The 56,968-nt window shown below is 64.6% G+C and carries 54 protein-coding genes, 1 tRNA gene and 1 pseudogene (1 of these 56 cut by a window edge); 39 read left to right on the top strand and 17 right to left on the bottom strand.

Translation table 11 applies throughout. The features are described 5' to 3' along the window. From P5G59_RS11050 to P5G59_RS11040, 3 genes are all read left to right on the top strand, one after another. On the top strand, positions 1-758 hold the 3' end of the coding sequence (locus P5G59_RS11050; protein WP_301218905.1) for a complex I subunit 4 family protein. The gene continues 781 nt to the left of window position 1, outside the view; only the last 758 of its 1,539 coding nucleotides appear in the window; its start codon lies beyond the left edge, outside the window; the stop codon is at positions 756-758. Beyond that, positions 755-2,194, top strand: a complete 1,440-nt coding sequence (locus P5G59_RS11045) for an NADH-quinone oxidoreductase subunit N (protein WP_217499213.1) — start codon at positions 755-757, stop codon at positions 2,192-2,194. The genes P5G59_RS11050 and P5G59_RS11045 overlap by 4 nt, the downstream gene beginning before the upstream one ends. Positions 2,195-2,299: 105 nt before the next feature. Next, positions 2,300-3,199 carry a fructose bisphosphate aldolase gene (locus tag P5G59_RS11040; RefSeq protein ID WP_175338900.1) on the top strand — a complete coding sequence of 300 codons (900 nt, stop codon included), beginning with the start codon at positions 2,300-2,302 and terminating at the stop codon, positions 3,197-3,199. A 181-nt stretch (positions 3,200-3,380) separates the two neighbouring features. On the opposite strand, the gene P5G59_RS11035 is transcribed toward P5G59_RS11040, so the two are convergent. Beyond that, entirely contained in the window at positions 3,381-3,893 is a 513-nt protein-coding gene (locus P5G59_RS11035) for a hypothetical protein (RefSeq protein ID WP_301218900.1), read from the bottom strand. Positions 3,894-5,083: 1,190 nt separating this feature from the next. Between P5G59_RS11035 and P5G59_RS11030 the strand changes: the two genes are divergently transcribed. From P5G59_RS11030 to P5G59_RS10935, 20 genes are all read left to right on the top strand, one after another. Further along, complete coding sequence (locus tag P5G59_RS11030) at positions 5,084-5,446, top strand: hypothetical protein (RefSeq protein ID WP_175338902.1); 363 nt, start codon at positions 5,084-5,086, stop codon at positions 5,444-5,446. A gap of 1,154 nt (positions 5,447-6,600) precedes the next feature. After that, positions 6,601-7,122 carry a M23 family metallopeptidase gene (locus P5G59_RS11025; RefSeq protein ID WP_301218898.1) on the top strand — a complete coding sequence of 174 codons (522 nt, stop codon included), beginning with the start codon at positions 6,601-6,603 and terminating at the stop codon, positions 7,120-7,122. 107 nt (positions 7,123-7,229) lie between these two features. Continuing rightward, positions 7,230-8,042 (top strand): F510_1955 family glycosylhydrolase, encoded by an 813-nt coding sequence (locus P5G59_RS11020; protein WP_175338904.1) that lies wholly within the window; start codon positions 7,230-7,232, stop codon positions 8,040-8,042. 68 nt (positions 8,043-8,110) lie between these two features. Then, entirely contained in the window at positions 8,111-9,355 is a 1,245-nt protein-coding gene (locus P5G59_RS11015) for a M23 family metallopeptidase (protein WP_175338905.1), read from the top strand. Beyond that, positions 9,348-9,980, top strand: a complete 633-nt coding sequence (locus P5G59_RS11010) for a TlpA family protein disulfide reductase (RefSeq protein ID WP_349627286.1) — start codon at positions 9,348-9,350, stop codon at positions 9,978-9,980. The genes P5G59_RS11015 and P5G59_RS11010 overlap by 8 nt, the downstream gene beginning before the upstream one ends. Before the next feature lie 53 nt (positions 9,981-10,033). Further along, positions 10,034-11,002, top strand: a complete 969-nt coding sequence (gene lgt / locus P5G59_RS11005) for a prolipoprotein diacylglyceryl transferase (RefSeq protein WP_175338906.1) — start codon at positions 10,034-10,036, stop codon at positions 11,000-11,002. Further along, the gene (gene resB / locus P5G59_RS11000) at positions 10,995-12,683 is read left to right on the top strand and encodes a cytochrome c biogenesis protein ResB (protein ID WP_175338907.1); all 1,689 of its coding nucleotides are present in this window, start codon (positions 10,995-10,997) and stop codon (positions 12,681-12,683) included. Before lgt ends, resB begins: the two co-directional genes overlap by 8 nt. Then, the gene (ccsB, locus tag P5G59_RS10995) at positions 12,680-13,678 is read left to right on the top strand and encodes a c-type cytochrome biogenesis protein CcsB (RefSeq protein ID WP_301218894.1); all 999 of its coding nucleotides are present in this window, start codon (positions 12,680-12,682) and stop codon (positions 13,676-13,678) included. Before resB ends, ccsB begins: the two co-directional genes overlap by 4 nt. Positions 13,679-13,723: 45 nt before the next feature. Next, the gene (locus tag P5G59_RS10990) at positions 13,724-14,002 is read left to right on the top strand and encodes a hypothetical protein (protein WP_249776839.1); all 279 of its coding nucleotides are present in this window, start codon (positions 13,724-13,726) and stop codon (positions 14,000-14,002) included. 46 nt (positions 14,003-14,048) lie between these two features. Further along, positions 14,049-14,792, top strand: coding sequence for a cytochrome c biogenesis CcdA family protein (locus tag P5G59_RS10985; RefSeq protein WP_115697598.1), 744 nt, complete (start codon positions 14,049-14,051; stop codon positions 14,790-14,792). A 35-nt stretch (positions 14,793-14,827) separates the two neighbouring features. Then, positions 14,828-15,232, top strand: coding sequence for a DUF3566 domain-containing protein (locus P5G59_RS10980; RefSeq protein WP_175338908.1), 405 nt, complete (start codon positions 14,828-14,830; stop codon positions 15,230-15,232). A 738-nt stretch (positions 15,233-15,970) separates the two neighbouring features. After that, entirely contained in the window at positions 15,971-17,230 is a 1,260-nt protein-coding gene (locus tag P5G59_RS10975; protein WP_175338909.1) for a coiled-coil domain-containing protein, read from the top strand. A 135-nt stretch (positions 17,231-17,365) separates the two neighbouring features. Next, a complete protein-coding gene (locus tag P5G59_RS10970) occupies positions 17,366-17,803 on the top strand; it encodes a hypothetical protein (RefSeq protein WP_301218890.1) in 438 nt (145 codons plus the stop codon). A gap of 74 nt (positions 17,804-17,877) precedes the next feature. Next, on the top strand, positions 17,878-18,534 hold the full coding sequence (locus P5G59_RS10965) for a DUF305 domain-containing protein (protein ID WP_175338911.1): 657 nt from the start codon (positions 17,878-17,880) through the stop codon (positions 18,532-18,534). Between the two features lie 125 nt (positions 18,535-18,659). Further along, complete coding sequence (locus P5G59_RS10960; protein ID WP_249776840.1) at positions 18,660-20,174, top strand: multicopper oxidase family protein; 1,515 nt, start codon at positions 18,660-18,662, stop codon at positions 20,172-20,174. 133 nt (positions 20,175-20,307) lie between these two features. After that, positions 20,308-20,517 (top strand): heavy-metal-associated domain-containing protein, encoded by a 210-nt coding sequence (locus P5G59_RS10955; RefSeq protein WP_175338913.1) that lies wholly within the window; start codon positions 20,308-20,310, stop codon positions 20,515-20,517. Positions 20,518-20,720: 203 nt separating this feature from the next. Further along, positions 20,721-23,033 carry a heavy metal translocating P-type ATPase gene (locus P5G59_RS10950; RefSeq protein WP_175338914.1) on the top strand — a complete coding sequence of 771 codons (2,313 nt, stop codon included), beginning with the start codon at positions 20,721-20,723 and terminating at the stop codon, positions 23,031-23,033. Between the two features lie 39 nt (positions 23,034-23,072). Further along, positions 23,073-23,327, top strand: a complete 255-nt coding sequence (locus tag P5G59_RS10945; RefSeq protein WP_115697589.1) for a YHS domain-containing protein — start codon at positions 23,073-23,075, stop codon at positions 23,325-23,327. An 83-nt stretch (positions 23,328-23,410) separates the two neighbouring features. Beyond that, entirely contained in the window at positions 23,411-25,639 is a 2,229-nt protein-coding gene (locus P5G59_RS10940; protein ID WP_175338915.1) for a heavy metal translocating P-type ATPase, read from the top strand. Between the two features lie 24 nt (positions 25,640-25,663). Continuing rightward, positions 25,664-25,966 carry a metal-sensitive transcriptional regulator gene (locus P5G59_RS10935; RefSeq protein ID WP_115697587.1) on the top strand — a complete coding sequence of 101 codons (303 nt, stop codon included), beginning with the start codon at positions 25,664-25,666 and terminating at the stop codon, positions 25,964-25,966. 50 nt (positions 25,967-26,016) lie between these two features. Here P5G59_RS10935 and P5G59_RS10930 read toward each other — a convergent pair whose 3' ends face one another. The 4 genes from P5G59_RS10930 to P5G59_RS10915 all read right to left on the bottom strand — a co-directional run bounded on the left by P5G59_RS10930 (position 26,017) and on the right by P5G59_RS10915 (position 30,576). Beyond that, the gene (locus P5G59_RS10930; protein WP_301218884.1) at positions 26,017-27,507 is read right to left on the bottom strand and encodes a hypothetical protein; all 1,491 of its coding nucleotides are present in this window, start codon (positions 27,505-27,507) and stop codon (positions 26,017-26,019) included. A gap of 119 nt (positions 27,508-27,626) precedes the next feature. Beyond that, complete coding sequence (locus P5G59_RS10925; protein WP_175338928.1) at positions 27,627-28,511, bottom strand: M15 family metallopeptidase; 885 nt, start codon at positions 28,509-28,511, stop codon at positions 27,627-27,629. Between the two features lie 83 nt (positions 28,512-28,594). Then, a complete protein-coding gene (locus tag P5G59_RS10920; protein WP_175338917.1) occupies positions 28,595-29,311 on the bottom strand; it encodes a type 1 glutamine amidotransferase in 717 nt (238 codons plus the stop codon). Further along, entirely contained in the window at positions 29,308-30,576 is a 1,269-nt protein-coding gene (locus P5G59_RS10915) for a Mur ligase family protein (protein WP_175338918.1), read from the bottom strand. The genes P5G59_RS10920 and P5G59_RS10915 overlap by 4 nt, the downstream gene beginning before the upstream one ends. 983 nt (positions 30,577-31,559) lie before the next feature. Between P5G59_RS10915 and P5G59_RS10910 the strand changes: the two genes are divergently transcribed. Continuing rightward, a complete protein-coding gene (locus P5G59_RS10910; protein ID WP_115697582.1) occupies positions 31,560-31,964 on the top strand; it encodes a four-helix bundle copper-binding protein in 405 nt (134 codons plus the stop codon). Here the strand turns inward: P5G59_RS10910 and P5G59_RS10905 are convergent. After that, positions 31,961-32,173: a hypothetical protein gene (locus P5G59_RS10905; RefSeq protein ID WP_301218880.1), complete on the bottom strand. Its 213-nt coding sequence runs from the start codon at positions 32,171-32,173 to the stop codon at positions 31,961-31,963. The genes P5G59_RS10910 and P5G59_RS10905 overlap by 4 nt on opposite strands. An 83-nt stretch (positions 32,174-32,256) precedes the next feature. Here P5G59_RS10905 and P5G59_RS10900 point away from each other — a divergent pair, with 83 nt between their 5' ends. After that, positions 32,257-32,631, top strand: a complete 375-nt coding sequence (locus P5G59_RS10900) for an ArsR/SmtB family transcription factor (protein WP_175338919.1) — start codon at positions 32,257-32,259, stop codon at positions 32,629-32,631. Then, positions 32,628-33,788, top strand: coding sequence for a cation diffusion facilitator family transporter (locus P5G59_RS10895; RefSeq protein WP_301218877.1), 1,161 nt, complete (start codon positions 32,628-32,630; stop codon positions 33,786-33,788). Before P5G59_RS10900 ends, P5G59_RS10895 begins: the two co-directional genes overlap by 4 nt. A gap of 702 nt (positions 33,789-34,490) precedes the next feature. Here the strand turns inward: P5G59_RS10895 and P5G59_RS10890 are convergent. Beyond that, positions 34,491-35,345 carry a helix-turn-helix domain-containing protein gene (locus P5G59_RS10890; RefSeq protein WP_301218875.1) on the bottom strand — a complete coding sequence of 285 codons (855 nt, stop codon included), beginning with the start codon at positions 35,343-35,345 and terminating at the stop codon, positions 34,491-34,493. Positions 35,346-35,446: 101 nt separating this feature from the next. On the opposite strand from P5G59_RS10890, the gene P5G59_RS10885 reads away from it, so the two are divergent. Further along, positions 35,447-36,130, top strand: coding sequence for an SDR family NAD(P)-dependent oxidoreductase (locus tag P5G59_RS10885; RefSeq protein WP_301218873.1), 684 nt, complete (start codon positions 35,447-35,449; stop codon positions 36,128-36,130). 280 nt (positions 36,131-36,410) lie between these two features. On the opposite strand, the gene P5G59_RS10880 is transcribed toward P5G59_RS10885, so the two are convergent. After that, the gene (locus P5G59_RS10880; RefSeq protein WP_301218871.1) at positions 36,411-37,019 is read right to left on the bottom strand and encodes an acyl-CoA-like ligand-binding transcription factor; all 609 of its coding nucleotides are present in this window, start codon (positions 37,017-37,019) and stop codon (positions 36,411-36,413) included. Between the two features lie 85 nt (positions 37,020-37,104). Between P5G59_RS10880 and P5G59_RS10875 the strand changes: the two genes are divergently transcribed. Beyond that, the gene (locus P5G59_RS10875; RefSeq protein WP_301219610.1) at positions 37,105-37,863 is read left to right on the top strand and encodes an SDR family NAD(P)-dependent oxidoreductase; all 759 of its coding nucleotides are present in this window, start codon (positions 37,105-37,107) and stop codon (positions 37,861-37,863) included. 24 nt (positions 37,864-37,887) lie between these two features. Here P5G59_RS10875 and P5G59_RS10870 read toward each other — a convergent pair whose 3' ends face one another. Next, entirely contained in the window at positions 37,888-38,640 is a 753-nt protein-coding gene (locus P5G59_RS10870; RefSeq protein ID WP_301218869.1) for a DeoR/GlpR family DNA-binding transcription regulator, read from the bottom strand. A 202-nt stretch (positions 38,641-38,842) separates the two neighbouring features. Between P5G59_RS10870 and P5G59_RS10865 the strand changes: the two genes are divergently transcribed. The 8 genes from P5G59_RS10865 to P5G59_RS10830 all read left to right on the top strand — a co-directional run bounded on the left by P5G59_RS10865 (position 38,843) and on the right by P5G59_RS10830 (position 45,170). Continuing rightward, positions 38,843-39,994, top strand: coding sequence for an extracellular solute-binding protein (locus P5G59_RS10865; RefSeq protein WP_301218867.1), 1,152 nt, complete (start codon positions 38,843-38,845; stop codon positions 39,992-39,994). Then, positions 39,994-40,941 (top strand): ABC transporter permease, encoded by a 948-nt coding sequence (locus P5G59_RS10860; protein WP_301218865.1) that lies wholly within the window; start codon positions 39,994-39,996, stop codon positions 40,939-40,941. Before P5G59_RS10865 ends, P5G59_RS10860 begins: the two co-directional genes overlap by 1 nt. Beyond that, positions 40,941-41,762, top strand: coding sequence for an ABC transporter permease (locus P5G59_RS10855; RefSeq protein WP_301218863.1), 822 nt, complete (start codon positions 40,941-40,943; stop codon positions 41,760-41,762). Before P5G59_RS10860 ends, P5G59_RS10855 begins: the two co-directional genes overlap by 1 nt. An 11-nt stretch (positions 41,763-41,773) precedes the next feature. Next, entirely contained in the window at positions 41,774-42,832 is a 1,059-nt protein-coding gene (locus tag P5G59_RS10850; RefSeq protein ID WP_301218861.1) for an ABC transporter ATP-binding protein, read from the top strand. Beyond that, positions 42,829-43,533 carry a glycerophosphodiester phosphodiesterase gene (locus P5G59_RS10845; RefSeq protein ID WP_301218859.1) on the top strand — a complete coding sequence of 235 codons (705 nt, stop codon included), beginning with the start codon at positions 42,829-42,831 and terminating at the stop codon, positions 43,531-43,533. Before P5G59_RS10850 ends, P5G59_RS10845 begins: the two co-directional genes overlap by 4 nt. Next, positions 43,530-44,321: an inositol monophosphatase family protein gene (locus tag P5G59_RS10840; RefSeq protein WP_301218857.1), complete on the top strand. Its 792-nt coding sequence runs from the start codon at positions 43,530-43,532 to the stop codon at positions 44,319-44,321. The genes P5G59_RS10845 and P5G59_RS10840 overlap by 4 nt, the downstream gene beginning before the upstream one ends. 60 nt (positions 44,322-44,381) lie before the next feature. Next, the gene (locus tag P5G59_RS10835; RefSeq protein WP_301218855.1) at positions 44,382-45,008 is read left to right on the top strand and encodes a DUF2510 domain-containing protein; all 627 of its coding nucleotides are present in this window, start codon (positions 44,382-44,384) and stop codon (positions 45,006-45,008) included. A gap of 70 nt (positions 45,009-45,078) precedes the next feature. Further along, a tRNA-Ser gene (locus P5G59_RS10830) sits at positions 45,079-45,170 on the top strand. Between the two features lie 44 nt (positions 45,171-45,214). On the opposite strand, the gene P5G59_RS10825 is transcribed toward P5G59_RS10830, so the two are convergent. From P5G59_RS10825 to P5G59_RS10820, 4 genes and pseudogenes are all read right to left on the bottom strand, one after another. Continuing rightward, the gene (locus P5G59_RS10825) at positions 45,215-45,823 is read right to left on the bottom strand and encodes a tyrosine-type recombinase/integrase (RefSeq protein WP_301218853.1); all 609 of its coding nucleotides are present in this window, start codon (positions 45,821-45,823) and stop codon (positions 45,215-45,217) included. A gap of 105 nt (positions 45,824-45,928) precedes the next feature. Then, positions 45,929-46,339, bottom strand: a pseudogene (locus P5G59_RS20775) (site-specific integrase); the annotation flags it as partial. Then, positions 46,339-46,566 (bottom strand): helix-turn-helix transcriptional regulator, encoded by a 228-nt coding sequence (locus P5G59_RS20770; protein ID WP_363324683.1) that lies wholly within the window; start codon positions 46,564-46,566, stop codon positions 46,339-46,341. The pseudogene P5G59_RS20775 and the gene P5G59_RS20770, both read right to left, overlap by 1 nt. Before the next feature lie 54 nt (positions 46,567-46,620). Then, a complete protein-coding gene (locus P5G59_RS10820) occupies positions 46,621-46,977 on the bottom strand; it encodes a hypothetical protein (protein WP_301218851.1) in 357 nt (118 codons plus the stop codon). 253 nt (positions 46,978-47,230) lie between these two features. On the opposite strand from P5G59_RS10820, the gene P5G59_RS10815 reads away from it, so the two are divergent. After that, a complete protein-coding gene (locus P5G59_RS10815; protein WP_301218849.1) occupies positions 47,231-47,965 on the top strand; it encodes a helix-turn-helix domain-containing protein in 735 nt (244 codons plus the stop codon). Between the two features lie 4 nt (positions 47,966-47,969). Further along, a complete protein-coding gene (locus P5G59_RS10810; RefSeq protein ID WP_301218847.1) occupies positions 47,970-48,440 on the top strand; it encodes an NUDIX hydrolase in 471 nt (156 codons plus the stop codon). On the opposite strand, the gene P5G59_RS10805 is transcribed toward P5G59_RS10810, so the two are convergent. Next, positions 48,428-49,003 (bottom strand): HD domain-containing protein, encoded by a 576-nt coding sequence (locus tag P5G59_RS10805; protein WP_301218846.1) that lies wholly within the window; start codon positions 49,001-49,003, stop codon positions 48,428-48,430. The genes P5G59_RS10810 and P5G59_RS10805 overlap by 13 nt on opposite strands. Before the next feature lie 434 nt (positions 49,004-49,437). Here P5G59_RS10805 and P5G59_RS10800 point away from each other — a divergent pair, with 434 nt between their 5' ends. After that, positions 49,438-50,910 (top strand): hypothetical protein, encoded by a 1,473-nt coding sequence (locus P5G59_RS10800; RefSeq protein WP_301218844.1) that lies wholly within the window; start codon positions 49,438-49,440, stop codon positions 50,908-50,910. Positions 50,911-51,530: 620 nt separating this feature from the next. On the opposite strand, the gene P5G59_RS10795 is transcribed toward P5G59_RS10800, so the two are convergent. The 3 genes from P5G59_RS10795 to P5G59_RS10785 form a co-directional block, all read right to left on the bottom strand. Beyond that, the gene (locus P5G59_RS10795; protein WP_301218842.1) at positions 51,531-54,107 is read right to left on the bottom strand and encodes an AAA family ATPase; all 2,577 of its coding nucleotides are present in this window, start codon (positions 54,105-54,107) and stop codon (positions 51,531-51,533) included. 1,015 nt (positions 54,108-55,122) lie between these two features. Continuing rightward, a complete protein-coding gene (locus P5G59_RS10790) occupies positions 55,123-55,569 on the bottom strand; it encodes a hypothetical protein (RefSeq protein WP_301218840.1) in 447 nt (148 codons plus the stop codon). Between the two features lie 23 nt (positions 55,570-55,592). Continuing rightward, positions 55,593-56,798, bottom strand: a complete 1,206-nt coding sequence (locus tag P5G59_RS10785) for an exonuclease domain-containing protein (protein WP_301218838.1) — start codon at positions 56,796-56,798, stop codon at positions 55,593-55,595. Positions 56,799-56,968: the final 170 nt, after the last annotated feature.

Genomic DNA, 56,968 nt, shown 5'->3' with positions numbered 1-56,968 from the left:
TGCGGATCGCGATGCCGATCCTCCCCAACGCGTGGCGCGCCTACGCGATGGCTTTTGTCATCGTCGGGGTGATCTCCGTGCTGTACGGTGCGCTGGTGGCGATGGCGCAGACGAACCTGAAACGCATGATCGCCTACACCTCGATCAACCATATGGGCTACATCATCCTCGGGTTGGGCGCTGCGGGACTCGCAACCAGATCAAACGTGCAAGCTTCAGTTCTGGCGGTCAGCGGTGCGGTGACACAGATGGTCAGCCACGGCCTACTGACCGGGGCACTGTTCCTGCTCGCCGGGGTGCTCTACGCCCGCGGGGGAACCTTCGACATCGACGCCTACGGCGGACTGGCGACACGGGCGCCGGTTTTCGCCGGGCTGATGGCGGTAGCCGTGTTCGGATCCCTGGGACTGCCCGGGCTCTCCGGCTTCATCGCCGAGTTCCAGATCTTCACCGGCAGCCTCGGGGCGGCACCGATACCAACAGCTTTATCCGTGGTCGGGATCGTGATCACCGCCAGCTTGCTGCTACGCATGTTCCAGCGCATCTTCCTCGGCCGCCAGCGGCAACCACTCGAAACCGATCGGGCGCTCACGACGTCGGATGGCGCCGACATACCCATCAAGGACGTCTTCTCACGCGAGTTCGTCTCCATCGCGCCACTGCTACTGCTGTCGCTGATCATCGGCGTGATGCCCAGATTCCTGCTGGGCGTGATCGAGCCTGCCGCCCACGCCCTGATAGCCCTGGTCGGCCGATGAACGGTATGCAGGCCGGGCAGGAGATCGATCTGACCGTCCTCGTCCCGGAACTTGCGGTCACCGTGACAGCAGTGCTCGGTCTCCTAATGGGCAGTTGGCTGCCCCGGCGAAGGCAATGGCTGGTGCGCGTCCTTGCGTTAGTCGGCATCCTCGTCGCCGTGGTCGCCACCGTTGTCGCGATGACACAGCCGCCCGTGGTCACGGCCGCGGGGACTTACACGATCGACATCGCGCTGAACGCGGTACGTCTTGCGGTGCTTGCGGGCACAGCGATCGTGATCGGGCTGGCCACCGACCAGATCGTCGGCATGAAGCGGGAATCGGAGTTCTACGTGCTGCTGCTGCTCGGAGCCCTCGGCACCATCGTGGTCGCTGGTGCCAGCGACCTGCTCGTGCTCGCGTCCGGATACCTGCTGGCCAGCATCCCCCTCTACGCACTGGTCGGGTTCGCAAAAGACCGCCTTGGCACCGAAGCCATGCTGAAGTACTACCTGATGGGCGCCCTGTTCGGAATGCTCATACTGGTCGGTGTCGTACTGCTCCTAGCCACCGGCGGTAGCACCTCCTATGCGGAACTCGGCCGCAGCCTGCTACGCGGACCGATGGGAGCAACGGCGATCGGAATTCTCGTGCTGGCCGCCGGGCTGCTGTTCAAAGCCGGCGCCGTTCCCGCCCACTTCTGGGTGCCCGACGCCATCGAGGGCGCCACACCGGCGGTCGCCGCGTTCATCGCCACCATCCCCAAGATCGGCGCGCTCGTAGCACTCTTCCGGATCAGCACCGACGTCTTCGCACACGTCCCCCTGAACTGGACCCTCATCCTCGCCCTGCTCGCCGCGGTCACCATGACACTGGGCAACCTCGCCGCCTTCTTCCAAACCAGCGTCCGCCGGCTGCTGGCCTACTCAACCATTAGCCAAGTGGGCTACCTGCTGATGATCGTGGCCGCATATCAGCAACCCACGCGCGCCCTGCCGAGCCTGCTCTACTACCTCTTCGGCTACACAATCACCAACCTCGGCGCATTCGCCGTCGTTTCTGCATTCGCCAGCCGACGCACCTTAATCGACTACACCGGACTCTTCCGCCGCCACCGCTGGGCCGCACTCAGTCTGACCATCTGCCTTCTCGGGCTGGTCGGCACCCCGCCGACCGCGGTATTCGTAGGAAAACTGACGGCCTTCACCACCGCATTCGAGGCCAACCTGGGCTGGCTTGTGATCCTCGCGGCAGCCAACTCAGTGGCCAGCCTCTTCTACTACCTTCGCTGGATCTTCCCGCTGTTCCAGCGAGGCGTAACCGACATCGGGCAACCGAACACCGCGGCCGTGCCGGAATCCGTCGGCGCTCACAGCCTCCGCCTTACGATTGTGCTCGGCGCTGTGTCCCTCGCCATCGGTATCGCAGCAAATCCACTCCTACAACTCTTGAACTGAACCGCACCGCGGTTGGCAGTGAGCGCAGACTCTGCTCTTTATCTAGCCGCTCGGCAGCGTATAGGTGGTCTTGCACGGACTCCGGGGCCGGATCAGGATGAAGGGATGAACGTGACGCAGTTGGAGCAGATCCGTTCCGGTCGCGGTTTATTCGCTGCACTGGACCAGAGCGGCGGTAGCACTCCAAAGGCGCTGGCCGATTACGGCATCCCCGAGAGCCGATACGACTCCCAGGCGGAGATGTTCGACCTGGTCCACGAAATGCGCTCCCGCGTCATCACCAGCCCAGCGTTTGATGGAACGCGCGTACTCGGTACGATCCTGTTCGAGCAGACCATGGAACGCGATATCGGCGGCGTCCCGACAGGGCGCTATCTGTGGGCCGAAAAGCGAGTCGTACCGTTTCTCAAAGTGGATAAGGGGCTTGCCGACGAGCGGCACGGGGTGTCGTTGATGAAGCCGATCGACACGCTCGATGACCTTCTTGAGCTGGCTAACCGGAACCACATGTTCGGCACGAAAATGCGCTCCGTGATCAACGACGCGGACAAGGGCGGCGTGAGCGCCATTGTCGACCAACAATTCGAGTACGCCGCAAGGATCGCGAGGGCAGGGCTCGTGCCGATTCTCGAACCCGAGGTCAGCATCCACAGCCCACATAAGGACGAGGCAGAGGCACTGCTTTACAACGCTTTGCTGGCTGGGCTGGAGGCGCTGCCAGACGACGCCGCGATCATACTGAAACTGACGATCCCGACGCTAACGGGCCGTTACACCGATCTGGCCGCCGACCCGCGGGTGCTGCGAGTGCTCGCGCTCTCCGGTGGGTACAGCCGTGACGAGGCATGCGACCTGCTGGCCAAGGAACCGGGCATGATCGCAAGCTTCGCCCGCGCATTGCTCGAAGGGCTCGCCGCCGAACAAACTAATGAGCAATTCAACGCGCGCCTGAACGCATCGCTCGCGCAGGTCTACGCGGCGTCCGTGCACAAGTCGCCCGCCTAATGTCGATCTCCATGCACTCGTGCAGGGCGATTACATTCACAGGCCTGATCTTCAGGCCGTTCCCGCACACCGGAACAGCCCATCAGCGCCGCGTTCGCCCCTCACCCTGGCCTGAGGCGAGAGTCACTTCAGGGCTGGCACTCAGCTTCAAAGAAGCGCTGACCCAGGCTCGTTGTCCGGTCTAATACAGGGCTGTCTTGAGGAGGATCACGAGGACGCCGAAGAGCGCACTGGTGAGCGCTGCCGCGATGCGCGCCCACCAAGGTCGAGCGCGCACCGACAGGACAAGGTAGCCCAGCAATCCAAGCATCACCACCGCCAACCAGAGCGCGACTGATATTGCGGTGTCGAGCGTCACTAACCCGAGCGCGGCCAGCAGAAGCGGAGCGGATGGAACGACGGCTGCCTCTGGCATTCCACTCGATTCCCGCAGGGCCCGCCTGAGTGAATCCCTCACTCTGTCCCGAAGGCGGTCGGCATCTCCTTGGAAACCGAGAGCGGTCGAGAAGACGTGCGCGACCCAGAACACGATGACGCTGACCACGGCGAAGACGAGAGCCTGCCATGCCGAGCTTGACTCTTTGAGACCGATCGACGTCGCAGCGACCACGCTCGCGTAGACGATCGTGCCGTAGATCGCCGCAGGGGTACCAATGTGCCGCCACAGCGCGCGGTGCACATCATCGGTCGGCACCCCCCGGGGTTGACTCAGCGAGCCAGATCTAGTCATGTGCCACATCATCCGCACCTCGAGCCGTATCCGCAAGGAAACCACCGGGCCTGAGATCCCGAACACGTGATGCACACGGGGTCTTGACGATGCGCAACCGTTAGAGGTCGGCGGCACGAAGATGCCGATCTCTTTACTGCCCGTCCGGGCGACGAGTGCGACGACGATGGCAACGCTCCGGCTGCGGCTGTATCCGCTAGGGCGACGACCGTGAACGGTGCGACGACACCGTCGGCCGTTCCGGCCTGGACCGCATGAGCGCTGGCTCAGGCGCAGAATGTGACAAGTTGGTAACGAGCGCATACCATTACCGGGTATTCCCATTGCGAACTCAGCATCACCTGGTCCGTTCGCGTCCCCCCGGCGAAAGGCATTGTGTGGCACGCTCGAGCACGTCTGCTGGGGACTTCTCCCTGTCACAGGACGTCGTCGAGCCTCGCGGCCTGCCGCGATCCGAGCCGACGGAAAGGCGCTCGAACTATGCGGCTGCAGTGGACGCTTTCTCGTCTCGACGCGAAAGACACGCGTTCGAGCGCCGCGAAATCGAGTTGACTCCTCCCCAGACGCTGGATCGACGAGCATCAAGCCCGGTATCCGCATCGGTCCGGCGGGCCAAACGTCGGGTCGCGGCATCCCACGGGGTTCGAGAGGACTCATTTCGCGGCGTAGGCAACAGCCCAGCGGCGCCCACTTCGCGCCGAATCAGCAACGCGCGGCCTGCTCGTGCCCCATTTGCGTATCGGCCCTCAAGTGAAGACCGTTCACAAAACCGGCGACTGCGCTCGATCTGGGCGAAGGTTGTTGTGGTTGCAGCGGCGAGTGGACTCGTCGGCACAGCGGCGTTGCCCGCATATGCGACTTCCATCGATGGCGCCGCTACTACGTCTCGAGCGGGCGTAGCGGTACAGACGTTGCTGAGTGGCGGAGCTGCCGTTCCAGCGGCGGCGCGAGAAGCCTTTTCGATCACTGAGAACAGCGCGAAACTGGACTCCACGGTGGAGTCGACCGTATCGCCGACGGTACAGCGGTTGGCGCAGACTCTTATGGTCGCTGTTGGGCAAGGACGGTTGACGGGGTACACCCCCGACCACATCCCGGAGATCAGGAACCTGGCGGAGGGCCGCGCCGTTCCTGGATGTGGTGTGGACTATCGGGTGCTGCAGACCATCGAAGTCGCATTAGCGAACTTCAACACCGTCGGCGTCAGTGACATCAACCGACGGTGCACCGGCCAGATCGAAGGTGCCGGTAGTGCGTCCTCGCATTACGCCAACGGCGGAGGTCATGCCGTGGACTTTTACTTGCTAAATGGTCGCCCGCTCACGGGCGGAGATCCGGAGTCGCTGAACCTGATTCGCGCGCTTGACCCGGTGATGCCCCCGAATACAGATCTGGGCCAGGTGGGCTGCCGGGGGAGCGTGGCCGTCACCAACTTTCTGCCGTTCGACGACACGTGCGATCACCTCCACATTGACTTTCGGCAAGCGCAAGGAACCGCCCTCAAGCTCTCCACCTAACCTGTAAAAGGCAGACACATCATCCGGTCTGCTGCTCCCGCCCACCACCCCTCGCTAAGATGCGGGTGCCCCAAACCATCAACCCAGGACTGAAACATGACGCTCACGCGACTCGACCCGAACCGGGTCGTTGCTATGCGCCGGCATCGGATCCTGCTCGCAATTGTGTCCCTGATGGCGTTGGTGGTCGGGATGTTTGTGATGACATCCATGAACTCGGCACACCCGCATGAGTCCGTCGCAACTGCGGTTGGCAGCCAACCTAACGCCCACTCTGTCGCGACCCAACCACACATTGATCCGCCCATCGTTCCGGTTTCGCCAGCCGCAAGCGCACCCGGAAGCCTTCAGAGCTCCCCGGGACCGCAGTGCGACACAGTCTGCGAGCTCAGTTGTGCGATCGCAGGCGCCGCGTGCGTTCTGGTCGCAATCGCCGTCGCCGTCTCGCTCTTCGCGGTAAGTAGAGCGCTCGCGCTTGTTGACCTTGTGCAGCGAATCGCGCCTGTCGCCATACCGTCAATTACGTCTGTTCGAGCGCATGGACCGTCGCTAGTCGCGCTCTCCATAAGCCGCACCTAGACCGGCACCTCTGGACCCCACGGCGCAACGCCGACCTGACTAGCAAAGCACTAGCGGTTGGCTGGCCTGGGCTTTTGCGCTCCACTGTTGTGACGTGATCGACGCTTCCCTTCGGATGGTCTCCGTCACACACCCTCCCCAGTTATTCGGCGACGAATGTGGCCTCCGGTCGGCATTTCTCGTCGTTACCCTTCCGAGCCGACCTACGGGTCTTCTCACGCCAAACGTCGGAGCCTTTCGCCACGATGCCCGCACACTCTCGCCACCGCCGAAGCGCGAACGCGCTTCCCTCGACCGCCTACCAGCACGAATCACGCCGAGCCCGCCGCGCCGCCGGGCGGCGTCGACCGGTCACCCGTCCCGCGGCAAACACTCGGCAACGACGTACCCGCAAACGATGGGCGCCGATTGCTGCGCTGGCGCTGGCCGGAACCTTGTTCGGAACCTACGCCCTCCCGGCCTATGCGATCGTGCCCGGCGAACGGCAACAGATCGCAACGGCACGGCCGGGAGAGCTGCAAACGGTAACAGTCGCCGCTACCGACCCGGCACCCGTTACACGCGAAGAAGTCGCTGTGACCGCGCCGCCGCCGCCGCCGAAACAGAAACCAAAAGCCACAGTCACTACCCCGAACACCTTCCTGCGGACAGCGAACACGTTCACAAACGACCCCGCCTCCCCGATCCAGTGGCCATTCGATGTTGGCGTACCCATCAGCGACGGATTCGGCTACCGAGTCGCGCCCTGCTCTGGTTGTTCCTCCTATCACGAGGGCATCGATATGAATCCGGGCGTCGGAACCCCGATCCAGGCGATAGCGGACGGCGTCGTCCGCGAGGTGGGCAATCCGTCCGGAAGCCTGGGCGTGTACGCCATCATCGACCACCAAATCGACGGACAAACCGTCAGCAGCCTCTACGCCCACATGGCCTACGGTTCGCTCGCGCTCAGTGTGGGACAAACCGTCAAGGTCCGACAACTGGTCGGCCTGGTCGGCAGCACCGGGGCCAGCACCGGCGCCCACCTGCACCTCGGCATTTCCGTCAACGGAACCCCGGTCGACCCCTATGCGTGGCTTACGCAGAAAGTGAAATAACCATGCCATTTCGCATCCGTCGGCACACCTCAGCCCTCATTGTCAGCACCCTCGCGGTCACTCTCCTGCTCAGCGGTTGCAGCGCCGCAACACCGGCGGCTCCGACGATGAACGAGCTCGGACACGTGCACGGCCTGGATGCCACGCACGGCCGCATCTTTGCCGCGACCCACCAGGGGGTGTGGGCGATCGACGCGGCGAAACTAGGAGATGGTTTCGCCACCGAAACCACCGCCCGGGTCGGCATTAGTAGCCAGGACACAATGGGGTTTACCGTCGCCCGTTCCGGCGTCATGTTCGCATCCGGGCACCCCGACCCCGGCAACAACCCGCAGCAGCTACCCGCGAACCTCGGTCTGATCCAAAGCCTCGATGCCGCACAATCCTGGAAGCCTGTTTCGCTTGCCGGTCACACCGACTTCCACGACCTTGTTACCGCCCCGACAAGCGACGCCCGCGTGCGGATCTACGGCTTCGACGCGGCCCAACAGCGCGTCCGGATCAGCGATGATGGCGGTCACACCTGGCACGATGGCGGGACACTGTCGTTGCGGAAGCTCGCGGTCAACCCAAACGGGCCGGATACGCTCCTTGCCACAACCCAGGCCGGTGTGCAGATCAGCCGGGATGCTGGCATGACCTTCTCCGCCCTGCCCGGCGGACCGATGCTGTATTTGCTCGCCCCGGTGGATGCCGCACCGGGACAATTCGTCGGCGTCGACGTCAGCAAGAAGATCTGGGCAACCACAGACGACGGTTCCACCTGGGCGCGGAAGGGAACGTTCGACACTCTGCCCGAGTCGCTGGCAACAGTGCAGGGCGCGTCAAGACTCTGGATCCTCGGTGCCCATGCCAACGGAATCGTCGCGACCGCCGATCACGGCGCCAGCTGGGTCACCTTGATCGAGGGCACCCCATGAGCGCCACACCGGGCTCGACGAAGAGCACCCGTCGAGTCCGACCAATTCGAGTGCGGTGGCCAGCGGCTGTGCTGATCCTGACCGTTCTACTCAGCCAGCTAGTGGCAGCAGGCCCGGCACGAGGCGCCGACTATCCGTCCTGGTCGGAGGTTGAAGCCGCACGCTCAAGCGAGAGTGCGAAAGCAAGCGAAATCAATCGGATCACCAATCTTCTGCGCACACTGGAAGACAACGTCCGCACCGCCCAGGCGGCAGCAGCCGACCGTGGCAGCGACTACGAGAAGGCGCAAGCACGACTCGATTTAGCAAGTTACCGCGCACAAACGCTGCGTACTTCGGCCGATGCGGCGCAGGCGCTCGCGAACGCATCCCAAGCACGCGCCGGCCAACTTGTCGCCCAACTTGCACGCTTCGGCAACGGCGACCCGACCACGCTGCTCCTGCTGAACGGGCAACGAGCAGAGACGCTGCTGTTCCGACTCGGCACCATGAGCCAACTCACGCAACGCTCCAATCGGGCCTTCGCCGCCGCCACCACCAGCGCAAACACCGTCCGATCACTTACCCGCCAGGCCGATGCCGCCCAAGCCGCTCTGGCGAACCTTAGCCGCGCAGCCGAAAAGGCGCTGCAGGACGCGGTCGCTGCCAGCCGCACTGCAGCGAACCAGCTGGCTGAACAGCAACAGACACAGGGAACCCTGCAAGCCCAACTGGCAGTGCTGGTCGAGAATCGCAAAGCGACCGAAGCCGACTACCGCAAAGGGGAAGAGGCCCGACGTCAGCAAGAAGCGGCCGCCGCAGCCGCCGCAGCCGCCGCTGCTGCCGCCGCTGCCGCTGCTGCCGCGGCTGCGGCAGATGGTGCACCGGTGCCGTCGGGGGACGGCGGGCAACTCGGTGGACAGGGTTGGGCGAAGCCGGTGTCCGGATGGATCAGCGACCGGTTCGGGCCCCGCCCGGACAAACCGGTAGCCAGTTCGGGCGCATTCCACTACGGCACAGATCTTGCCGCCGGGTGCGGCACCGCGATATTCGCTGCCGCCCCCGGACGCGTCGTATACGCAGGCTGGCTTGGAACCTACGGCAACTGGGTGCTCCTTGACCACGGCACCGGGGTGATGACCGGGTACGCGCACATCCGCGAGGGCGGAGTCCTGGTCAACGTGGGCCAAACCGTTCAAGCCGGCCAGAACATCGCCCAGGTCGGTACGACGGGCGGCTCCTCCGGCTGCCACCTGCACTTCGAAGTCCGCGTCAACGGTAACCGGATCGACCCGCAACCATTCATGAGCGCGAGAGGAATCACCCTTGGCTAACCGCATCATGCGAACCATCAGGCTGCGGACCGCCCTCACCTCGGTGGCCGCAGCTGTCATGCTCGTCGTCACGCTGGCGGGGTGCAGCAGCAACAATGATGCCCTCGCTCAGCAGTACAAAGACGGATCCGGGAAGAACTACGTCGCCGGCGACGGCACCATCACCGAAATCAAACCCCAGAATCGTGCGGCACCCGTCGCATTCGCGGGAAAGCTCGAAGACGGCAAATCGACCACTTCAGCGATGTACGCCGGGAAAGTTCTGGTCCTCAATTTTTGGTACGCCGGATGCGCCCCCTGCCGGGCGGAGGCACCCGCACTCGAAAAGACATACACAAAATTCGCCGGACAAGGGGTCGCATTCCTCGGCGTCAACGTCAGGGACCAAGCCGACACCGCCCGCGCGTTCGCCCGCACCTATGGAGTGACCTACCCCAGCGTGCTCGACGCCTCCGACGGTGCCATGCAACTGGCGTTCAGCGGGATTGTTGCCCCCAACGCGGTCCCCACCACACTCGTCGTGGACAAGGACGGGCGCGTCGCCGCTCGCATCCTGGGCCAACTGCCGGACGCGTCCGTGCTCAGCGCACTAATCAGCACCGTTCTGACAGAACAGGGACCGTAACACCCTTCCGCGCGTTAGGAGCCCCCCGCACACCCCTCACCGAAAGCCCTTTCATGAACCGCCACCTCAGCATTCCCAGCCCCGACCCCGTCTTCGCGCAGTTCACGGTGGGTCCGCTTACCATCCACACCTATGCGCTGTGCATTCTCGCCGGAATCGTCGCAGCCACGTTGATCACCTCCAAACGACTCGCCCAGCGCGGCGCCCGCGGCCCCGTCGTTCTCGACATCATTCTCTGGGCGGTGCCGTTAGGCATCGTCGGCGCTCGGTTCTACCACGTCTTCACCCACACCGGCGACTACTTCTACCCCGGCGCGAACCTGTGGAACGTGTTCGCCATCTGGGACGGCGGGAACGCCCTCTATGGATCCCTCATCGGCGGAGCCGTCGGCGCCTACATCGGGTGCCGGCAAACCAAGATCCGGTTCTGGTCCTTCGCAGACGCGCTGGCACCGGCCCTGCTCGTCGCGCAATCGCTTGGACGGTTCGGCAACTACTTCAACCACGAACTCTTCGGCCTGCCCACCACGTTGCCGTGGGGCCTGCAGATCGAAGCGAGCAATCCCAAATTCCCTGCCGGCCTGCCTGCTGGAACGCTCTTCCACCCGTTGTTCCTCTACGAGATCATCTGGAACCTGATCGGGGTCGGCATGATCCTGGTGTTGGAACGCCGCCTCAACTTGCGATGGGGGCGAGCCTTCGCCGTGTACCTGATCTGGTACGGCCTGGGCCGGAGCTGGCTGGAAGCAATCCGGATCGATCCCACCAGTAACACGTTCCTCGGTATCCCCGCCAACGTGTGGGCCTCCTTCGTCCTGGTCGCGCTCGGGGCGGCGCTGTTCATCGTGCAAACTAAACGTCACCCCGAACCCGAGTACTCGCCGTACCGTGACGGGCACCATCCCGCACCTCTCGACGACCCGAATCCCGCCGTCACCACCGCCCCAGCCGTCGACGATGCTGCAGGAGCCCCCGAAGACGAACCCCGGTCGAACTCGATGCGAAAGCCGTCCGATGTCTAGGCCCCTGGACCACATCGACGTCAGACCACCCGGTGCGAGCAGAATCACCGAACCGGCGCTCGGGTTCACCGGATGGATGCGCTGGATGTGGCGACAGCTGACCAGCATGCGCGTCGCCCTGTTCCTGCTGCTGCTGCTCGCTCTTGCCGCCGTCCCCGGATCCCTGGTCCCGCAACGCAGCTCCGACCCCAACGGTGTCGTTCAATACTTCAAAGACAACCCGGGCCTCGCCCCAGTGCTGGACAAACTCCAAGCCTTCGATGCCTACACCTCGTTCTGGTTCTCCAGCATCTATCTGCTGCTGTTCATCTCCCTGATCGGCTGTGTCGTGCCGCGCACTGTCCACCACTTGCGCTCCCTGCGCGCGACACCACCAAAAACGCCCGCCCGACTATCACGGATGAGCGGCTACACCTCCATCGAGTTGTCAGCTGGTCGGGGAGCCGCCTCGGCGGCAACGGCCGCCACGGCAATCAGCACGGCGGCAACAATTCTCCGCAAACGCGGCTACCGGATTGCCGCCTTCCCCGGCACGCAGGCCGCTGGTCGGCGGGAGCTGTCGGTCAGCGCCGAACGGGGCTATCTGCGCGAAGCGGGCAACCTGACCTTCCACATCGCCTTGGTAGGGATCCTGATCACGGTGGGAATCGGCGGCGGGTTCGGGTTCGACGGCAACCGGGTGGTTGTCGAGGGGCAAAGCATGATCAACACCCTCGCCGCCTACGACTCGTTCAACCCCGGCCGCTTCTTCAGCCCCACAGAGCTGGCACCCTATTCGCTCACCCTGAACAACCTCGCGGTCACCTACGAAACCCAGAACAAGCGGGCACGCGGACTCCCGACCGACTACACCGCGACCGTCACCGCCCAAACCCAAGGCTCGCCAGACAAGACGAGCCGGACAATCAAAGTCAACGAACCCCTGTCGATCGGCGGCACCGACGTCTATCTGCTGGGAAATGGGTATGCCCCCCGGATCACGGTCCGCGACCCGCAAGGCCGCGCCGTGTTCAGCGACGACATCCCCTTCCTCCCACAAGACGCGAACCTCACCTCCCTCGGCGTCGTGAAAGTCCCCGACGGACTTGCCAAACAAGTCGGTTTGATCGGGTTCTTCTACCCCACGAAGTCCACCGCAAGCACCGGCGCGTTCTATTCCGCGTACCCCGACCTCACCAACCCCGTTCTGACGTTGAACGCCTACTCCGGCGACCTCGGCATCAACACCGGGGCACCTAAGTCCGTGTACGCACTTGACACCACGAAGCTCACCCAACTCACCGGCGGCACGACCGGGGTCCGGTCAATTGAGCTCAAACTCGGTCAGACGCAGCAACTTCCCGACGGTCTCGGCTCGATCACGCTGGAGCGCGTGTCCCGGTTCGCGTCCTTTGAAATCCATCACGACCCGGCCCAGGGGTGGGTGCTGTTCTTCGCCATCGCCGCGCTCGGCGGCCTTCTCACCTCCCTGTTCGTGCCACGCCGACGCCTGTGGGTGAAAGCGATTGTCGACGAAGCCAAACCCGTCCGCATCGAGTACGCCGGACTCGCTCGAGGCGACGACCCTCAACTACAGGACGCGGTGGCCGACTTGGCGTCTGCCCACCAAGCAGCCCTGCGTAGCACAAGTGCAGCCGATCAGGACTCACAACGAAACACCGACCTGAAGGGAACACCGTGACCGACTCTTTGTCACAGATCTCCGTCATCTTGCTTATCTGCTCGATGGTCCTCTACGCGGCAGCGTTCATTGCTTTCGCGCTGGACCTCGCCCGGCGCAGCGCTCACGCGACCGCCGCCGTCCCTAGCGCCGTCGCTCGGCGCGCGCAAGAAGCGGCGGCCAGCAACACGCCCGGTCCGGCACGAACGACAACCCTCATCCGCGGATCCGTGGACCGGGCCGACTCCTCGAGGTTGGGGTCGGCGAGCTTACGCACCGGCTACTCACTCACCGTCCTCGCCTTCATCGTCCAACTCGGCGCCGACATTTTCCGCGGCATCGCCGCCGGACGTGTGCCGTGGGCAAATATGTATGAATTCTCGATGACCGGCACCCTGCTCATCGTCGGCGTCTTCCTCGTCATCACGCTCAGGTACGACCTAAGATTCCTCGGCTCCTTCGTCACCGGGCTTGTGCTGATCCTCCTGGGGATCTCTAGCATGCGCTACTACGTCGAGGTCGCACCGTTACCGCCTGCGTTGCAGTCATACTGGCTCGTCATTCACGTGATGGTCGCGATCATCGCTACCGGCTTCTTCGCGATCGGCTTCGCGCTTTCCGCCGTACAACTCCTGCAGACACGCAGAGAGACTCAGATCGCCGACGGCCGACCAGCCCCGCTTCGGTTTCTGGCAACCCTTCCCAGCTCCGGCACCCTGGAGAACCTGGCGTACCGGATCAACATCGTCGGTTTCATCCTCTGGACCTTCACGCTGATGGCCGGTGCGATCTGGGCAGAAAAGGCCTGGGGGCGCTACTGGGGGTGGGACACCAAGGAAGTGTGGACCTTCATCATCTGGGTCCTTTACGCCGGCTACATCCACGCTCGCGCCACCCGCGGCTGGCGCGGATCCCGCTCGGCCTGGCTGGCGATTATCGGCTTCTCCGCGGTCATGTTCAACTTCGGCATCGTCAATGTCTTCTTCAAAGGCCTGCACTCCTACAGCGGCCTCTGAAACCAACCACCCCCATCAACCACAAACAGCAGCAGGAAGGCAACCATGGCTCGCAAGAACGCAGAATCTCCTCGGCGACGTTCCACTCACGAGGAAGCCAAACCAACCCCGGAGCAATTGCGTGCCCGCTACCTACGCAAACGCCGGTTCCTGCGCGTCGGCCAACTGATCATGCTGATCGGATTCCTGGTTGGCCTGCAACATTGGCTCGCCCATCTCGGCGTCTTTGGCGCACAGCCCCCCGGCTGGGTCGACCTTGCCGCCGGATACCCGATGGCCGCAGCCCTCATTCTCGCCGGTGCCATCACTGCTGGCCAGAAATGATCAGACTCCTCCCGCACCCCAATTGGCGCCGATCGGCGGTGACCTAGTGGGCGCACAATTCGCCTCCATCATCGCCAACGGCGGACTGCTACTGGCCATCCCGATCGCGATCTTCGCCGGGCTGGTTTCGTTCGCCTCCCCATGCGTGCTCCCGTTGGTGCCCGGGTATCTGGCCTATGTCGGAGGAGTCACCGGGTCCACGGGGCGCGTCAGCCGACGTCGAACCGCCACCGGAGTCGCGCTTTTCGTCCTCGGCTTTGCCATCGTGTTCATCGCCTACGGTGCCCTGTTCGGCGCCTTCGGGTCCTGGCTGGTGCGCTGGCAAGACCTCATCACCCGTCTGCTCGGCCTTCTAGTGATCGTGATGGGCCTGGCCTTTATCGGCACCTTCTCGTTCTTCCAACGCACCCTGAAATTGCCCATCCGTCCCTCGACCGGCATCATCGGCGCACCCCTGCTCGGAATCGTCTTCGGGCTCGGCTGGACACCCTGCATGGGACCCACCCTTGCCGCCGTCCTCTCGCTCAGCCTGTCCAGTCAATCCGCCGCGCGCGGCGCCATCCTGACCGGCTTCTACTCAATCGGCCTCGGCATTCCCTTTGTCCTCCTCGCCCTCGGAATCGGTTGGGCGACCGGCGCCATCAGCTTCCTCCGTCGACACATCCGAGCCATCAACATCGCCGGCGGCACCGTCCTGATCGTGATCGGCGTCCTCATGGTCACCGGAGTCTGGACCGCGTGGATCTACAGCCTCCAAGCCCTCATCGGCGGGGTCACACTCCCGATTTGACCAACCCGCCCGACAAACGCCCCGAAGGAGTTCCTATGAACAGACAACACAACATCGGCGAAAGCGCAGAACACAACGACGCCCGACTTCACCTTGTCTACACGGGTGTGTGGTCGATGGCGAAGGTGTCCCTCCTAGTCGGCCTGATCATGGCCGCAGTCACCATACTGGCCAGCGCCCTCCTCTGGACGATCCTTAATCAAATCGGCGCGTTCCAACAGATCGATTCCCTCCTCTCCGGCCCGGCGGGTGAAACCACGGCATCCTCCGCCTCAAGCGTTGCCAAAGTAATCAACCTCGGAACCGTGCTCGTCGGATCGGTCGCGGTAGGACTCGTCGGTGCGCTCGCCACCATGGTGGGCGGGATGCTTATCGCACTGCTTTACAACCTCAGTTCCAAAGCCACCGGCGGACTCTTCATCGGATTCAGACAAGACTGACGCCCCAGCGGCGCCGCTACACAGCTCGGCAGGAAGGAGAAAAGTGCCAGACAATCAGAATGAGCGGCCCTGGTGGGAAACCCGAGCTGCGCCTGAACCCGTGCTCCCGGCGAAGGCCCGTAAACATCGCCTCCTTATCCTCGGTGCCGTAGTCCTTGTCGCCGTTGGCGCGCTCGCCCTCTTCCTCTCTATGTTTTCAATGAGAATGTGACGAGACAGTGCGCTTCCACGGACACCGCAGAACGACGATATGTCGTGTCGATGGTCAGGTGCCATCACGGGCCAACTCGACCCCGTGGTGGTGGTGTGGTGATTGAGCTGGCAGCAAATCAACCATTTTTCCGGGCAGGGCCCCTCAGAGGACCGTCATCGCGCCGCCCGGGGGCAATATTCATGGTGTCGACAGCAAACCGCGCCGACGGGGCAGGGATCTCCCGGTCGTTCGAGACCACTCCAACGCGCCACGATGAATCTACGCTCCGTTCACCCGCAGGCAGTATCGGCGGGGCGTCGCAAACTCCTGCGAATGAGAAGATCGCGCGTCGAACCCTCCTCGAATTCGCTGACGGCGTGTTGCGGGGGAGGGAGAAGCGGTCACAGGTTAGCGTCGGGAAGCCAACGACCCATCTCTTTCCGAAGGCTACGGCTTCGCACATACGATTCGGACCCTGAATGCTACGACGTCACGCCTCAACTCCCCCGCGCGGCATGGGCTCGTGGAGACTTTGGGCTGGCCTGATGATCGCAGTCCTCATCACCGCCTCGGGCGGCATCACCGCCCCCAAAGCGATGGCCGATACTTATCCATCGTGGGGTGACGTTCAAGCCGCACGTTCAAACGAGGCAGCAAAACAGCGCCAAGTCAATGCGATCACCGCGCTGATTTCGAATCTCAAGACGCAAGTCAAAGCGGCCGAGGACGCCGCCGTTGCCCGCGAAAAAGAAAACGAAGCAGCCCAGCTCGCACTCACAGCGGGCCAAAACAAAGCGGATACGCTCACAGCCGCAGCCGCCCAGCTGAAGATCAAGTCCGAAACCTCCCACCAGCAGGCGGCGACAGTCATGGCGAAGCTCGCCCGCACAGGCGGTCCCAATCTCACCGGCACGCTACTGATCAGCAAGTCCTCAGACCGAGCGGGCCTGCTCTATCGCCTGAGTAGTCTGGGCAAGCTGACATCGACCATCAACCGGCTGTACTCGCAGGCAGCGCAGGACAGCAACAACGCAAAGGCCGCCAGCGATCAGGCCGTTGCCGCGAAGGACGCTCTCGCCACACTTGCCGCTACCGCGAAGACCGCGTTGACCAAAGCGGTCCAGGCACAGAAGGACATGATTGCGTCGCTTGCTGCACAAACCGCCCACGAGAACGAGCTGCAGGCCCAACTTGCGTCGCTGACCAGCGCCACCGCTACGACGGAACAGCAGTATCAGGCCGGCGTTGCGGCACGAGCGGCAGCCGAAGCGGCCGCCGCGGCCGCCGCTCGCGCTGCCGGATCCAGCGCCCCGGTGTCCTCCGACGCCCGCGCCCTCGCCCAAGAGCTCATGGGGTACGTCGCGGCTGGCCAACTTTCCGGCTCTTCCCCCGACCACATCATGGAGATCCGATGGATCGCGGAGGGCCGCTCGGTCCCGAACTGCGGGATCGACACCCAAGTCCTGCAGGTCATCGTGATCGCCTTGCACACCTTCGCAAGCGTCGGCGTCAGCGACATCAACCGGCGCTGTACCGGCCAGATCGAAGGTGCTGGGATTTACTCGCAGCACTATGCCGGAGGTGGTGGCCACGCGGTGGACTTCTATAGCCTCGGCGGCAGCCAGGCGACCGGCGCAGACGGCAACTCCCTGGCGTTGATCCGCATACTCGACCCGAGGATGCCGTACGGTTCGGGCCTTGGCCAAAACAACTGTCGAGCGAAGGCGGGAAACGAACCCGCCCTGCGCAACTTTCAAGACTTCTACGACACCTGCAACCATCTTCACATCAACGACCCAATGTAACCAGCCCTCTCGCCGCACCGTAGACGAAGCCGGGCAGAGCACCAGCAGTGCCGCAGAGACCGGGTCTGAAGTACGGAGCTGAGAATGCCCCGCACCGGTTTCCCTGCGATACCACTGGTGGGTATTCTTGAGGAGATGGACAGGGACAGCGCACGGCCCCCGACCCGAGCGGCGACGATCGCCGGTCGGGTACTGATGGTGCTCGCACTCATCTCGGGAATCGCTGCCATGCACACGGGAATCGACATGCCCATGACGGCCACATCCCCCGAGGACTCCGCCCATAGCGACCTAACGACCATGGCCTCTTCTCTGGTTGGGCCCACCACCCAACATCCCTCGGTCGCGGCGGACGTGGCACGCACCTCCACGCCCCCGCTAGTCGCACCGATGAGCCACGACACCATGCACGCCTGCCTGTTCTTGCTCGGCGCCGCCCTGCTTTTCCTGCTCGCTTCCCCGTTGGGGAACAAACTTTCCTTCGGCGCGCCTCGATTGATCGCGCAATGGCGACAAGAGATCGCGGTGCGTGCCCGCGATCGCACTCTGGTTCTCCAGGTTTTGCGGATTTAAAGGCTCCCGGGGAGAGCTCTGCTTCTCCCATCGGATACAACCTCGAAATCCCAAACCAATCCTTTGGAGTACTGATGAAAATCGCACCTCGTCTCGCCCTTGCCGGCGTGGTCTTGGCCGCTGGTGGCCTCCTCACAGCCTGCACCGGTTCCGGCATGGGAGACATGTCCGGCATGTCCGGTATGTCCTCGACACCCGCCGCGGCGCACAACGCGCAAGACGTCACATTCGCGCAGATGATGATCGTGCACCACCAAGGCGCCATCGAAATGGCCGACCTCGCCCCATCCCGTGCCGCCTCAACACAGGTCAAGGACCTGGCCGAGAAAATCAAAGCCGCCCAGCAGCCCGAGATCGAACAGATGAAGTCCTGGCTGAAGTCGTGGGGTGAACCGGTCACTATGCCCGGAATGAGCTCGAGCTCGCCGACCCCCGACGACATGTCCGGAATGGACATGTCCACGCCGATGCCTACCGATTCCTCCAGCATGGGTTCGATGCCTGGGATGACCGCGCAGAACATGGACAGCCTGAAGGCCGCAACCGGGACTGCGTTCGACAAGCAATTCCTCACCCTAATGATCCAGCACCACGAAGGTGCGATCACCATGGCCAAGCAGGAACAGTCGGGTGGCAAGGACGGTGCCGCCATGAAGCTCGCCGACAACATCGTCAACTCCCAAACTGCGGAGATCGCCGATATGAAAGCCATGCTGACGACCCTCGGCTAGCGTGCGCGGGACGCGATCCTTGACTCGCGCCTGCATTGACCCCGGTGGGGTGGGACCCGCATTCCCCCTGCGCCACCTCACCGGGCCCCTCTCCTTTTGCTCTGCTCTGCCCCATGAGGTCTGCCATGCCGCTTTCTGCTCAACACCCACGCCCATTCACCCGACGCACCTTTCTCAGCGCGAGCATCGGTGCCGCCACCCTGGCCGCGCTTGCTGCGTGCACCCCGGCAACACCCGCTCTGATATCCCCGACGTCCGCAGCCATTGCAGCGGCGGAGAAGGCGCGCCAGCGCACCGGGCGGGTCACTGCCGTGGCATTGGACGCCCAACCATCCCAACTCGATCTTGCGGGTCGGATCGCTGACACGTGGACGTTCGGGTCAACACCGGCTCCCGTCATCCGCGCTCGTGCCGGTGACACTATCCAGGCGAACGTCTCGAACCGGTTACCTGCGTCCACCTCGGTGCATTGGCATGGCGTTGCTCTGCGCAACGACATGGACGGTGTGCCTCCGCTGACCCAGAACCCGATCGCTGCCGGAGACGCCTTCCGCTATAGCTTTACTGCCGAGCACCCGGGAACCTACTGGTTCCACCCGCACGTCGGCGTGCAAATCGACCGGGGCCTCTATGGAGCGCTGATCATCGACGATCCGCGAGAACCCCTGAGCTACGACCAAGAATGGATCGTCATCCTCGACGACTGGCTCGATGGAGTAACCAGCACACCCGACCAAGTCTTGAACGATCTCTCCAAAGGGATGGGGGCAATGGGGATGAACGGAATGCTCATGAGGATGGGAAACATGCTGATGGGCACCAACTCGGCATTGCTCGGTGGCGACACCGGCGACGTCTACTACCCGCTCTATCTGATCAATGGCCGGCCCGCTGCTGACCCGGAAACCTTCACAAGCAAACCCGGATCGAAAATTCGGATCCGGTTCATCAACGCTGGCGCCGATACTGCATTCCGGGTCGCTATCAGCGGCCACACCCTGACAATCACCCACACCGACGGGTACCCCGTCCGGCATCGCGAGGTCGACAGTGTCCTAATCGGGATGGGGGAGCGCTACGACGTCATCGTCACCGCCGGCGACGGAGTCTTCCCACTCGTTGCATCCGCCGAGGGCAAGGACGCCGCCGCATACGCCATCCTCCGCACCGGCACTGGGGCCGCGCCAGCGCCCCTGAAGACGCTGCCCGAGCTGAACTCGCCGCGGGTGGGGGTGGCCGAAGATCTGATCGCGGACGACGCGGTGCAGCTGAGGCCACGCGCCGTCGACCGCACGGTGCAAATGAAGCTGTCCGGCAGCATGAACTCGTACAAGTGGGCAATCAACGGCCGACAGTTCAATCCGGACCGGCCCTTGCAAGATGCCCTCGCGGTTCACCAGGGGGAGCGGGTGCAACTGGAATTTGTCAACGACACCACCATGTGGCATCCGATGCACCTGCACGGGCACACGTATCAACACCCCGGCCGCGGTCCCCGCAAAGACACCTCGATCGTACTTCCGGGCAAGACTCTTCGTGTCGACTTCGACGCCGATAACCCCGGCCTCTGGCTAAGCCACTGCCACAACATCTACCACGGCGAGTCCGGCATGATGGCCGTGCTCGCCTACCAGAAATAGCAGCCGCGTCGACTGTCCGCGCGAACAGCTTGGCACCTTCGTGGTGCATGCCCACTTTGGCGGGAATACGGGCCGGGGGTATCATGTTGTTGAGGGAGGGATACCCCTTGCCCGTATTGCTGGAGGAATGACAATGTCGACTACTGAGTATGAAGTCACCGGGATGACCTGCGGTCACTGTGAGATGTCGGTCCGCGAAGAAGTGGAACAGATCGCAGGTATCGAAAACATCGACGTGTCCGCAACAACCGGCAAGCTGGTTCTGACCAGCGCGACCGACCTTGATGACGCGCAAGTCTTCGCCGCGGTCAAGGAGGCGGGCTACTCAGCCGTTCGTGTCTGAGCTGAGCTCACCCATCAAACAGGGTGGAGTGGGGCTGGATGCCCCTTTGGCGCCGGCCTCACCCTCGTCCGGCTGATGTTCCCGGCAGACGCGGTGGGATGTTCACCCACTCACGCTGAGCAGTCGCCCGTGAGTTACACCGGCCCCTCGCACCGCCAATCCGTTCAACCGCCTGTTGGCGCTGCCCGATCCCGGAGGATCACATGCCCACAAACGAAGCGCTCGTACCACCTCCTGCCGCGAACATCGAACTCGAAATCGGGGGAATGACCTGCGCATCGTGCGCGATGCGCATCGAGAAGAAGCTGAACAAGCTCGACGGGATCAACGCGACGGTGAACTACGCCACCGAGAAGGCGCGGGTGAGCGCCCCGGCCGAATTCGATCCGCAGACGCTGATCGCCGAGGTGGAGAAGGCAGGATATAGCGCCACGCTTCCGGTCGTGGCTCCGCAAAGCGCAGCGCCCGAGGACGCCCCCGACGCGGAGCACATTGCGCTGCGACAGCGACTGGTCGGGAGCATCGCACTTTCTGTTCCGGTGATCGCGCTGGCAATGGTCCCAGCGTTCCAGTTCACCTATTGGCAATGGTTGTCACTGACGCTCGCCGCCCCGGTGATCGTGTGGGCCGGTTGGCCGTTCCACAAGGCCGCGTTCATCAACCTCCGGCATGGAGCAGCGACGATGGACACCCTTGTCTCCGTCGGCACGTCCGCTGCCCTGCTCTGGTCTCTATATGCCTTGTTCTTCGGCGCGGCCGGAATGCCAGGGATGACCCACGGTTTTGAATTTTCGGTCGCCCCCAACAGCGGCGCCGGCAACATCTACCTCGAGGTCGCTGCCGGAGTGACGATGTTCGTCCTAGCCGGCCGATACTTCGAGAAACGTTCGAAGCGCCAGGCTGGTGCAGCATTGCGCGCCCTTCTGGCGCTCGGCGCCAAGGACGTGGCCGTGCTCCGTAACGGCATCGAGACGCGCATCCCCACCGATCAGCTCGCCGTCGCGGACGAGTTCGTGGTGCGCCCAGGGGAGAAGATCGCCACCGACGGTGTCGTCGTGGACGGCACGAGCGCGGTCGACGCGTCCATGCTGACCGGCGAATCCGTCCCAGTCGAGGTTGGTGTGGGCGACAGCGTGGTGGGAGCAACCGTGAACGCCGGCGGACGGCTGGTCGTCCGCGCGACGAGAGTCGGAACAGATACCCAGTTGGCACAGATGGCGAAGCTCGTCGAGGATGCACAATCGGGCAAGGCCGAAGTGCAGCGCCTGGCGGACAAAATCTCCGGCGTGTTCGTCCCCATCGTGATCGCAATCGCCGTCACCACACTCGTCGTCTGGCTGGCAAGCGGATTCCCGGTCGAAGCCGCCTTCACCGCCGCTGTCGCTGTCTTGATCATCGCCTGCCCGTGCGCGCTCGGGCTGGCCACACCGACCGCGCTGCTGGTCGGAACCGGCCGTGGCGCCCAGCTCGGCATCCTCATCAAGGGACCGGAAGTACTCGAATCCACCCGCAAGGTGGACACGATCGTGCTCGACAAGACGGGCACGGTCACCACCGGCAAGATGACCCTCCTGGCCATTCACACGGCCGAAGGGGTCGAGGAGGCCGAACTACTGAGACTGGCAGGCGCCGTCGAAGACGCCTCTGAGCACACCATCGCGCAAGCCGTCGCCAAGGGAGCCACGCAACGCGTCGGATCCCTTCCCACGGTCGAATCGTTCGCCAACATTGAAGGAATGGGCGTGCAGGGCGTCGTCAACGGTCACCTCGTATTGGTCGGGCGTGATTCGCTGCTGACAGAATGGTCGGTTCCGGCCGATTCGACGCTTGTCACTGCCAAGGAAGCTGCCGAAGAGGCAGGGCAAACCGCGATCGTCGTCGCCTGGGACGGAACCGCGCGTGGCGTTCTCGTCGTAGCGGATGCGATCAAAAACACCAGCGCCGAGGCAATCACACAATTCAAACGACTGGGCCTAACGCCCGTACTCCTCACCGGCGACAACGAGACTGCCGCCAACCAGGTTGCCGCACAGGTGGGGATCGAGCAGGTCATCGCCGAGGTACTGCCCAGGGAGAAAGTCGCTGTCGTGACCCGGCTGCAGGCCGAAGGGAAAGTCGTTGCGATGGTCGGTGACGGCGTCAACGACGCCGCCGCCCTGGCCCAGGCCGATCTCGGCTTGGCGATGGGTACCGGCACGGACGTCGCCATCGAAGCCGCGGACCTCACCCTGGTGCGCGGCGACCTCCGCTCCGCCGCAGACGCAATCCGTCTCTCCCGGCGCACCCTCGGCACAATCAAAGTCAACCTCTTCTGGGCGTTCGCCTACAACGTGGCAGCCATCCCGTTGGCCGCTCTGGGCCTGCTGAATCCCATGCTCGCGGGCGCCGCGATGGCGTTCTCCAGCGTCTTCGTCGTAAGCAACAGCCTCCGCCTCCGCTCGTTCAAGTCGAACGCACGCAACACAGAACGGCTCGTACAGCGCGCGACCGCCAAGCAGGCCCTTCAAAAAGCCTGAACCCACCCACCAACCCAACCGTCGAAGGAAGAAACCGCCATGACCGACAACCACCACCACACCCCCAGCGCACCCGATCACCACCACGGGGCGCCAACCGGGACCCGGAACCTCCTCGGACCGGCCGCCACCGACCTGGCAGAATGCCCGGTCATGAAGGGCAGCCTGGTCGTCAAGGCAGACGCAGAAGCGGCTGGCCTTTACCGCGACTACGAGGGCACCCGCTACTACCTCTGCTGCGCCGGATGCGGACCCAAGTTCGACGCCGACCCCGCCCGCTACGCCACCGCCTGACGCAACCGCGACTGGCATTAGCCGTCGTCTCGACGCCAGAGCTGATCTCGACAGAAACCTGCAACCGTTACAGGGTAGGAACCATGACCAATCACGCCGGGCGGGACAACCACTCCGTCCCCACCCAGACCGTGCAGACCGGTCCGGATGCGCACGCCCACCACGACACGGCCCGACCGGAAGAACCGAAGACGTCCACCCACGCCGGCCACGACGTGGCGGGCCACGACGGTCACGATATGGATGGGCATAGTGGGCACGACATGACTGGGCACGCCGGTCACGGCGACCACGTCGGGCAATTCCGTCGCCTATTCTGGATCATGCTGGTCGTGGCCGTGCCCGTCGTCGTCTTCTCGCAAATGTTCGCGATGATCCTCGGCTACCACCTCCCCGACGCTGCATGGATCGGCTGGATCTCGCCGGTCCTGGGCACGGTCATGTACGTGTGGGGTGGGAGGCCATTCCTCACCGGTGCCGTCGCTGAACTTCGTTCCCGGAAACCCGGGATGATGCTGCTGATCGCTTTGGCCATCACGGTCGCGTTCTTCGCATCGTGGGGCGCGAGCCTCGGGATCCTCGACCACCAGCTCGACTTTTGGTGGGAACTCGCCCTGCTGATCGTGATCATGCTTCTCGGGCACTGGATCGAAATGCGATCTCTCGCCCAAACAACCTCCGCGCTCGACTCCCTGGCCGCGCTCCTACCGGACGAGGCCGAACGGGTCGACGGTGACCAGACCATACCGGTACCACCGTCCGAGTTGCAGGTCGGGGACGTTGTCGTGGTTCGACCCGGCGGCCGCGTCCCGGCCGACGGAAAAATCGTGGACGGTTCGGCGAGCATGGACGAGTCCATGATCACCGGTGAATCGCGCACCGTCCGACGCGGTACAGGTGACACCGTCATCGCCGGGACGGTCGCCACCGACTCCGGCCTGCGGGTAGAGATCACCGCCGTCGGCGATGACACCGCCCTGGCCGGCATTCAACGCCTGGTCACTGAAGCGCAAAACTCATCCTCCCGCGCCCAACGGATTGCCGACACCGCTGCTGGATGGCTCTTCTGGTTCGCTCTCGGCTCCGGCATCATCACAGCGATCGTCTGGACCCTGATCGGACTCCCAAACGACGCCGTCGTGCGCACCATCACCGTTCTGGTGATCGCCTGCCCGCACGCACTCGGCCTCGCGATCCCGCTCGTCGTGTCGATCGCGACCGAGAGAGCGGCTCGTGGCGGCGTGCTGATCAAGGACCGGCTGGCGCTGGAGAGCATGCGGACGGTGAACACCGTCCTGTTCGACAAGACTGGAACGCTCACCAAGGGCGAACCAACCGTGTCCGCGATCGAAGCGACCGACGATCACGGAGAGGACCGTGTGCTCGCCCTGGCTGCCGCCGCAGAGACCGACTCCGAACATCCACTTGCCCGAGCGATCGTGAACGCGGCAAAGGAGCGGCAGCTCACCGTACCGAGAGCCACCGGATTCGAATCGTCCCCGGCGATCGGTGTAGCTGTAACGGTTGACGGTTCTCGAGTCCAGGTCGGCGGCCCGCGCCTTCTGGCGCAGGAGAACGGCTACGAACTCGATGTCGCCTACGACTGGCGCGAAGAGGGAGCGATCATCCTGCACGTACTGGTCGACGGGCAGGTCGTCGGCGCGCTCAAACTCGCCGACGAAGTGCGCGAAGAGTCCAGGCAAGCCGTCGAAGCGCTTCACGCCCAGAACGTGCACGTCGTCATGATCACCGGCGACGCTGACGCTGTCGCAAAATCCGTTGCCACCGAACTCGGAATCGACCGCTACTTCGCTGGTGTGCGCCCGGAAGACAAATCCGCCAAGGTGAAAGAACTCCAGGCCGAAGGACGCAAGGTGGCGATGGTGGGTGATGGTGTCAACGACGCGCCCGCGCTGGCCCAGGCCGACGTCGGGATCGCGATCGGCGCCGGCACTGATGTCGCGATCGCGTCCGCCGGCGTCATTCTCGCCAGCGACGATCCCCGCTCGGTGCTCTCGGTCATCCAGCTGTCCCGAGCCAGTTACCAGAAGATGAAGCAAAACTTGTGGTGGGCGGCCGGCTACAACTTGATCTCGGTCCCGCTCGCGGCGGGCGTTCTGGCTCCCATAGGATTCGTGTTGCCGATGTCGGTCGGTGCGATCTTGATGTCGCTGTCCACGATCGTCGTCGCACTGAACGCGCAGCTGTTGCGTCGCCTGGACTTGCGACCAGAAGTGAGCACCCGTGCCATGCTCGATCGAACCGATCGAACCGATCAACCTGCTCAGCCAGAGCTGGCGCGTCAGTCGTAAAACGCACCCGAAGAAAGACAGACGATGGACACCGCTACCGAATCAACGCATGGCTACATCACCGACAAGGACAAGTACCTCAACCGTCTGAAGCGGATCGAGGGCCAGACCCGTGGGGTGTATCGGATGGTCGACGAGGAGCAATATTGCATCGACATCCTCACCCAGATTTCCGCGCTCACCTCGGCGCTGCAATCGGTGGCTCTCGGACTCGTCGACGACCACCTCAAACACTGCGTCACAGACGCGGTCAAGCTAGGCGGCGCGGAAGCGGACGCCAAGATCAAAGAAGCATCGGACGCGATAGCGCGGTTAGTCCGGTCGTAAGCACCCGCGAAGGCGGCCTAGACGAGGGCGGCCGGGAGAAGCTTCAATCCTCATCGACCGGGCAATGATGGGGGAGCGCCGCTCGTGTAAGGCCGCTCCGTGGCTCCCGAGGTCGGGACTCGGCGTACGCGGACCATCAACCAGACCACGAGCACCGCTCCGATCGCGACAAGTGACAGGGCAAAGAGGTACTGCGGCGGGGACCATTCACGAGTTTCCGTCGGTTGATATAGCGCCCGAGTTTGGGTGATGGTTCCAGTGAAGTTCTGGGAAATCGGAAGCCACACCTCGAGCGTCCCGACATAGGATGAAACGTCCGCGTAGACGAACCACAGTCCTGGGTGTGGAAGTGAGATTCGACCGGTCGCCCGACCGGACCTGCTCACCGACCCGGCCGCCAGCGGTACCGTAATGGTTTGGCCGGCCCGCCGGGCAACCAGCCAAGCCCGGCCCGGCATTGTCGCCGTGGTGCTGAAGTCGTCCACGGTAACGGTGAGTTCGCCGCTCCCGTCACCCTGAACCGAAAGTGCCGCCGTTCCGAAGGACGGCCCCTGCCCAGGATCATGAGCGCTAGCCGGCACCGGTGTGACCAGTGCAAAACTCAACCCGAGCAGGAGAACGATCGTCGCTGTAACAGCGCGATTCCTGACGCCGACCACAAAGACAGCTACGAGAGCCGCGCCCACCACTGCCATCGTCCACGGCAGAATCGACCCTATCTGCACGTTGCTGAGCCTGATTGCAGAGAGGAGGGATTCAAGGGCGGCCACGATGCTGGCGGCGACCAGCCATCGCAACCGTGGCAGGCTCTGAAGAAGATCAACGGCCGCCAGCCCGAGAAGCGCAAGCGGCAGATCCGGCGCCAACCAGCCCGCCCCGGTGAGCCCGGCGGTCAGCGCCGCGCGCAACAGGATGTACGCGACGATCGCCGTTGTGAGGGCGAATGGGAACCTGGTCGTGCGAATGATCACCCACCCAGCGCTCAGCAACGAGAGCAGGGCAACAGGCAGATAGAGCGTCTCGCTGAACTGGGGGACATCTGTGTCGTACTCCATCACAAGGATCTGAGCTGCAGCCAGCACGACGGCGGATAGCCCGATCTGCAACTGGCGCCACGGTCGATCCGAAACGCTGACCAGCATCGCACCCAAGAGGACCGTCGTTGAAATTACCGACAGCAGGTGCGGAGGCGACCACAAGACTGCGTCGCGACCAAAAGTGCTGTGCCAAAAGGCATCAGCGGGAGCGGCGATTGCTGTGGCAGCAGCGCTTGCCGCGGCGAGGATGAACCCCGGCGCGCGACCAAGGGCACTCAGGGAACGAGTATCGCGAAGTATCCGCATCGCCCAGAGACCCAAAATGACGCCAACCGCGACGATCGATGCGTACAACAGAAGGTGCGGAGGAATCAGGGCACTATCTCGCCCGAGCGTGGAATGCCACGAGTCGTCCCAATACGCCGACGCGAGCCCCAGCCCGCTCGCGCCGACAATAATCCACCCGCTCGGGCGGCTAACACCGGTCGGCAAGGGGGGATCCATAAACCGAATCGTATACCCACCCGGGGTATACGGGAAGGGTACCTGGTGGTATGCACCGCAGACCCTACTCGCGTGGGTGTCTGTTGCTCGGGTCGAAGAGAGCGTGCGACAGGCTTCAGCTAGTGTGCGGTCATTTCTGGTTGGTCAGAATAGTTGGTCGCGGGAGCAAGCCCGAAGAACTCTTCCAATGTCTGCTTTCCGCTGTCGCGGAGCTGGGACGCCAACGCTGTGCCGACCCACCGAAAGTGCCATGGCTCGTACGCGAACCCCGTGACCGCCGATTTGTTGGGCGGGTAGCGAAGGACCCATCCGTATCGGTAGGCGTTGGCAGCAAGCCACACCCCCGTGGGCGACCTTCCGAAACAATCGTCCTCGAGCCCGCAACCGCTTTGTGTGTCGAGAATGTCGACAGCCATCCCAGTCTGATGTTCGCTGTAACCGGGTCGTGCGCTCGTTGTGTCCGCGTTCGCAGCTCCGCCATCGGACTTTGTGTAGGAGGCGTAGACATCGGTCTGGTATTTGAAGGAGCGGTATCCGCTTTGGGCGACGAGAGTCGCTCCGGTTTCAGCTTTCGCGGCTGCGGCGAGCTGGACGAATGCTGCTGCAGCAACTCGGCGGAGAGTTTGACCATTTGGGTTGGGGATATCCGGGGGGAGGGTTGTCAGGTCACTGGGTTGGTAGGTCGCAGCGCCGGGGATGGGGCGGAGCTTGTTGACGAGGAACCAGGGGCTGCTGGGTTCAGTTAGCGGGTACACCCCCAAATGCACCGGCGTGGGCACGATGCTGGGTACCGGTCGCGTCTCTGGGGGAGAGGTAGTGGTCGCAGGTTCGCTGCGGCCGCGGTCGATTGTGCCGGCAGGAGCGATGATGCCGTAGACCGCTCCAAGGCTCACCGTCAATGCTGCCATGAGAATTGCGCCGATAACAATTGACCACGCGAAGGTCAGGCGCTCCTGGTAGGGCCTTCGCGCCAGCGGCCGCAAATGCGTATAGTCAGCCCACATCGAGCGCAGCAGAGCGAACGTTTCGCGACTAGCCCTTCGCGCTTGCGCGATTCGAGTTTCCAATCCTCGGGCATGTCGGGGCGTCACCGACGCCGACTTCCGGAGGCCCGCGCCAGCTGCTCGGCAGCGTGGCTGAGATCGGCCAGCTCGACATGGCCGAAGCGACGTTCGAGCGCGACGCGGATCAGGTGATCGGCGAAGAGAGGATTGCGTGGAAGGAGGGGCCCGTGGAGGTACGTGCCGAAGGTGGCCGACCTGCGCGCGCCTTCTGTGCGGTCTTTGCCGTTGTTCCCTTGGCCGGCCGCAACTGTGCCCAGGGGTTGCGCTTCTGGGCCGAGAGTGGTCGCTCCGGCGTGGTTTTCGTATCCGACGAGCGTTCCAAAATCCGACGTATCGGCGGAGACGTTACCGATGCTGCGTTGGGGTGCCGGCTGGGTCTCCAGGTCTAGGATCCCGATCCCTGCCAGTCGGGTGCCGTCGGTTACTTGCAAGGAATGGCCGAACAACTGGTACAGTCCGCACACCAGCAGCATTGGGGTGCCGTCTTCGGCCATTGCCCGCAAGTCGTGACGGTGTCGAAGAAGGTCCGGTTGGATTGCGACCTGTCCGCGGTCCTGGCCGCCGCCGCCGACGACGAGATCGACGTCTCGGGGGAGCGTTTCGCCGAGATGGAGTTCGTGAACGTTGGCTCGGTAGCCTCGCCACTCCAGGCGACGCCGGAGGACGAGCACATTGCCGCGGTCGCCGTAGACGTTCATCTGCGACGGGTAAAGCGACAGGATTGTGAGCGTGCGCTTCATGCTGCTTCTCCAAGGATTCCGGGACGGAGCACGCGTCTGATCGCGAGCATCGCCGTGTACGTGCAGTAGATGCGCTTGAGAGTCGGCGTTGGCGTCTTGACGAAGAGGTCCAATGCGCGTCGAATATCAGGTTCGCGGATGGCCACCGCTATGTCGTCGTAGTGAAGACGCAGCTCAAGATCGGGCGCGCGTGTTCCGGACACGAGCTGCACTTTGTCGGACTTGAGAGGGGCAAAGTCGACATCCCAAATCCAGGAGACGTCTTTCCCGTCGGCGTCATGATCATTGAGCGCGATCATCGTGTGAGCGCCGTCGCCCGAGTACGATTCCAACGCTGCCCGGAATGCGCCGGGATTCTTAACCAAGACCAGGTGGATTGTCTGTCCTTTGAACGTGATGAGTTCGCCGCGCCCAAACGCGGGCGCCGCGTGGACTAGTGCTTCGGAAGCGCGGTGTAGATCGAAATCGCTACCGAGAACCGCACGACTGATCGACAGGGCGGCGACCGCGTTGAGGGAGTTAAACGACCCTCCGAATGGAAGCGTGAATGGAAGCGAAGCGCCGTCAAATGATGCGACAGGAGTTGGCTCGATCCGCTCAAGCGTTGTCTGGTCGAAGGTTGCGATCTTTGCCCGTTGATCCGTCTCAAGCAGCTCGTCGTCCCCGGGAAATAGGGGTTGAAGCTCGGGGGATGCGCTGAAGGCTGATACGGCAGCGCCGACATCCTGCAGAAAGCGTTCACTGTGTAGCCGGGGATCTAGGTCGTTGACGATGACATTGTGCGTAGTTGCCACAGCGACTTGATGTAGCAGGTTCGTCGTGTGGTCGATCTCGCCATATCGATCCATTTGATCTCGCATCACATTCAATATGAGTGAGTGTCGTGGCGGCACCGCACTCACAAACGCGGCCGCGTGTCCCTCGTCGAGTTCAAGCACGGCAATGTCTGCATCGAGTTGGCCTGAGAACGAGATTTGTCCCAGGAGCGACGAGAGGATGCCGCGGCTGTAATTGCTGCCGCTCGGGTTTGAAAAGACCTTCAGGTTGTGCGCTCGAAGAACTTCAACGATGAGTTTTGTTGTCGTGGTCTTTCCGTTGGTTCCGGCGACCACCACGACGCCGCGGGGTAGGGAGCCAAGCACGTCCGGGAGTAGCGCAACATCGATTCGTTCGACGATCAGGCCGGGGAGCGCAGATCCGCGGCGGGCGAGTCGCAGCAGAGATCGAACAGTCTTTCCTAGACAAATGGGGAGGAAGTGTTTCATGGTTGGGGCTTTCAATGAGTCGGCGAACCGTGGCGCGCAGGGGATGGCGCGAGAACATGCCGCACCTGGCGGCAAGTAGGTACATCGGATCGGGACGCGACGGTCCCGGGAAGATGATTCCTAGGTTCGACTCACTGAAAGTTTGACCACTGCGACAGACCAGTCCGGAGGAGCAACTAGCCATTCATTGGGTGTACGCGTCGGAACGTGCCTGAGCTCGATGGGCGCCGTGGCGGCGCTTCGAGCGGCCAACATGTTGGCTAGGGGGAGAGGTGTGTCGCTGTGGCGAGAACGGAGGTACGAATGGTCCTCTGATTCCGCGGAGGAGCTATTGTCACTGTGGCTTTCGGACATGTCATGCACAGCGTCAACCGGGCTTGGCTGCGCCGCCACTACGGCATCCGCAGGGAAGCCGCCGACGGCATGGCGAGGACTTGAATGGACCCACGCCATGGTCACCAGAACTGCGACAAACAACATGGCCAATGCCATCAGAAACGCGCGCGTGCGAGGATGCCCATTAGCATCGTGTACGCGAATCATGTTCATCCCTTGCTAGCTCGATCAGGATCATTCTCGCAAACGGTCCTGAGCGGTCGCTTCGCCCGCGCTCCGCTGGCGTTGCGGTTGCCGGAGAGGATCTGGAGCGATGCTGAAAAAGAGCGAGCGGGCATTGTGGGAAGAAGTTGAGTGATCCATTTGCCCGGTTTTTCCCAAAGCTCGTGGAACCGTCGCCCGAACTACACCGCTGATCAGGCCGATGCGTTCATCTTGCTGGGCATCGCGGCTTGCAGCTCGGAAAGGGTCCGTCTGTCGGGGATCGGTTGCCGTTAGGGGTACGTGGGTGCAGCCTTGCGTCTGCACCTCATTTCTGATGCCCGCAATGGATCGGAAACCAATCGCGTGGGTGCGGATCGTGCCGTTTGCACTTTCGGCGTACTCTCGCCCGTGCAGGGGGCTGCTGATCGTGAAGGAGAAGCATTATGTCCACCGTTGAACAAATGCTCGACAGCTACCCCGCCGACCTCGGAGACATCGACCGGCAAAAGCTCGTGGCGTGCATCGAAGCGTGCATCGAGTGTGCGCAAACCTGTACCGCTTGCGCGGACGCCTGTCTCAGCGAAGAGATGGTCGCAGACCTGGTCAAGTGCGTGCGCACCGACCTCGACTGCGCCGACAACTGCGCCGCCACCGCCAACGTGCTTTCCCGACACACCGGCTACGACGCAAACGTCACCCGAGCGGCACTCGAATCGTGCCGAGCGGCCTGTGGTGCGTGCGCAGACGAATGTGACAAGCACGCCAGCATGCACGAACACTGCCGCATTTGCGCCGAAGTTTGCCGGCGCTGCGAACGGGCCTGCGCCGACCTCATCGCCAGCCTCTAGCCGGCCTGCGGGTTCGAGCGGTCGCGGCCGTCATGGCCGTGATCGCCTGAGTGGTTGTGCTCGAAGCGGGCCAGAATGTGCTCCCTCGTCAGCGCCGGACCCACGTGGCCGTGCCCGCGGGCATGTTCTCGAGCGTTCTCCACAAAGTCGTCGTCGGTGTCACCCACAATGACCTCGCCACACGCCTTACACGTCAGACTGCGCGCCATAAGTTCTCCTCCATCGACGTCCCGGCCAGGTTCTCACGCGACGCTGTGACCTCGGTCCCGACAACCTATGGAATAATCTGCGTATGGATGCAGATAACGCGATATGTGGGCGCTTGCCCGATAGCCAGTACGTCGAGTTGGCCGTGGAAGTGTTCGGCATGCTCGCCGATGCCACCCGGGTGCGGATCATTCTCGCTCTCCGCGACCAGGAACTCTCGGTCAACCATCTCGCCGACATCCTGGACAAGACACCCGCTTCAGTCTCCCAACACCTGGCCAAACTCCGCCTCGCCCGGATTGTTTCCACCCGGCAGGAAGGCACCCGCGTGTTTTACCAGCTGGCTAACGAGCACGCCCGACAGCTGGTAACGGACGCCATCTTCCAAGCCGAACACGCCCTCGGCGGCAGCCCCCGGCACCACCACAACCAGACCGAATCCGACGAGGCGACAGCGTGACCACTCCGCACCCCCACCACGGCCACGACCATGGAGCCATCGGCGAGCACAGCAACGACGATCGCCACCCCCACGGCGAGCACGAGCATGATCACCCGCACGGCGAGCAGAAGCACGACCACGCGCATGACCATGACCATGACCACGGTCACGACCACGACCACGACCACGACCACGACCACGACCACGACCACGACCACGGTCATAGTCACCCGACCGGTTTCAAGGGGTTCCTCTACAACCTGTTCGTACCGCATTCGCACGACGCCGCCGACTCCATCGACGACGCTCTGGAAGCCAGCCGCGAAGGGGTTCGGGCGCTGAAGATCAGCCTGTTCCTGCTGTTGGGAACAACGATCCTGCAGTTCGTCGTCGTGCTTCTCAGTGGTTCGGTGGCTCTGCTGGCGGACACGGTTCATAACTTCTCGGACGCGCTGACCGCGGTGCCGCTGTGGATCGCGTTCATCCTCGGCCGTCGCGTCGCCACCCGCCGCTATACCTACGGGTTCGGTCGGGCTGAAGACCTCGCTGGCCTCTTCATCATCGCGGTCGTCGCTCTCTCGGCGATCGTCGCCGCCTGGCAATCGATCGAACGCTTCATCAACCCACAGCCACTGCACAACCTGTGGTGGGTTGTTGCTGCCGGTTTCATCGGCTTCGCCGGCAACGAGGCCGTCGCCATCTACCGGATCCGAGTCGGGCAGAAGATCGGCTCCGCCGCTCTCGTCGCTGACGGTGTGCACGCCCGGATGGATGGTTTCACCTCGCTCGCAGTGGTGCTCGGTGCCTTCGGGGCGATGCTCGGCTTCCCGATCGCCGACCCGATCGTCGGCCTGCTGATCTCTATCGCGATCGTCATCCTCCTTTGGGGCACCGTGCGCAGCATCGGCCGCCGGCTGATGGACGGCATCGAACCAGAACTCGTCCACAAGGTCGAACACGCCCTCACGGACACCCCCGGTGTGCACGGCGTCAACCAGGTACAGCTGCGGTGGGTCGGTCACCGTTTGCAAGGCGCGGCTGAGATCGAGGTCGAAAATGACACCCTGGCTGCAGCTGACACCATCCGACTGGATGCTCTCGCGCACCTGCGCAGCACCGTCGGGAACGTCGACGACTTCCACGTCCGCCTGGTCCCCGCACGTTCGACCCGATAACCGGACGGACCGCTGATTCGGTTCACGAAACGCCGTGAGGTGCGAGTGCTAGATGAGAAGCTCCCGCCGTGACTGGATCAGTGCAAGTTGTCCAAGGCCGCTTTCGGCTCGCACTGGCTGGAGCTCCGGACTCGGGCATCCGGGGCCCGCGCGGCGGGAATACATTCGGCCGTCCACCATGTTGTGGTCCGGCATGCTCTTCTGCTGCGCTACCTGCAGGCTACGCCAAGCGACTATCTACGGCGACGCTATCTCCGCGGCTCAAGAGAGACTAGCCAAACGTCGGGATTGCATCCGGGCTGGTGCCGAAGGCGTGGCATATCTACCCGGCGGCAGAAAACCTTCAAAAACGTTACCTGATACCGGTCGCTATGACAGTTTGCATGGTGCGGACGAGCAGCATTTGCTGATGCATCCTCCACTGAAGCCAGATCAAGCATTTCCAAACTCATGGAACCTACTTGACGTCGCCCGAGCGGTCACCTCGGGGGCGGATCTCAGCCGGTTCTGCGAGCCCGATTTGCGTGACAACACTTTGACAACATTTGAGGAAAAACCAAGCGCATCGGGTAACGTTCTTGAGCACTCCATGAAGCCGACTTTCCGCAGACTTTCGCAGTGGTGCGGGGGTTAAGCGGGCCGTGGCTAGAGTTCGAATCCCACGCCCTCCGCAGAGCGATCGAACGCCCCCGACGGAGCCGCTCAGCGGCCGCGCGCGACCTCGGTCGCCGCGAACCACTCGGTCCCGGTGACGCGCAACAGCTCGAGCTTTGCGGCATCGTCGCTGCCGGGAGCGGCCGTGTACACGACGATCCGCAGATCGCTCCCGGGGACGCTCAGCACATCGCAGTCGACGGTGACCGGCCCGACGGGTGTCGCCGTCAGGGTCTTGCGGCTGGCCCGATGCTCTGCGACCCGCGTCTCTCCCCACCGTCGCTCGAATTCCGGGGAGGCGGCGCGCAGTCGCGCGACCAGCTCGCGGAGGGCGGGGTCGCGGGGGTAGCGACCTGAGGCGGCGCGGAGGTCGGCGACGAGATCGCTGGAGAACTCCTCGGCGTGCACCGCGTCGAACTCGATCTCTTCCTGACCGGCCAGGAAGTGCCGCCACGCGAGGTTGCTCTCCATCCCCGACTTCTCGCCCGGGTCACCCGTGAGGGCTGCCCAGAGCGGGTTCCATAGCATGATGTCCCACGTGGCGGTGAAGACCGCGAGCGGCACGTCGCCGATGCGATCGAGGATCCGCTGCACGCCCGGGGTCACGTGCCGGGGGACGATTCCCGGCGAGGGCGGTGCGGCGCCGGCCACGCGGAACAGGTGGTCCCGCTCCTGCTCGGTGAGGCGCAGAGCGCGGGCCAGGGCTGCGAGCAACTGCGATGAGGGGTTGGACGCGCGCCCCTGCTCCAGCCGCACGATGTAGTCGACGCTGACGCCCGCCAGGGCGGCGAGCTCCTCTCGGCGCAGTCCCGGCGTGCGGCGGCCGGCACCGGCAGGGAGGCCGACCTCGGCGGGATCGACGCGGTTGCGCCACGCACGGAGGACGGCCGCGAACTCGCTCATCCGGGAAGCATACGTCCGGTCGCCTGGGCCCGGGTGGTACTCGCAGTCCCCCTGAACGCCGAGGCCTGGGAGGCGCCGGCCTCCCCGCCCAGGATGAGGGCATGACAACGACACTCATCACAGGCGGCAACCGGAGTCTCGGCCTGGAGACCGCCCGCCGCCTCCTCGAAGCCGGCCACACCGTCCACGTCGGGATGCGCGATCTCGCCGACGGCGATGCCGCACGAGCGCTGGGCGCCCTCCCCGTGCAGCTGGACGTCACCGACCAGTCCAGCGTCGATGCCGCGTTCGAGTCCCTCGACCGACTGGACGTGCTCGTCAACAACGCAGGCGTCCTCGGGCCCCTGGCGGCAGCGATCGACGACCTCGACGCCGACGACGTGCTCACCACCCTCGACACGAACGTCCTCGGCATCGTGCGCACCACCCAGGCGGCGCTTCCGTTGCTGCGCCGCTCCGAGCATCCCGTGATCGTCAACGTCGCCTCGGGCGTCGGCTGGCCGCGCTGGCTGACGACTCCGGGTCGCGACGAGTTCCCGGTCGGGAGCGTCCCGTACGCCGCCTCGAAGGCGGCGGTGATCGCCCTCACCGTGCAGTACGCGAAGAACCTGCCCGCGTTCCGCATCAACGCGAGCGACCCCGGGTACACCGCGACCGCCTTCAACGCGCACAGCGGGCACCAGACCGTGACCGAGGGCACGGACGCGACCGTGATGCTCGCGACGATCGCGGCCGACGGTCCCACCGGGGAGTTCTGGGACCGTACGGGCAGGATCGAGTACTGACCGCGAGCCCGGCGGCGGGTGGGACCAGCCGTGGTCTGCTTGGCGCAACCCATCGGGGGAGAGGGGCCGCCTGAAACCCAGTGTTCCCGCTCTTACCTCACGGCTCGACCGGATGCTTCGAAGGCTACGACCGGCGGCGCCGCCCGTTTGTGACGAGATTTCCGGAACCGCTCACCGAGCCTGGTGAGCGATCGAACGTTCGAATCTCCTGCCGGGCCGACTTCCGTCGGAGATTCGAACCCGATCCGGCCGAATCTCCGACGGATGCGGGCCGGCCGGGCTACGGCAGGTGGAGGCCGAGGAGCGCGTCCAGGGCCTCGACCGACGCCGCGGCCGGGTCGTCGTCGTCGCGGTTGGTCGCCCACCAGAGGAGCGCCGAGAAGTTCGCCGAGCTGATCGCGTCGGCGACGACGCGGACCCGCAGTTCGGAGGCGTCGGCCCCGAGCCTGCGGCCGAGGAACTCAGCGAGGAGGTCCCGGCTCGCCGTCAGCCGCAGGACGCCGAACGCGATCAGCGCCGGGTCGGAGGCCATCAGCCGGAGGCGCAGTCGCGTGGCCTCGAGGGTGTCCGGGTCGAGGTCGAGCGACTCGGACATGGCGCGGGCGATCACGTCGCGGGTGCTCTCGTCAGCGCCGGGGGAGTCGAGCACCCGGTGCATCCGTTCGACGACCGGCTCCATCCCGCCCCAGACGAGGTCGGGCTTCGACGGGAAGTAGCGGAAGAGCGTACGGCGGCCGATGCCGGCGAGGTCGGCGACGGCCTCCATCGTCGTCGACTCGTACCCGTGCGACGCGAAGCGCCGGAGGGCGAGCAGGGCGACCCGCTCCGGATCTCCGGCGGCCGGCCGCCCCCTGCGCCGACGTGTCTCCGCGGCCTCCGGTGAATTCACAGTGCCAATTATGGCACTCACTGCTATTAATGGTCTCGACGCCCGACCGAGCGCCGAAGATGTCATCGACAAGGAGTACAGCAGCATGAGCAGCAACGGGACCGGACGCTTCGCCGGCAAGACCGCGATCGTCACCGGCGCAGGGTCCGGCATCGGCAAGTCCACCGCCCTCCGCCTCGCCGAGGAGGGCGCACGGGTGATCGCGAGCGACATCTCGCCAGAGCGCCTCACAGCTCTCACCGACGAGCACCCGGACCTCGACATCGTCACCGTCGCGGGCGACATCTCGTCCGAGGATGCCATCGCGGAGGTGATCGCCGCGACCGGCGGCCGGGTGGAGGCGCTCGCCAACGTCGCCGGCATCATGGACGGCTTCCTCCCGCCCGCGGAGGTCGACGACGCCACCTGGGACCGCGTCTTCCTCATCAACGTGACCGCGATCATGCGACTCACCCGCGCCGTCCTGCCGCTCATGCTGGAGGCGGGCAGCGGCTCCATCGTGAACGTGGCCTCCGAGGCCGGACTGCGCGGCTCGACCGCGGGCGCGGCCTACACCGCCTCGAAGCACGCGGTCATCGGCCTCACCAAGAGCACGAGCGTCTTCTACGCGCCCAACGGGGTCCGCACCAACGCCGTGGCGCCGGGCGCGGTCGCCACCAATGTGGACGGGTCGTTCAAGTCCCAGCTCGCGGGCGAGCGCCTCGGTCCGATCATGCAGACCAATGTCGGCTCGGTGGCGCAGCCGGAGCAGCTCGCCGCGGCGATCACCTGGCTGCTCAGTGACGACTCCGCGAACATCTCGGGCGTCGTGCTCGCGTCGGACGGCGGCTGGTCCGCCATCTAGGGCGCTTTCCGGGAGAGGGCTCCGCTACTCCGCCAGCACGATCGTCGTGCCGCCGCGGACCGCGGCCTCCAGCGTCGCCGCGCCCGAGCCGGGCGTCGTGACGATCGTGTCGAAGTCGTCGAGGGACGCGATGCGGTAGGCGCCCTCTCCCGGGAACTTCAGCGAGGTGGCGACGAGGATGCTGCGGTCGGCCGCCCGCCGCATCCTGTGCTTGATCCCGGCCTCCTGGTTCAGGTCGGTGACGACCGAGCCGTCGGGACGGACGCCTCCGCTGCTGATGACGGCGACGTCGGCGTGGATGAGGGCGAGCATCTGCTCCGTCAGCGGGCCGGACACGGTGCCCGGCTTCGACCCGACGGCGCCGCCGAGCAGGATGAGCGTGCAGGCCGGGTCGTCGCCGAGCACGCGCAGGATCCACAGGTTGTTGGTGACGATCGTCACCGGCCGGTCGCGCAGCAGCCGCGCGACCGCGAGCGTGGTGTGGCCGATGTCGAGCAGCACGACGTCGCCGTCTTGGATGAGCCCGGCGGTCGCGACGGCGATGACCCGCTTCTCCGCCGCATCCGGGTCGTGGTCGGTCAGATCGTCGTCCGCCGCCTCGGCGAGCGTCGCTCCGCCGTGCACCCGCCGGAGGCTGCCTGCGAGCTCCAGCCGCTCCAGGTCGCGCCGGATGGTGGTGCCGCTGACCTCGAGCAGCCGGGACAGCTCCTCGACGGTCACGCTGCCCGCCTGCTGCACGCGCTCGACGATGGCGGTTTCGCGCTGATGGGTCAGCATGGCACCCCTTTCCGGTGGATGGTCCCAGCGTGGCGGTGCTCATTCTCGCTCATATGAACGCGGAATGAACAGTATCCGGCGCTCATTTGAAAGCTCTCTCGCTGGTATCGCCAGAAACGTGCGGCGCGGTTAGCGTGAAACCGCTCGCCCCGAACGGCCGGGCAACCTCCCCCATCACCCCTCCCACCACAGGAGCGCTCACGTGAAATCCACCCGCCTGTTCGCCTCGCTCGCGGTCGTCACCGCCGCCGGGCTCGCTCTCGCCGGCTGCGCGCAGAGCAGTTCCGCCGCCTCCGCAAGCGACGGCGCCGACAAGAAGCTCACCGTCTTCCTCAGCGCGGACACCAACATCCAGGACCTCTGGCAGAAGACGCTGATCCCCGCCTTCGAGAAGGACAACCCCGGCTACACCGTCTCGGTCGACTTCGACCTCCACGGCCTGCACGACCAGCAGACCGTCGCCAAGCTGACCGCGGCCACCCTGCAGAAGAAGGACCCGGGCTATGACCTCGTCGATGCCGGTTTCGTCTCGCAGGTCGCGGCCTCCGGACTCCTGACCAAGGTCTCACCCATCACAGTCCCCGGCCTGAAGGACGTCCCGGCCGACCTCGTCGCGGCGGGCGGCAAGGGCGGCATCCCCTACCGCGGTTCGAGCGTCGTGCTCGCGTACGACACCAAGACCGTGCCGACCCCGCCGAAGACCCTCGCCGACCTGCTCGCGTGGATCAAGGCGAACCCCGGCAAGTTCACCTACAACTCCCCGGACACCGGCGGCAGCGGCCAGTCGTTCGTCACCACCGTGCTCGACCAGAACGTCTCCGCCTCTGACCGCACCAAGCTCGTCACCGGCACCGACCCGAGCGTCGAGACCTCGTGGGACAAGGGCTTCGCGACCCTCGCCGGCCTGAACCCGTACGTGTACCAGAAGGGCGTCTACCCGAACGGGAACAACCAGGTGCTCGACCTGCTCTCCAGCGGTCAGATCTCGATGGCCCCGGTGTGGAGCGACCAGTTCGTCACCGGCCACAAGAACGGCCAGATCCCGGCGAACATCGCCTACACCCAGATCTCGGACCCGTCGCTGACCGGCGGTGCGAGCTACCTCGGCATCCCGTCCGCCTCCCCCCGCCAGGCCGGCGCCGAGAAGCTCGCCTCCTGGCTGCTCAGCCCGGCGGCGCAGACGCTCGTCTCCGACAGCATCTCCGGCTACCCGGTGATCTCGCTCGACAAGCTGCCCGCCTCGGTGCAGACCCTGTTCAAGGATGCCGACATCGCGCACCTGCGGCCGGCGTACTTCGCCACCGTGGCGTCCGACATGAACAAGGCCTGGGCCCAGAAGGTCCCCGGCAAGTAATGGCCGTCGCCACCGCCACCACGGCGGCCGTCACCGCGGACCGCAGCGCACGACGCGCGCGGCGGTCCGCGGCGGCGGGCTTCCTGCTCGCCCTGCCGCCCGTGGTCGTCATCTCCCTCTTCGTCGGTGTCCCGGTCGTCTTGGCACTCGCCTTCAGCGTCGGGTTCACCGGCGGCCTGAACTCCGTGATCGCGGCCGTCGGCCAGAACGTGCATCGCGCCGACGGCGTCGTTCCGTCGTTCGCCGCCTACGGCGATGTCTTCGCCACGGAGGCGTTCTGGCAGGATCTCTCGCTCACCCTCGGCGTCACCGTGGGGAGCACCGCGATCGTGCTGGTGCTCGCCGGCGGCATCGGCCTGTACCTGCGGCTGCACGGCGGATGGCTCGCTCGCGTCCTCTCGGCCGTCGCGATCGTTCCGCTCTTCATCCCCGTGGTGATCGCGTCGTGGGCCATCCTGACCTTCTACGCGGCGGACGGCTTCCTGCGCAGCCTGCTCGCCCAGGTCGGCGTGGAGGGCCCGGTGTGGTCGTACACCGCGATCGCGATCGTGATCGGCTCGGCGTGGACCTCGCTCCCGTTCGCCGTGCTGATGATCACCTCCGGCCTCCAGTCGGTGCCCGACGCCCTGATCGAGGCGGCCCGGGATGCCGGGGCCGGCACCGTCCGGATCGTGCGCACCATCCTGCTGCCGATGTGCGCCGTGCCGATCGTCATCGCCGTCACCTTCACCGCCATCGGCGTGATCGGCTCGTACACGGTCCCGTACTTCACCGGACCCAACGCCCCGACCATGCTCGGCGTCGCGCTGGCGAGCTACTTCACCTCGTACAACCAGCCGCAGCAGTCCCTGGTGATGGCCTTCGTCGTCTTCCTCGCCGCCGCCGTCATCGGCGCGTTCTACGTCTGGGCGAACTTCCGCAGCGCCCGGCAGGAGGGGCGGATCTGATGCCGCACGCTCTCTCCACCGCCCTCCGCGGCGCGCTCGCGGCGGTCTTCGCAGTCGTGCTGCTCGTCTTCGTGCTCGGGCCGCTGCTCTGGCTCGGGATGCACGCCTTCGCCGACCGCTGGACCTACCCGAACCTGCTCCCGGACTCCTGGACGCTGCGCTGGTGGCAGACCGTCTTCAGCGACCAGGCGCTCGGGTCGTCCATCCAGAACTCGCTGCTCATCACGCCGCTCGTCGTGCTCGTGTCGGCCGTCGTCTGCCTGCCCGCCGCCTACGCGTTCGCGCGGTTCGAGTTCCCCGGGCGGCGGCTGTTCCTGATCGGGCTGTTCGCCACGAACGCCTTCCCGCGAATGGGCCTGTTCGCGACCCTCGCCTCGCTCTACTACGCGCTCGGGCTGATGAACACGGTCGCCGGCATCGTCATCGTGCAGCTGCTCGGGACGATCGTCTTCATGACCTGGATCCCGGCGGCCGCCTTCTCGGCCGTGCCGCGGTCGCTCGAGGAGGCCGCGCGCGACGCCGGGGCGTCCCGGGCGCGCGTCTTCTTCGGCGTGACCCTCCGGATGGCGCTGCCCGGCATCCTCGTCGGCGCGGTCATGGCGTTCCTGGCGGCCTTCGACGAGGCGCAGGGCACGTATCTCGTCGGCGCCCCCGACATCCTGACGATGCCGACCGAGATGTACAGCCTCGTCCTCAACTTCCCCAAGCAGGTGGCGGCCGTGTTCTCCATCCTGCTCGCCATCCCCTCGGTGGTGCTGCTGCTCGCCGTGCGCAAGCACGTCATGGGCGGGCAGCTCGCCGAGGGCTTCCAGCTCAAATGAAGGAGACACCCGTGTCCTCTCCCGCTCCCGAAGGCCTGCAGCTGAACGGTCTCGGAAAGACCCTCGGCGGTCGCACCATCATCGACGACCTCTCCCTCACGGTCCGTCGCGGCGAGCTGGTCTCGCTCCTCGGCCCGTCCGGCTGCGGCAAGACCACCACGCTCCGGATGATCGCCGGCTTTCTCCAGCCCGACGCCGGGAGCATCGTCATGGCAGGCCGCGACGTCACCCGGCTCGGCCCGGACAAGCGCCCGAGCGCCATGGTGTTCCAGAACTACGCGCTCTGGCCGCACCTGACCGTGGCGAAGAACGTCGCCTACCCGCTGCGCCTGCGCCGCCTCCCGCGCGCCGAGATCGCGGACCGCGTGGACCGGATGCTGGGCCTGGTGAACCTGCTGCACCACCGCGACTCCCGGCCGCCGCGCATCTCCGGCGGCGAGCAGCAGCGCGTGGCCCTCGCGCGGGCGCTGGTGCAGGAGCCCGACGTGCTGCTGCTGGACGAGCCGCTCAGCAACCTCGACGCGAAGCTGCGGGTGCGGGTCCGCGAGGACATCCGCGACCTGCAGCAGCGCCTCGGCATCACCACCGTCATTGTCACGCACGACCAGGAGGAGGCGCTCTCAATCTCCGACCGCGTCGCCGTGATGAACGCGGGACGCATCGAGCAGTTCAGCTCGCCCGCCGAGCTCTACGCGCGGCCGGCGACGGAGTTCGTCGCCACCTTCATCGGCGCGCTCAACCGCTTCGACGGCACGTTCGACGGGACGCGCATCCACCCCGGCCCGGATGTGGTCGGGGTGCGACCGGAGAACGTCACCGTGAGCACCGCGCCGCGGCCGGGCGCGCTGCGGGCGATCGTCGAGCGCGTCGTCCCGCACGGGCACTTCGACGAGGTGCGGCTGCGGCGCGAGGACGTAACGCTCGCGGCCTACGTCTCGGGGGCGGCGCCGCGAGCCGGTGAGGTGGTCTTCGCATCCATCGACGCGGCGCTGGTCTACCGGGACGGCCGGCTGGTCGAGCCGTCGGTCTCGGCTCCCGTCGCTGCGCCGGTCCCGGCGGTGGTCGCATGACCGCCCGCGCGTCCGCTCACCGCGGCGACTCCTCGGTCTTCCGCGAGAACACCCTCCCGGCCATCCGCTCGGCGATCGCGAAGGGCGCGGAGGTGGTGGAGATCGACGTGCGTCTCACCGCCGACGGGCAGGTCGTCGTGCTGCACGACCCGACGCTGGAGCGTCTGTGGCTCGACCCGCGCCCGATCTCGCAGGTGCCCGCCGCCGACCTCGCCCGCCTCGGCGGCCTCGACGACCGGCCGCCGCTGCTCTCCGACGTCCTGCCCCTCTTCGACGGCGTGGCCAGCCGCCTGGTCATCGACATGGACAGCCCGGAGTTCGCCGCGCCCGCGCACGCCGTCGTGGCCGACTCCGGCATGGTCGTCGACTGGTGCGGAGACCTCGACGGGATGCGCGTGCTGCGCGGCCTCGACGCCGACGCCCGGCTCTGGCTCCCGTGGCGCTCGATGCGTGTGCCGTCGGACGCCGAGCTGGCCGAGCTGTCGCCCGTCACCGTGAACGTCCCGTTCCCCATCGCCGACGCCGCGTTCGTGAGCGGCGTGCACGAGCACGGCCTGCCCGTCACCGTGTGGACCGTGGACGAACCGGACGACCTCGCCCGCGCCCTCGCGCTCGGCGTCGACACCATCACCACCAACCAGCTAGACCGGCTGCGCGCGATGCGCGAGACGGTCGCGACACCCGCGGAGGTCGCACGATGAGCCCCGACGAGCTCCACGACGCCCGCGACCTCGCCCTGGAGCTTGCCGCCTGGGCGATCGGCCGCACGCGCAGCTACCGCGTGACCTCGGTCTCGACCAAGGCGAACCCCGCAGACCTGGTCACCGAGCTGGACCGGTCGATCGAGCGGCACGTGCGGGAGCAGGTGGCGCAGTGGTTCCCCGGCCACGCTTTCGTGGGCGAGGAGTACGGCGGCCAGGCGGTGCCCGGTCGGCCGACGTGGTACCTCGACCCGGTCGACGGCACGACGAACCTGGCCAACGGCATCCCGTGGACCGCGTTCTCGCTGGCGCTCGCCGTCGACGACCGCCCGCTGGTCGGCGTGGTGGCGGACCCGTGGCGCGACCTGCTCTTCGACGCCGTCGCCAGGGAGGGCGCCCGCCGCGACGGCGCCCCCCTGACCATCCCGCCCACGGACTCTCTGGTCGGCGGCGTGGTGAGCAGCGAGCTCGCCGGGCACGAGGCCTGGAGCGGGATGGGCGCGCTCGCGCAGGCGCTGACCGAGCGCTTCTGCACCCTGCGTGTCATGGGCTCCGGCACGCTCACCCTGCTGGGTCCGGCGGCCGGGCGCGGCGCCGGCGCCGTCATCCACCGTTTCAGCCCGGTCGACCACCTCGCGGCCTGCCTCATCGCCGCGGAGGCCGGAGCCGCCGTGCTCGGCCAGGACGGCCGGCCCGCCGTCTTCCCGGCCAGCGGCGGCGTCCTGGTCGCCGCACCCGGCGTCAGCGCGGAGCTGTACGACCTGTGGAGCGGTGCGGTCGTCCACTGATCGCAGGGGTGCGTCGGGTAGGGTCGTGGCGCACCCCTCCGCAGGGTGAACGGAGGACGCATGACGTACGAGGCAACCCCGGCCCCCGGCTGGTACCCCGACCCGCACGGCTCCGGCGCGCTGCGCTGGTGGGACGGCACCCGCTGGAGCGACCAGCTGGCGCCCGCGCCGTCTCCGTACACCGCGCAGCAGCGCCGCCGCCCGCTCGACTCCGGCACGCCCGTCTACACGGTGTGGATCTGGCTGGTCGTCGCCATACCGGCACTGTCCGCCTGCCTGCTGTTCCTGCTCCAGCCGCAGGTGCTGTTCCACGGTGTCCCGGGGACGTCCCGAGTCACCATCCCCGACCCGCTCGCCCTCATCGGCGGCCCGATGTACTTCGTCGTGATCGGCCTGAGCTGGCTGCTCACCGCCGCCTTCATCGTGTTCTCCTGGCTGGACTACCGCGAGCTCCTCCGCCGCGGCGTCGAGCGACCGTTCCACTGGGCGTGGTCCTTCCTCGGCGTCGTCTACCCGATCGGCCGCAGCGTGATCGTGCGCGGAGTCGCCCCAGGCCGCGGCCTCGCCCCGATCTGGGTGACGATCGGCGTCTACGCGTTCAGTCTCATCGTCAGCACGATCTGGGCGATCCGGATTACCACGGAGATCATCGGCACCGCCACCCAGAACGTCCCGCTCGGAGCCTGAGAGCACGGTGTCCGGACGCCCCCGCATCGTCCGTTATGATGGCTGTCGTGCGTCCGCTCGCGGTCGCGCTGGAGACGTCGCATAGTCAGGCCTAGTGCACCACCCTGCTAAGGTGGAGTACCCTAACGGGTACCGTGGGTTCAAATCCCACCGTCTCCGCCATAAAAATGCTGGTCAGACCCCACATCTTGAGGCCCAAGAATACATTACTCGAGGCCTTTCAAGCTGTCAGGAGCGGCGCCCCAGGACAGCGCTGGGACAGCGGGTACGTCCAGAAGGGCGAGAGCCGCGCGGTTGGCCTCGATCCCGAGGACATGAGCGTAGGTGGACAACAGCACCGTCGGATTCTTGTGCCCTGACCACTCGGCGGCAGTCTTGACGTCCACTCCGCGAAGCAACCAATACGAAATGGCGAAGTGCCGTAGGGCGTGGATCGTGAGTCCGCGGCACGTTGTGGCATTCCACTGCACCTGACGGCGGAATAGGTTTCCCCTCAGCTGCTTTCCCGTCTTCGAACGAAATAGGTGTGCCCCGGGAGGAACGCCTTCGATGCGAGGGGCCACGATCTCTAACGCCCGCGGACGCAGAGGAATCGTTCGGGACCGAACCTCTCCGGAGTTGCTCTTCAGCGTTTTCTCGGCATAACCGTCTGACTGCGCGCGCCATACGTGCAGCGCAGGCATCGGAATCTGCGCCACATCTTCGACGCGGAGCGCCCTCAGCTCGGACCACCGCAGGCCGGTCAGCCCGAGAAATTCTGTCACCTCGGCCATTGCAGGGTTAACTACCCGCTGCGCCTCGACGGTTCTCGACATCTCCTCGGGCGTCCATGTATCCGCTTTGGGTCGCGAAGGCAGGCCGACAACCACAGGCATACGAGCACCCCGGACGGGGTTTGCTGGTGCGAAGTGTTCTGAGACGGCGTACTCGAATAGGGCGGAGAGGGTGACTCGCATCCGAGTAACGGTCGAACGCGCGAACCCGTCGGCCAGCAGACGTGCTAGCAGGTCGTGTACGTCAGATGCGGTGATTGTGGACACCGGTCGACGCAGCCACGTCGAAGGCACGTGGCGAAGGTTGTCCGAGTCGGTACGCCACGTGTGCGGAGAAACGCGCGTCTTCCGGACGGTGAGAAACCGAGCTATCAACCCGGCGACAGGCAGCAGTGACAAGGAGGGGGAGGGAATTCCTCCCAGCGAGAGAACGCGGTACTGCTCCTTCTCCCAGGCCTGGGCGTCCGCCTTTCGCTCGAATGATCGAGTTCCGACCACTACGTGGTCCAGAAAGACGCGCACGCGATATTTACCGGAAGGGCGCCTATCGATTGCCATTACGGCATCACCACATGGGAACCCGTCAGCTCCTCGACGTCAGCTAGCCGGTACCGACGTATCCGTGGCGTGAGATTCACCGGGCTCAGCGGACAAGTCCCTTGATCGACCAGGCGCGCGAGTGTGGTCCGGTCGATTCGGAGTATCGCTGCCGTCTCTGCTTCTGTCAGAAGTAGTGGCGCAACGGTATTCGCGTCGCCCCGACCCTGGTCCTTTCTGCTGTTCATGTCGCCTCCAACTGCTCCTATTTTGGGCTTTGCGCTCATGTCGTTGGCGGCCAATCACCGAATGTGACTCGAGTCGTCGACATCTGAGGGCGCCAGCGCTTCCAACTCGTAACGCGCGGCCTCGAGGCACAGCGCGATCTGTTGCGCGCGCTCTGCGGCACTTCGCACCAGGCAAGCAATGAGTCGTTCGCGAACGGATGTAGGGGTGGTCTCGTCTTCACGAAGCGATCGCTCGAATCCTCCGGCCAATCGGCTCAGCACCTCGCCGAAGTTGTAGCCACCGGCAGCCTCGAGATTCGCAAGGATGTTGCACAGCTCGTGTGCTGGGATAGGCCTCCCGGTAACGGTCACGCTCAAGTGATGCATCCCGTCGCACAACTCCGTGCCGATCTCTCTCGTGCTGCGCATCATCACTCCCGGTTACCGGAGCTGAACGCGGGGAATAGCGCTTCGTCGAAATTGCTCAAACGCATGTCCTATTTCCTTCGTCTCGTTGCAGGTGACAGCGCCGGTTGGCGGGCACAACAATGAGTGCACACGGCCGAATCTGACAGTGGAAGGCCAGACGAGTGTCAGAATGTGTCAGAGGTTGCAGGCAAGATCTGGTTTGGGGAGCCTCATGACTGTGATTCAAAGAGCGGCTGGCGTCGGAACTGGGCGCCTCTTGGCCGAGCAGATGGATAAGCGGCGGATAAGCATCCGCGACCTCGCTTCTCGCGCGGGATGCGACGAGCGCACTGTTCAACGCGCGATCAGGGGCGAGACCACGCCCAAAACTCGGATTGCCGAAGAGATTGCCGCGGCCCTTGATGTCACCGCTCAGGATCTATGGCCACGTTTCGGCATTCGACACGCCATTAACGACGCGACCATCGAAGTCCGATTGTTCCCGTCGCGGGCCCACGTCCCGATCGATCTGTGGCGCGAGATGTTCGAGGCTGCCACCGAGCGCATCGACATCTGCGTCTACGGGGGCACCTTCCTTTGGGACGCGCTTCATGGCTTCACCCGCATCATCAAAGAAGCGGCAGCGCGCGGCACGAAGATTCGTTTTGCAGTAGGCGCACCGGATTCAGAGGGTGTCCTGCAGCGCGGTTCGGAGGAGAGGATCGGCGACGCACTTGCCGCACGTTGCAGAATGACCCTTGTCCACCTCGAGCCGCTGGGTGGCGTCGAGGGCGTTGAAATTCGCACGCATGGCACGCCTCTCTACACCTCGATGTTCTTCATCGACGACATGCTCTACGCCAACCACCACATCTTCGGCTCCCCGGCCGGAGAGAACCCCGTGATCGAGCTGCCCAGAGAGGCCGAGCCCGAACTGTGGGACACGTACGCCGTCGCGTTCGATGCCGTGTGGAGCAGCGCAAGGCCGGCCGAGTTCCCGATCGAAAGCTGAGGCAGTGGCACGAATCGACTACTACAACGACCCTGACGCGCCGAAGGCGAACAGCGTCGTGCCCTCAACCACGGCAGTCGTACTTGACGACCAAGGACGCATCGCTCTCGTGCATCGAAAGGACAACGAGCTCTGGGCATTGCCCGGCGGCGGCATGGAACTCGGCGAAAGCATCGAGGACTGCGCAGTGCGCGAAGTTAAGGAAGAGACTGGCCTCGAAGTGGAGCTCACCGGCCTCGTCGGCATCTACACGAACCCCCATCACGTGATGAAGTACGACGACGGAGAAGTCCGGCAGCAATTCTCGATCTGCTACGCGACCAAGCTGATCGGCGGCGAGCTCGCCTTCGATTCCGAGTCGACGGAAATCGCATGGGTCGAACCCCTGGAGATCGCCAATCTGCCGATGCACCCTTCGATGAGGCTACGTATTGACCACTACCTCGAACGACGTAATGTGCCCTACCTCGGCTGAGTAGCCTCAGCGTGCGCGAACCGAAGCTGCTCCTTGATCCGATCAACCGAGGAAAGCAACTCGACAGACGATCGCGAGACCGCTGCATGCACCGGATCATCGCTCGAATAGCGAGAAAGTATCTCCGATACGCGCCTCTCGGCGTCGATTGGTGTCCCGTCGGGCGCCGTCGTCATGTCCGCGTATGTGACCACGTCAAGAACAACACCGGGTGGACGATCGAACTCCGCCAGTTGGGCAGTAAGTCCGCGCTCGATGGCTTCGGCACTGGCTCCCGAGTGGTGCGCAATGAGCGAGACAACGAGATCGGGCATACCAGCAGACTTGGCGAACCTCGCCCCGTCCACAGGGTGAAAACCCGTCATTGCGATGCTCGGTGCGTAGCCAACGTCATGTAGCCAAGCCGCGGCAACGATCTCGTCGGCGTCTCTTACGAGAAGCCTTGGGGCGATATCGGACGCAGTTCTCGCGACGCCAAGGACATGCGCCCAGCGCTGGGGCATGGCAACGGCCAGACGCTCGCTTGCAAGCGTTCGAGCTCGGTCGACCAGGTTCTGGTTCATCGCTACATAGCGTAGGCGCACCGCGTGGGCATGGCACCCGCAGTAACTCGGGCTATGTGGGTGCGCCCTCGCTCCGCATGACCATTGAACTACACTCGCACGGCCCGGAATCCCAGTAAAACACTGGGAAGTAAGGCTGCGGCCCAGACTACCCGCTCAATGGTTTTTGGCCAAACTCACCGTTTACTCACCGCTTTGAAAATTGTGATCGAACAAACGGCCAGAAATAGGGCCGCTAGGCATCTGTTGAGTGACGGCGACATCGATCCGCCGCATACGATGCGCGCATTCCCGATCCAGCCGGTGACGGCTGGTCGTCCCGCGGCGATTGCGGATCGATTCGTTGTCACCGCCTGCGCGCCTAAACAAGGTGGGCCCACCGTCTGGCCGCTGCGGCGGGTGTTGGTGTCGGACGTCAGCACTAGCCTGTCGTCATGGGACAGGACTCGACCGGCGCTCAACCGAGCCTGTCCACACGCGACGACCGAAGGGTACGCAGCTACCTCCGACGTCTCGAAATTCTTGCTCCTAACGTGAGACAGGACGAATTCGTTAGCAACGGCATCCCTGCACTTCTTGACCTACAAGAGTCGATACTCAGGCTGCAGATAGAGATTCAGAAGGACATTGCTGCAGCCAAACAACGTCGACCCCGAGACGCCAACACTCATCTGTTTGTAGAGCAACTTCGTAACGTTCGACTCCTCAGCAGAACTCTCGGTGATTCCCTCGCGTGGGTGACGTTATTGTTCGATCGACAAGTCATTCACTCGCTCTACCAGAAATCGCCGGTTCCGATTCCCTCGGCAATGACCGACAGCCATCACGGAACCCTAGCTTTCGCGCGCGCGAACACGAGAGCCGAATGGGGGCTGCCCATCGTCCACGACATTACCGACATCCTGCGAGTCGGAGACCTCACATTCATGCGCCCGACGGGTGGACGGGAGCCCCTGGCCGAGTACCGAACGTTTGAACTCAAGGTCTCGCGAGTGGGGGAGGGCGAGGTCGATGCGAGTGGGAAGCAGGACGTTGAGCTGCACGTGATGGCAGTGAGCAATGAACCGTTTCCAGACATTGCGGGCCAAATTGCAACTACGCCTGGCGAATCCGCGCTGGCCGAACCGGCTGCTCGGCGACCCGATCGTCGCATCGATCGTCAGATGGCCAGGATGGACGTCGCCCGCGACCGTAAGAACGCCCCCTTCCACGAGCTCACTGAAATCGGAACCGAACGGATCTTCACGCTAAAGCTCGAGCGAGAGCCAGAACCGGAGTGGGGGAAACTTCGTGCGGCCATTCGTGCTGCGCGACGCAACGGATACGCGTACTTCTCGCTCGACGGGTTCGTAGGCTATGCGCTCTTTTATAACCGCAATGGGGTCACTGGCGAAGATATGCAGTCGGGGGGCCTCGCTGAGGACATCCGTCGCACCGTGATGCACGAAGAGTTAGGGCCTCGAAACAGCCTCACGATCAATCAGCTTCCGGCGTTGGACGACAACACTCCAGCGACACTGACGCTGCCCTTTTTTCTCTGGAAGGTCCCGCGCAACGCAATTCGCGACCTAATCCGTCATCGGTTAGTGATCATGGCCGTGTTCAATTCCGGGCGCATGGAGAAGCTCCTGAAGGACGCGGGAGTGGAGGTGAGGCCCGCTGAGGGTGGGAAGGACTATAGAAGCTTCGAGGTGGTGGTGCCCTTGTCGTGGGAAAACGCACGGGGTGAATACCACATGGGTGGACCGTGGGACGAGATGGTAGCTGCAGTCCGAGAATTCCGCCACCCCTCGGCTGTCGTGATGCGAGTGCAGGCCGCGGCACGTATCCCCGACCATCTCACCGCCCAACAACTAATCGCCGGGGCAAACGAAACGCCAGGACCCGAAGACGCCGCCGCGAGTTAGCCGCTGACTGACACACGGAGATTCGCGGCTACCTAGTGGCGTGAACTGAATGAAGGATTGGTCGCTCGGTTCCCTGGCCGAGTCGCGCCCGCCCCGCGGCCTATTCCCGACCGGGATGGCGCGCAGGGGAGCGCGGGTGCGTAGCGCGTGCTCGCTCGGCGCACCCTCGCTGTCATCGGTCGCCTAGTGGAGACTAGAGTTCGTGGACGCTGTAGAACCCGCGCCGAGGCCCTTCGGGGTTTCCGCGGAGGAAGCAATCGAATTGTGTCGCGAGTGGATGGTTTACCTCGGGGCGATGGACACCGTCGCGTCGTCAGGGCAGGCGAAGGATCTCTGCGACTTGTTCAGCTCACGCTACTTGGCTTGGGTGGATAACGGTCGGGGCAATCTCGACGTTGGCCCGATCGAAGCCGCAGCGACGCTTGCGGCGTTCGATGGACGCCGCCCGTTGATATTCATCCAAGGCGGTGTCCGACCAACAGCACAGCAACGGGCGGATGCACTCGGCGTGGCTCTGCTCAACTATCACGCGCGGGACGGTTCACTTGCAGGTCGTAGCAGGCTAGGGCGTGCAGCAGTGCAGTCAGGGCTTGCTCACGGCTGATCGAAACTGTCGATGCTCAGCGCGTCAGCGGCGACGCAATCTCCAGACTAGTTACGACCGTCTGCATAGGGTCCGTCCGCGCTGCGCGCAACCATTCCTGACGCGCTGCCGTACGGGACTTCTGAAGCGTTTCTTCGGTCGGCTGTCGCTGCATTGTGGCAGCGAGTTCGGAGGCGGCGCCTTGGGTTGTGCCCGCTACCACTACGACCTCGTTCCTTGTTCTACCGCGGGTGAGGCCGACGTACAGGCCAGCCGCATCAACGCCCGGCCCAACTATGGATCGTTCGGTGGTTTCTCCCTGGACGCCGTAGACGGTGGAGGCATAGCCAAGATGCAGATGTGAGCTTGCATAGTCTGTCGTGACCCTTCTTAGGTTCGACGAGTCTGTGGTGGAGACCAGGGTCAGGTGAGTCTCAGTGATGTTGTGGACAAACCACCCTTGTCGGTTTTCCACCCCGGATTCGTGATCGTTGCGTCGTGTCTGGACCACGTCACCGACAAAAATCGTTTGTCCGGATTGGCCGATCGCGGACTGCCGAACGTCCACCTGGCCGTTTTGGATCCTTCGAGCCTGGATCGCTTCGCCTATGGTCTGCGCCTCCGAGTGCGTTGCGGTTACAAGCGCTATCGATTCGCCACGGCGTGACGCGCAGAACCATTCATCGACCATCATCTGGTGAGCTTCAGCCTGGCTGCCGACTGTTCGGACGTTCCCGGCTCGGATCAGCTCGCCGGCGATGTGCTGAGATTCAGCTGCGCCGTCTGCGAAACGCAACCGGGCGGACAGATCTGCCCAACTGGGGTCACGGAAGCGGTGGATTTGGGTGAGCTCGATCTTTTCGAACGCAGACCGGCGGAAGAGAGCCATGGCGCCGGAGTGGCCGACGGGAAGGGCCTGGTAGTCGTCGCCGACGACCGCGACGGTGGCGCCAGTGCGGTGGATGATGTCGATGAGGGCGTTGGCGGCCTCGAGATCGAGCATGCCAGCCTCGTCGACGACGATCCGGTCACCGGGGCGGATCCGGGTGCGGGGACCCTGGTATCGCCGCCCCGTGGCGAGGTCGGTCTCGCCGTGCTGGAGCCGGGTCCATTCGGTGTTGCCGGCAATGCCGGTTCGCCACCGCCAGCCGTAGTCGTGAAGGAGCTGGTGGAGGGAGGACGCGACGCTGTCAGTTTCGCGACCGGCGACGGTGGCAGCCTTCCTGGTAGGCGCGACGATGATCATGTTTCGACCCTGGCGGCGCAGCGCCGTGCCAGCGACCTTCAGCATGGTGGTTTTGCCAGTGCCGGCGGCGCCCGTGATGGCGACGACGGACGCGGTCCCGGCGATGGCGGATGCGCCGTCGGTCTGGTCGATGTCCAGGACGCGTTCCGGGTCGAGGGCATGGGCGATCGCCGCGATTTCCCCGACCGGGGCCGCTGCGCCGGGAGCCGACAGCGCTTCGATGCGGTTGGCAATCGTGGCCTTCAACGCTGCGGTAGAAGTGGCCATCCGGGACTTGATGTGCGCCGGGACATCGGGGTTATCGAGAAGCGTGACAGTGAGCGTTCGACTAGCGGCGACGACCTGATCGGCTATCGTCGCTAGGTCTGCGCGCTTGGCGATGACGCCGGTGGAGGCGATGGCGCGGATCGCCCCTGCCCGCAGGTCCATCACGCTGAACCGTCCGCCGGTCCCGGTCGATCGAGCGTCAGCGTCGACGATGGCCTTTGCGGCGAGCAATTCGAGATCGAGATCCGCGATCGACGCTGACGTTACCTCGATTGGGAAGCGCTCCTGGCGGAGCGCGGGATCCGCTGTCAGGAGTTCGTTGCGGATGAGTGCGGTCCAGTTGTCCTCGTTCAGGCCGCTGGGCTTGTTCGGTCGGCCCGCGGCCCACGCCCACCGATCGATCTGGTTCAGCACGTCGTGGGACGGCTCCTGGCCGGGGTGCTGCTGCTTCCACCATGCGATGCGAGTGATCTTGTTGGCTTCGATCTGCGCGGAACGCTTCGACAGCGGCCGCACAAGATGCTGCAGCTGGGCGATCTCCCCGTCCTCGCTGAGAGTGAACCCCTTCGCGGCGAGAGCACGGATCCATGCCGGGTCGGTGCGGGAGGCGAGGTCGCCTTCGGCGTTGATCACGTTCTGGAACCGCAGCGCAACGCGGGTGTCGATGTTGGACCATTTGCCGTCGACGCCTTGGACTTTGACGTTGAGCCAGAGGTGGCGGTGCTTGTGCGGGTCCAGGGAGCGGGAGCGTTCGTGGCGGAGTTCGACGACTTCGATCCGGGCCAGGTTCTCGCGGATGGCGCCGCCTTTGCCGCGGCGAGCGTTGAGCTCGGACTGCCACAGCTTCACAATTCGGTCGCGGAGTCGGTCTTGGAGGTCCTCATACGCGGCGGCGAGGTCAGGGTCGAGCATGGCGGCGATCGAGAACGACTTCGGAGCGTTGATCGTCGCATCCAGAATCAGGTCCGCGACAGGCGACTCGAGGTCACGGCCCCGCCGCTCCCCGGTGAGGGGGTCGAGTCCGTCGACCCAGTTCTTGAGATGGTCCCGGGTGAGGAGGTCGTCGCGGATGGCACCGTTCCCTACGATGTATCGGGTCATGACGGCGTCGGCGTATCCGGCGGCGGCGATGACACCGTCGGCGGTTTTGGCGGTCAGGGTGGCGTCACAGACGCCACTGAAGGCGTAGTTGACCGCTTGCTTGACGCCGTGGGACTGCTGTCCCCGCTTCCATCTGGCTACTCCGCCTCGCACCTGCGCTCACCCCCTCGCACCTGGTCTGAGCTTCCGAAATTGGACGGTCTTGTCCTCTGTTCGAAAAGTCCCTCTACTTACTACTTCCGGTTCGCCGGGCGTTTTGGCGCGCATTTGGCGCGCGCTGCTGCTTTTCCCCGAGTCCGCTCCCTCCGGGAACGGCGACGACCGGCCGCGTCCGGCACGCCAACGACCGGGCAGGCGAGTTGCCCTGCGGTGCTGCGTCCGAATTGAATGCCCTCATACCTACACGTTGTGTTTCCAAGCCGGTTTTGACGCGCAAAGCCGAAAGTCGTTGGGTCCGGCCCCAAGCAGAGACCTCTGCCGGATGATGCCGAGGGCTAAGCCGATTCCCTTTGGGGCCGCGGATATGCGGCGAGCCGGGCCAGGTTGACGAAGGGTACGCATGCTGTCTCCGCGGTGACCGCCGCGAGCCATCCGATCGGAGTGTGCGGGTCGGCGGCGATCGCCCACCCATCCGTCACGTACTGACTGACGGTCTCTACGCATTCCTTCTTCTCTGCGGGAGTCGGGTTGGAGGACCCTTCCACACCGAGGAGTCCGCCTTGCAGCTCTGGGGCCATGTTGCTGGTGTCGATGCTGAATACCCGCATCTCACTCACTCCCAAGGTCGATCGTTTTGAGCGCCTTTCCGGCGGGTGATCGAGAGCGAGCGGGAGGTGCGCAGTGCCGGGACCGTGGAGTACCGGGGGGAGCGCAGCGGAGGAGGATACGCCGCGAAAGCCCGGCACGGAGCACCGGGAGGGAGCTACGATCGGGCGGCGGAAAGGCCCTCAAGCCTGAGCGGAACAGCGTCGGCTGCGGCGACCACGACTACCGAGCGCATAGCGTGGTTCCAGGTCTACCGCGCCCCGTGTTGATTGCGCCGGAGTACACGTCCACGGCGAGCAAGGTGCGTTGTCGCTCCGGGCTCCTCCGCGTACGCCGCCAGCCACACGGTAGCTCGCACGCGTCGTTCCTGCGCCGCCAGCGCTCTGATCGCAAACGGCGAAACAATGATCGCGGCACCGATCCCGATGATGATTCCGGCGATGATGTTGCTCGGCCAGGAAACGTGCTGAAGGTGCGCGGGACTTGTCGGCGCTACCAGAAGCGCAATGAAGGCAACCGCAAGTCCGGCGATGGTGAGCTCGAGGTTCGGTGAATCGTCCGATGCGCGGCGTCGCAGCTCGGCTTCGACCTGGAGCCGGACGCTAAGAGGTTCGCGCCTCAGATCTCGGAGTCGCGTGAGCGTGACATTGGTGTCACGGTGGACGTGGCGTTTTACATCGCTCGGTAGTCTGGCCATGTGTCCGCTACCCTAGGCGGTTGCTAGGCATCGAGGAGTTTCTCGAGGCCAGCTTCATTGACGATGGTGACGCCGTATTCGCGGGCGGTTTTGGCTTTTCCCGAGAGGGAGTCGGGGTCTGCGGCGACGAGGAGCTTCGTCTTCTTGACCACGTTGCTCTTCACGATGAGCCCGAGACGGGTGAGGACCTCGGCCCAGGCCTCTCGTGGCTTTGCCATCTCTCCGGTGAGGACGACGATGTCGCCTGGCTGGAGGCGGAAGCCGCTTGTCATCAGCGGCGCGGGTGTTGCCGGAGCCGCGGCCAGCGAGGTGGCGACGACGTCTTCGTTGATGGAGAGGATCTCGCCGATGCTTCGGATCTCTGCCGATTCGGCTTGGGTGAGGATGTGGTCCTCCCATGCCGTCGCGACGAGCCCATCAAAGTATGCGCGGTGTGCAAGTCGGACATCATCAGGGGTAAGACCGATCCCCCGGGCGAGCGCTTCGAGCGCCGAGGCTTCTGACACCGAGACGACGCGATCTAGGAGTACCCGGTCGAGGAGGGCGAGGTAGTCGACGTTGAGTTGCGCTCCGAGGCGAGTGACCGTCAGCGAGCCCACGAGTCGCTTGACGAAGGAGTGTTCCTGTTCGAAAACGTCAGTGCGAGCGGTCCATCGAACGCTCGGGTCGACTGTGAATGGGCCGAAGCGGCCAGCCGAAGCAAGCCACGAGTCCCAGTAAGGCCGATCCGACACGGTCCGCATATACAGGCTCAGGAGCTGTGCCGTGGCGAGCGCGTCCCCAGCAGCGCTGTGGGCGTTAGCCAGTTCCACTCCGACCGCCGAGCAGCATTCAGCCAACCGGCGGTAGCCAGAGACGCCCTCACTCATCCGCATGGTACACAGCCATCGCTCGGGCTCGGCCACTCGCTTGCCGACCTGTGCCATCTGGAAGCCGAGGAACCTGGAATCGAACGATGCGTTGTGCGCGACCGGGACGCGGTCATCTAGGAGGTGAGCGACGTTGGCAGCGATTTGTTCGAATAGCGGCGCCCGTGCCGCTGCTGCAGCTGTGATGCCGTGGATGTGTTGCGGGCCCATGTCGCGATTCGGATTAACAAGAGTCTCGTGTCGGGCCTCGATCTCGCCGTCCGGCGACACCAGTACTATCCCGATTTCCACGATGCGGTCATGCTTCGTGGGAAACAGGCCCGTCGTCTCCAAATCGACGACTGCGAACCCTTTGCCCATGCGTCACCTCCCTAGCGAGGCTACCGACGAGGGCGACGTACCCGAAGCCGCCAAAATGGGTGACACTCACCTGGACACATCCGCGCAATTAGTTGTAGTGCCCAGGCAGGTTGTTTGAGATTCGGCTGATGGGCGGGAGTTTGCCGATCGCGGTGTGGGGCCTGTGGTGA

Origin of the sequence: Leifsonia virtsii (assembly GCF_030433675.1) — a bacterium.
Classification (GTDB): domain Bacteria; phylum Actinomycetota; class Actinomycetes; order Actinomycetales; family Microbacteriaceae; genus Leifsonia; species Leifsonia virtsii.
The sequence above is the reverse complement of the archived record's forward strand: the minus strand, read 5'-3'. Positions and strand labels throughout refer to the sequence as shown.

What these genes read in the sequence shown, in the direction of transcription:
- P5G59_RS11045 (WP_217499213.1), top strand. Translation starts at nt 755, where the DNA reads ATGAACGGTATGCAGGCCGGGCAGGAGATCGATCTGACCGTCCTCGTC.
- P5G59_RS11040 (WP_175338900.1), top strand. Translation starts at nt 2,300, where the DNA reads ATGAACGTGACGCAGTTGGAGCAGATCCGTTCCGGTCGCGGTTTATTC.
- P5G59_RS11020 (WP_175338904.1), top strand. Translation starts at nt 7,230, where the DNA reads ATGAACGAGCTCGGACACGTGCACGGCCTGGATGCCACGCACGGCCGC.
- lgt (WP_175338906.1), top strand. Translation starts at nt 10,034, where the DNA reads ATGAACCGCCACCTCAGCATTCCCAGCCCCGACCCCGTCTTCGCGCAG.
- resB (WP_175338907.1), top strand. Translation starts at nt 10,995, where the DNA reads ATGTCTAGGCCCCTGGACCACATCGACGTCAGACCACCCGGTGCGAGC.
- P5G59_RS10990 (WP_249776839.1), top strand. Translation starts at nt 13,724, where the DNA reads ATGGCTCGCAAGAACGCAGAATCTCCTCGGCGACGTTCCACTCACGAG.
- P5G59_RS10980 (WP_175338908.1), top strand. Translation starts at nt 14,828, where the DNA reads ATGAACAGACAACACAACATCGGCGAAAGCGCAGAACACAACGACGCC.
- P5G59_RS10975 (WP_175338909.1), top strand. Translation starts at nt 15,971, where the DNA reads ATGATCGCAGTCCTCATCACCGCCTCGGGCGGCATCACCGCCCCCAAA.
- P5G59_RS10970 (WP_301218890.1), top strand. Translation starts at nt 17,366, where the DNA reads ATGGACAGGGACAGCGCACGGCCCCCGACCCGAGCGGCGACGATCGCC.
- P5G59_RS10965 (WP_175338911.1), top strand. Translation starts at nt 17,878, where the DNA reads ATGAAAATCGCACCTCGTCTCGCCCTTGCCGGCGTGGTCTTGGCCGCT.
- P5G59_RS10960 (WP_249776840.1), top strand. Translation starts at nt 18,660, where the DNA reads ATGCCGCTTTCTGCTCAACACCCACGCCCATTCACCCGACGCACCTTT.
- P5G59_RS10955 (WP_175338913.1), top strand. Translation starts at nt 20,308, where the DNA reads ATGTCGACTACTGAGTATGAAGTCACCGGGATGACCTGCGGTCACTGT.
- P5G59_RS10950 (WP_175338914.1), top strand. Translation starts at nt 20,721, where the DNA reads ATGCCCACAAACGAAGCGCTCGTACCACCTCCTGCCGCGAACATCGAA.
- P5G59_RS10945 (WP_115697589.1), top strand. Translation starts at nt 23,073, where the DNA reads ATGACCGACAACCACCACCACACCCCCAGCGCACCCGATCACCACCAC.
- P5G59_RS10940 (WP_175338915.1), top strand. Translation starts at nt 23,411, where the DNA reads ATGACCAATCACGCCGGGCGGGACAACCACTCCGTCCCCACCCAGACC.
- P5G59_RS10935 (WP_115697587.1), top strand. Translation starts at nt 25,664, where the DNA reads ATGGACACCGCTACCGAATCAACGCATGGCTACATCACCGACAAGGAC.
- P5G59_RS10930 (WP_301218884.1), bottom strand. Translation starts at nt 27,507, where the DNA reads ATGGATCCCCCCTTGCCGACCGGTGTTAGCCGCCCGAGCGGGTGGATT.
- P5G59_RS10925 (WP_175338928.1), bottom strand. Translation starts at nt 28,511, where the DNA reads ATGTGGGCTGACTATACGCATTTGCGGCCGCTGGCGCGAAGGCCCTAC.
- P5G59_RS10920 (WP_175338917.1), bottom strand. Translation starts at nt 29,311, where the DNA reads ATGAAGCGCACGCTCACAATCCTGTCGCTTTACCCGTCGCAGATGAAC.
- P5G59_RS10915 (WP_175338918.1), bottom strand. Translation starts at nt 30,576, where the DNA reads ATGAAACACTTCCTCCCCATTTGTCTAGGAAAGACTGTTCGATCTCTG.
- P5G59_RS10910 (WP_115697582.1), top strand. Translation starts at nt 31,560, where the DNA reads ATGTCCACCGTTGAACAAATGCTCGACAGCTACCCCGCCGACCTCGGA.
- P5G59_RS10905 (WP_301218880.1), bottom strand. Translation starts at nt 32,173, where the DNA reads ATGGCGCGCAGTCTGACGTGTAAGGCGTGTGGCGAGGTCATTGTGGGT.
- P5G59_RS10900 (WP_175338919.1), top strand. Translation starts at nt 32,257, where the DNA reads ATGGATGCAGATAACGCGATATGTGGGCGCTTGCCCGATAGCCAGTAC.
- P5G59_RS10890 (WP_301218875.1), bottom strand. Translation starts at nt 35,345, where the DNA reads ATGAGCGAGTTCGCGGCCGTCCTCCGTGCGTGGCGCAACCGCGTCGAT.
- P5G59_RS10885 (WP_301218873.1), top strand. Translation starts at nt 35,447, where the DNA reads ATGACAACGACACTCATCACAGGCGGCAACCGGAGTCTCGGCCTGGAG.
- P5G59_RS10875 (WP_301219610.1), top strand. Translation starts at nt 37,105, where the DNA reads ATGAGCAGCAACGGGACCGGACGCTTCGCCGGCAAGACCGCGATCGTC.
- P5G59_RS10870 (WP_301218869.1), bottom strand. Translation starts at nt 38,640, where the DNA reads ATGCTGACCCATCAGCGCGAAACCGCCATCGTCGAGCGCGTGCAGCAG.
- P5G59_RS10860 (WP_301218865.1), top strand. Translation starts at nt 39,994, where the DNA reads ATGGCCGTCGCCACCGCCACCACGGCGGCCGTCACCGCGGACCGCAGC.
- P5G59_RS10855 (WP_301218863.1), top strand. Translation starts at nt 40,941, where the DNA reads ATGCCGCACGCTCTCTCCACCGCCCTCCGCGGCGCGCTCGCGGCGGTC.
- P5G59_RS10845 (WP_301218859.1), top strand. Translation starts at nt 42,829, where the DNA reads ATGACCGCCCGCGCGTCCGCTCACCGCGGCGACTCCTCGGTCTTCCGC.
- P5G59_RS10840 (WP_301218857.1), top strand. Translation starts at nt 43,530, where the DNA reads ATGAGCCCCGACGAGCTCCACGACGCCCGCGACCTCGCCCTGGAGCTT.
- P5G59_RS10835 (WP_301218855.1), top strand. Translation starts at nt 44,382, where the DNA reads ATGACGTACGAGGCAACCCCGGCCCCCGGCTGGTACCCCGACCCGCAC.
- P5G59_RS10825 (WP_301218853.1), bottom strand. Translation starts at nt 45,823, where the DNA reads ATGTCGAGAACCGTCGAGGCGCAGCGGGTAGTTAACCCTGCAATGGCC.
- P5G59_RS20770 (WP_363324683.1), bottom strand. Translation starts at nt 46,566, where the DNA reads ATGAACAGCAGAAAGGACCAGGGTCGGGGCGACGCGAATACCGTTGCG.
- P5G59_RS10820 (WP_301218851.1), bottom strand. Translation starts at nt 46,977, where the DNA reads ATGATGCGCAGCACGAGAGAGATCGGCACGGAGTTGTGCGACGGGATG.
- P5G59_RS10805 (WP_301218846.1), bottom strand. Translation starts at nt 49,003, where the DNA reads ATGAACCAGAACCTGGTCGACCGAGCTCGAACGCTTGCAAGCGAGCGT.
- P5G59_RS10800 (WP_301218844.1), top strand. Translation starts at nt 49,438, where the DNA reads ATGGGACAGGACTCGACCGGCGCTCAACCGAGCCTGTCCACACGCGAC.
- P5G59_RS10795 (WP_301218842.1), bottom strand. Translation starts at nt 54,107, where the DNA reads ATGACCCGATACATCGTAGGGAACGGTGCCATCCGCGACGACCTCCTC.
- P5G59_RS10790 (WP_301218840.1), bottom strand. Translation starts at nt 55,569, where the DNA reads ATGGCCAGACTACCGAGCGATGTAAAACGCCACGTCCACCGTGACACC.
- P5G59_RS10785 (WP_301218838.1), bottom strand. Translation starts at nt 56,798, where the DNA reads ATGGGCAAAGGGTTCGCAGTCGTCGATTTGGAGACGACGGGCCTGTTT.